The organism is Microbacterium sp. cf332 (assembly GCF_900102175.1).
In the GTDB taxonomy this organism is placed as follows: domain Bacteria; phylum Actinomycetota; class Actinomycetes; order Actinomycetales; family Microbacteriaceae; genus Microbacterium.
Genome location: NZ_FNKN01000002.1, coordinates 716,314 through 773,984 on the forward strand (window position 1 = coordinate 716,314; position 57,671 = coordinate 773,984).

The 57,671-nt window shown below is 71.7% G+C and carries 42 protein-coding genes (1 of these 42 running past the window's edge); 26 read left to right on the forward strand and 16 right to left on the reverse strand.

What is annotated here, in order from left to right; translation table 11 throughout:
• Nucleotides 1-1,396: DEAD/DEAH box helicase (locus BLT21_RS10455; protein ID WP_091501746.1), on the forward strand; the 1,396-nt coding region annotated here is incomplete at its 5' end.
• Nucleotides 1,397-1,708: 312 nt separating this feature from the next.
• On the opposite strand, the gene BLT21_RS10465 is transcribed toward BLT21_RS10455, so the two are convergent.
• Entirely contained in the window at nucleotides 1,709-2,773 is a 1,065-nt protein-coding gene (locus BLT21_RS10465) for an Rv2578c family radical SAM protein (RefSeq protein ID WP_091501748.1), read from the reverse strand.
• Nucleotides 2,774-2,861: 88 nt separating this feature from the next.
• Here BLT21_RS10465 and BLT21_RS10470 point away from each other — a divergent pair, with 88 nt between their 5' ends.
• A complete protein-coding gene (locus tag BLT21_RS10470; protein WP_256336026.1) occupies nucleotides 2,862-4,073 on the forward strand; it encodes a M15 family metallopeptidase in 1,212 nt (403 codons plus the stop codon).
• A gap of 103 nt (nucleotides 4,074-4,176) precedes the next feature.
• On the opposite strand, the gene BLT21_RS10475 is transcribed toward BLT21_RS10470, so the two are convergent.
• The 3 genes from BLT21_RS10475 to BLT21_RS10485 all read right to left on the reverse strand — a co-directional run bounded on the left by BLT21_RS10475 (nucleotide 4,177) and on the right by BLT21_RS10485 (nucleotide 7,508).
• Nucleotides 4,177-5,037: an energy-coupling factor transporter transmembrane component T gene (locus BLT21_RS10475; RefSeq protein WP_091501749.1), complete on the reverse strand. Its 861-nt coding sequence runs from the start codon at nucleotides 5,035-5,037 to the stop codon at nucleotides 4,177-4,179.
• On the reverse strand, nucleotides 5,034-6,860 hold the full coding sequence (locus BLT21_RS10480; protein ID WP_091501750.1) for an ABC transporter ATP-binding protein: 1,827 nt from the start codon (nucleotides 6,858-6,860) through the stop codon (nucleotides 5,034-5,036). Before BLT21_RS10480 ends, BLT21_RS10475 begins: the two co-directional genes overlap by 4 nt.
• A gap of 105 nt (nucleotides 6,861-6,965) precedes the next feature.
• Nucleotides 6,966-7,508, reverse strand: coding sequence for an ECF transporter S component (locus tag BLT21_RS10485; RefSeq protein WP_091501751.1), 543 nt, complete (start codon nucleotides 7,506-7,508; stop codon nucleotides 6,966-6,968).
• Between the two features lie 193 nt (nucleotides 7,509-7,701).
• Here BLT21_RS10485 and BLT21_RS10490 point away from each other — a divergent pair, with 193 nt between their 5' ends.
• The gene (locus BLT21_RS10490; protein ID WP_091501752.1) at nucleotides 7,702-11,313 is read left to right on the forward strand and encodes a S8 family serine peptidase; all 3,612 of its coding nucleotides are present in this window, start codon (nucleotides 7,702-7,704) and stop codon (nucleotides 11,311-11,313) included.
• A gap of 105 nt (nucleotides 11,314-11,418) precedes the next feature.
• On the opposite strand, the gene BLT21_RS10495 is transcribed toward BLT21_RS10490, so the two are convergent.
• Nucleotides 11,419-12,066, reverse strand: coding sequence for an FMN-dependent NADH-azoreductase (locus BLT21_RS10495; protein WP_091501753.1), 648 nt, complete (start codon nucleotides 12,064-12,066; stop codon nucleotides 11,419-11,421).
• Nucleotides 12,067-12,138: 72 nt separating this feature from the next.
• Here BLT21_RS10495 and BLT21_RS10500 point away from each other — a divergent pair, with 72 nt between their 5' ends.
• Together BLT21_RS10500 and BLT21_RS10505 are read left to right on the forward strand one after the other, a co-directional pair.
• Nucleotides 12,139-12,468: a winged helix-turn-helix transcriptional regulator gene (locus tag BLT21_RS10500; RefSeq protein ID WP_091501754.1), complete on the forward strand. Its 330-nt coding sequence runs from the start codon at nucleotides 12,139-12,141 to the stop codon at nucleotides 12,466-12,468.
• 44 nt (nucleotides 12,469-12,512) lie between these two features.
• On the forward strand, nucleotides 12,513-13,046 hold the full coding sequence (locus tag BLT21_RS10505) for a GNAT family N-acetyltransferase (RefSeq protein WP_091501755.1): 534 nt from the start codon (nucleotides 12,513-12,515) through the stop codon (nucleotides 13,044-13,046).
• A gap of 9 nt (nucleotides 13,047-13,055) precedes the next feature.
• On the opposite strand, the gene BLT21_RS10510 is transcribed toward BLT21_RS10505, so the two are convergent.
• From BLT21_RS10510 to BLT21_RS10530, 5 genes are all read right to left on the reverse strand, one after another.
• Nucleotides 13,056-13,460, reverse strand: coding sequence for a hypothetical protein (locus BLT21_RS10510; RefSeq protein WP_091501756.1), 405 nt, complete (start codon nucleotides 13,458-13,460; stop codon nucleotides 13,056-13,058).
• A gap of 25 nt (nucleotides 13,461-13,485) precedes the next feature.
• Nucleotides 13,486-13,920 carry a GNAT family N-acetyltransferase gene (locus BLT21_RS10515; RefSeq protein WP_091501757.1) on the reverse strand — a complete coding sequence of 145 codons (435 nt, stop codon included), beginning with the start codon at nucleotides 13,918-13,920 and terminating at the stop codon, nucleotides 13,486-13,488.
• Between the two features lie 26 nt (nucleotides 13,921-13,946).
• The gene (locus tag BLT21_RS10520; RefSeq protein WP_091501758.1) at nucleotides 13,947-14,384 is read right to left on the reverse strand and encodes a hypothetical protein; all 438 of its coding nucleotides are present in this window, start codon (nucleotides 14,382-14,384) and stop codon (nucleotides 13,947-13,949) included.
• Nucleotides 14,385-14,484: 100 nt separating this feature from the next.
• Entirely contained in the window at nucleotides 14,485-15,474 is a 990-nt protein-coding gene (locus BLT21_RS10525) for a pirin family protein (protein WP_091501759.1), read from the reverse strand.
• The gene (locus BLT21_RS10530; protein ID WP_091501760.1) at nucleotides 15,471-15,812 is read right to left on the reverse strand and encodes a GNAT family N-acetyltransferase; all 342 of its coding nucleotides are present in this window, start codon (nucleotides 15,810-15,812) and stop codon (nucleotides 15,471-15,473) included. The genes BLT21_RS10525 and BLT21_RS10530 overlap by 4 nt, the downstream gene beginning before the upstream one ends.
• Nucleotides 15,813-15,940: 128 nt before the next feature.
• On the opposite strand from BLT21_RS10530, the gene BLT21_RS10535 reads away from it, so the two are divergent.
• The 6 genes from BLT21_RS10535 to recQ all read left to right on the forward strand — a co-directional run bounded on the left by BLT21_RS10535 (nucleotide 15,941) and on the right by recQ (nucleotide 25,783).
• Nucleotides 15,941-18,196, forward strand: a complete 2,256-nt coding sequence (locus BLT21_RS10535) for a carbon starvation CstA family protein (RefSeq protein ID WP_091501761.1) — start codon at nucleotides 15,941-15,943, stop codon at nucleotides 18,194-18,196.
• A gap of 90 nt (nucleotides 18,197-18,286) precedes the next feature.
• On the forward strand, nucleotides 18,287-18,493 hold the full coding sequence (locus BLT21_RS10540) for a YbdD/YjiX family protein (RefSeq protein ID WP_256336027.1): 207 nt from the start codon (nucleotides 18,287-18,289) through the stop codon (nucleotides 18,491-18,493).
• An 18-nt stretch (nucleotides 18,494-18,511) separates the two neighbouring features.
• Entirely contained in the window at nucleotides 18,512-19,708 is a 1,197-nt protein-coding gene (locus BLT21_RS10545; protein WP_256336028.1) for a glycoside hydrolase family 3 N-terminal domain-containing protein, read from the forward strand.
• Nucleotides 19,709-19,782: 74 nt separating this feature from the next.
• Nucleotides 19,783-22,362 (forward strand): DEAD/DEAH box helicase, encoded by a 2,580-nt coding sequence (locus tag BLT21_RS10550; RefSeq protein ID WP_091501763.1) that lies wholly within the window; start codon nucleotides 19,783-19,785, stop codon nucleotides 22,360-22,362.
• A gap of 708 nt (nucleotides 22,363-23,070) precedes the next feature.
• Entirely contained in the window at nucleotides 23,071-23,607 is a 537-nt protein-coding gene (locus BLT21_RS10555) for a DUF1697 domain-containing protein (protein WP_091501764.1), read from the forward strand.
• Nucleotides 23,608-23,680: 73 nt separating this feature from the next.
• Nucleotides 23,681-25,783, forward strand: coding sequence for a DNA helicase RecQ (recQ, locus tag BLT21_RS10560; RefSeq protein WP_256336029.1), 2,103 nt, complete (start codon nucleotides 23,681-23,683; stop codon nucleotides 25,781-25,783).
• Nucleotides 25,784-25,872: 89 nt separating this feature from the next.
• Here the strand turns inward: recQ and BLT21_RS10565 are convergent, their stop codons facing one another.
• The gene (locus BLT21_RS10565) at nucleotides 25,873-27,189 is read right to left on the reverse strand and encodes a TetR/AcrR family transcriptional regulator (protein ID WP_256336030.1); all 1,317 of its coding nucleotides are present in this window, start codon (nucleotides 27,187-27,189) and stop codon (nucleotides 25,873-25,875) included.
• A 124-nt stretch (nucleotides 27,190-27,313) separates the two neighbouring features.
• Here BLT21_RS10565 and BLT21_RS10570 point away from each other — a divergent pair, with 124 nt between their 5' ends.
• The 11 genes from BLT21_RS10570 to BLT21_RS10620 all read left to right on the forward strand — a co-directional run bounded on the left by BLT21_RS10570 (nucleotide 27,314) and on the right by BLT21_RS10620 (nucleotide 47,228).
• The gene (locus BLT21_RS10570) at nucleotides 27,314-29,089 is read left to right on the forward strand and encodes a glycoside hydrolase family 3 protein (protein WP_091501766.1); all 1,776 of its coding nucleotides are present in this window, start codon (nucleotides 27,314-27,316) and stop codon (nucleotides 29,087-29,089) included.
• Nucleotides 29,090-29,219: 130 nt separating this feature from the next.
• Nucleotides 29,220-31,379, forward strand: a complete 2,160-nt coding sequence (locus BLT21_RS10575) for an acyl-CoA dehydrogenase family protein (protein ID WP_091501767.1) — start codon at nucleotides 29,220-29,222, stop codon at nucleotides 31,377-31,379.
• A gap of 53 nt (nucleotides 31,380-31,432) precedes the next feature.
• On the forward strand, nucleotides 31,433-32,008 hold the full coding sequence (locus tag BLT21_RS10580; RefSeq protein ID WP_091502253.1) for a DNA-3-methyladenine glycosylase I: 576 nt from the start codon (nucleotides 31,433-31,435) through the stop codon (nucleotides 32,006-32,008).
• Nucleotides 32,009-32,197: 189 nt separating this feature from the next.
• Entirely contained in the window at nucleotides 32,198-38,269 is a 6,072-nt protein-coding gene (locus BLT21_RS10585) for an Ig-like domain-containing protein (protein WP_091501768.1), read from the forward strand.
• A gap of 46 nt (nucleotides 38,270-38,315) precedes the next feature.
• Entirely contained in the window at nucleotides 38,316-39,287 is a 972-nt protein-coding gene (locus BLT21_RS10590) for an AAA family ATPase (protein ID WP_091501769.1), read from the forward strand.
• Nucleotides 39,287-40,729 (forward strand): DUF58 domain-containing protein, encoded by a 1,443-nt coding sequence (locus BLT21_RS10595; protein ID WP_091501770.1) that lies wholly within the window; start codon nucleotides 39,287-39,289, stop codon nucleotides 40,727-40,729. The genes BLT21_RS10590 and BLT21_RS10595 overlap by 1 nt, the downstream gene beginning before the upstream one ends.
• Nucleotides 40,726-43,020 (forward strand): transglutaminaseTgpA domain-containing protein, encoded by a 2,295-nt coding sequence (locus tag BLT21_RS10600; protein WP_091501771.1) that lies wholly within the window; start codon nucleotides 40,726-40,728, stop codon nucleotides 43,018-43,020. Before BLT21_RS10595 ends, BLT21_RS10600 begins: the two co-directional genes overlap by 4 nt.
• Nucleotides 43,017-43,400: an FHA domain-containing protein gene (locus BLT21_RS10605; RefSeq protein WP_091501772.1), complete on the forward strand. Its 384-nt coding sequence runs from the start codon at nucleotides 43,017-43,019 to the stop codon at nucleotides 43,398-43,400. The genes BLT21_RS10600 and BLT21_RS10605 overlap by 4 nt, the downstream gene beginning before the upstream one ends.
• A 5-nt stretch (nucleotides 43,401-43,405) precedes the next feature.
• Nucleotides 43,406-44,233, forward strand: coding sequence for a PP2C family protein-serine/threonine phosphatase (locus tag BLT21_RS10610; RefSeq protein WP_091502255.1), 828 nt, complete (start codon nucleotides 43,406-43,408; stop codon nucleotides 44,231-44,233).
• Nucleotides 44,233-45,573: an FHA domain-containing protein gene (locus BLT21_RS10615; RefSeq protein ID WP_091501773.1), complete on the forward strand. Its 1,341-nt coding sequence runs from the start codon at nucleotides 44,233-44,235 to the stop codon at nucleotides 45,571-45,573. Before BLT21_RS10610 ends, BLT21_RS10615 begins: the two co-directional genes overlap by 1 nt.
• Nucleotides 45,570-47,228, forward strand: coding sequence for a serine/threonine-protein kinase (locus BLT21_RS10620; protein ID WP_091501774.1), 1,659 nt, complete (start codon nucleotides 45,570-45,572; stop codon nucleotides 47,226-47,228). The genes BLT21_RS10615 and BLT21_RS10620 overlap by 4 nt, the downstream gene beginning before the upstream one ends.
• 59 nt (nucleotides 47,229-47,287) lie before the next feature.
• Here BLT21_RS10620 and BLT21_RS10625 read toward each other — a convergent pair whose 3' ends face one another.
• Complete coding sequence (locus tag BLT21_RS10625) at nucleotides 47,288-49,837, reverse strand: MMPL family transporter (protein ID WP_091501775.1); 2,550 nt, start codon at nucleotides 49,835-49,837, stop codon at nucleotides 47,288-47,290.
• Between the two features lie 112 nt (nucleotides 49,838-49,949).
• On the opposite strand from BLT21_RS10625, the gene BLT21_RS10630 reads away from it, so the two are divergent.
• Nucleotides 49,950-50,573, forward strand: coding sequence for a TetR/AcrR family transcriptional regulator (locus tag BLT21_RS10630; RefSeq protein WP_091501776.1), 624 nt, complete (start codon nucleotides 49,950-49,952; stop codon nucleotides 50,571-50,573).
• Here BLT21_RS10630 and BLT21_RS10635 read toward each other — a convergent pair.
• The 3 genes from BLT21_RS10635 to BLT21_RS10645 are packed head-to-tail and all read right to left on the reverse strand — an operon-like array spanning nucleotide 50,539 to nucleotide 53,761.
• On the reverse strand, nucleotides 50,539-50,994 hold the full coding sequence (locus tag BLT21_RS10635; protein WP_091501777.1) for a recombinase family protein: 456 nt from the start codon (nucleotides 50,992-50,994) through the stop codon (nucleotides 50,539-50,541). The genes BLT21_RS10630 and BLT21_RS10635 overlap by 35 nt on opposite strands.
• A gap of 46 nt (nucleotides 50,995-51,040) precedes the next feature.
• Nucleotides 51,041-52,741, reverse strand: coding sequence for a cation:proton antiporter (locus BLT21_RS10640; RefSeq protein WP_091501778.1), 1,701 nt, complete (start codon nucleotides 52,739-52,741; stop codon nucleotides 51,041-51,043).
• Between the two features lie 15 nt (nucleotides 52,742-52,756).
• Nucleotides 52,757-53,761, reverse strand: a complete 1,005-nt coding sequence (locus BLT21_RS10645; RefSeq protein ID WP_091501779.1) for a malate dehydrogenase — start codon at nucleotides 53,759-53,761, stop codon at nucleotides 52,757-52,759.
• Between the two features lie 260 nt (nucleotides 53,762-54,021).
• On the opposite strand from BLT21_RS10645, the gene pip reads away from it, so the two are divergent.
• Nucleotides 54,022-54,999, forward strand: a complete 978-nt coding sequence (gene pip / locus BLT21_RS10650; RefSeq protein ID WP_176786894.1) for a prolyl aminopeptidase — start codon at nucleotides 54,022-54,024, stop codon at nucleotides 54,997-54,999.
• Nucleotides 55,000-55,048: 49 nt separating this feature from the next.
• On the opposite strand, the gene BLT21_RS10655 is transcribed toward pip, so the two are convergent.
• The gene (locus tag BLT21_RS10655; protein WP_091501781.1) at nucleotides 55,049-56,047 is read right to left on the reverse strand and encodes a LacI family DNA-binding transcriptional regulator; all 999 of its coding nucleotides are present in this window, start codon (nucleotides 56,045-56,047) and stop codon (nucleotides 55,049-55,051) included.
• Between the two features lie 205 nt (nucleotides 56,048-56,252).
• Between BLT21_RS10655 and BLT21_RS10660 the strand changes: the two genes are divergently transcribed.
• Both BLT21_RS10660 and BLT21_RS10665 read left to right on the forward strand, forming a co-directional pair.
• Entirely contained in the window at nucleotides 56,253-57,074 is an 822-nt protein-coding gene (locus BLT21_RS10660; RefSeq protein ID WP_091501783.1) for an ABC transporter permease, read from the forward strand.
• A protein-coding gene (locus BLT21_RS10665) for an ABC transporter permease (RefSeq protein ID WP_091501785.1) crosses the window boundary here: on the forward strand, nucleotides 57,071-57,671 show its 5' portion. 197 nt of this gene lie beyond the right edge of the window; only the first 601 of its 798 coding nucleotides appear in the window; it begins with the start codon at nucleotides 57,071-57,073; its stop codon lies beyond the right edge, outside the window. Before BLT21_RS10660 ends, BLT21_RS10665 begins: the two co-directional genes overlap by 4 nt.

Below are 57,671 nucleotides of genomic sequence, written 5' to 3' on the forward strand. Positions count from 1 at the left end.
CGGCGACCGCCCGAACCGTGACGACCGTCCGCGTCGTGACTTCGGCGATCGTCCGGCTCGTTCGTTCGACGACCGTCCGCGTCGTGACTCCGGCGACCGCCCGAACCGTTCGGACTGGAACGCCGAGACCAAGTCCAAGGCCCACCAGGACCACGTCGACACCGTCCACGAGCGTCTGCAGGCCGAGGCCGTCGACGCGGCATCCGTCGCACAGGCGTCGTTCGCCGACCTCGGGCTGGGCGACAACATCGTCCGCCAGCTCGACGCGCTCGGTGCGGCTTCGCCCTTCCCGATCCAGGCCGCGACCATCCCTTCGATCCTCGAGGGCAAGGACGTTCTCGCCCGTGGCCGCACCGGCTCCGGCAAGACCATCGCGTTCGGTGCTCCGCTCGTCGAGTCGATCCTGCGCAGCCAGGCCGGCAAGCGCCGCGAGTTCGGCCGGTCGCCCAAGGCCCTGATCCTCGCCCCGACGCGTGAGCTCGCGCTGCAGATCGACCGCACCGTGCAGGCGCTCGCGCGCAGCGTCGGCCTCTTCACCACGCAGATCTACGGTGGTGTGCCGCAGGCGCGTCAGGTCGGTGCGCTCAAGAAGGGCGTCGACATCATCATCGGCACCCCCGGCCGCATCGAAGACCTGCAGAGCCAGGGCAAGCTCGACCTCTCCGAGGTGGGGATCGTCGTCCTCGACGAGGCCGACCACATGAGCGAGCTCGGCTTCCTCGAGCCGATGCAGCGCATCCTCCGCCTCGTGCAGGACGGCGCGCAGAAGCTGCTCTTCTCCGCGACGCTCGACCGCGAGGTCGCCGCGCTGGTCGACGAGTTCCTCGTCGAGCCGGCCGTCTACGAGGTCGCTGGCGAGAGCCAGGACACCTCGACGATCGACCACCGCGTCCTGGTCCTCGACCACCGCGACAAGGCCGAGATCCTCAACTCCCTCGTCGACCGCGACGGCAAGACCCTCGTCTTCGCCCGCACCCGCGCGTACACCGAGATGCTCGCCGAGCAGTTCGAGGATGCCGGGATCGCTGCCGTCGCACTGCACGGAGACCTGAACCAGGCCAAGCGCACGCGCAACCTGCAGCGGCTCACGGACGGCAAGGTGCGGGTGCTGGTCGCGACGGATGTCGCCGCCCGCGGCATCCACGTCGACGACATCGATCTGGTGATCCAGGCCGACGCGCCCGACGAGTACAAGACGTACCTGCACCGTTCGGGTCGTACAGGACGTGCCGGACGCACCGGTGCCGTGGTCACCCTCATCACCCGCCAGCGTCGCCGTCGGATGACGGAGATGCTCGAGCGTGCCGAGATCGACGCGCCCTTCGACGACGTGCGGCCCGGCGACGACCTCCTCGAGGAGGTCTCGGGCCGCCAGCTCGCGAACGTCGACGCCTGACCCGACCGACACCACGTATCCGCCCCCGCGTACGCATGTGCGGGGGCGGATACGTGCTTCAGAGGTGGACCCCAGCGCAGGCGGCGCGCCGGCGGGCGCTGCCGATGCGACGGCATGCCCGCCTGTGGGGCGTCCCGAACACAGGGCGACTGGCGTCGATCGCGGTGGTGCGCGCGTCGGATGGGGCATCCGACCTGGTCCCGGCACTGCGCGACCCGTCCAAGAGCTCCTCGGAGGAGCACGTCGGCTCGGCGACCCTCTCCACCCGTGACGGCATCGAGGTGGGCGACGTCGTGACAACCGCCGGGTGCGTCAGAAGAGCGTGGGGGCGGATGCCGCGGCAGCGGCGCGCCCGCGAGCGGTGGTGACCACCGGCCCGGGGCGGAAGCGACGGGTGCTGGGCTGCGCCTCTTCCTCTTCGAGCCCGCCCCGCACACGATGGCGCGCGAGCAGCGGTCGCACGCGGGCCGCGAGCATGCGGCGGTAGCCCTGTGGCGCCTGCACCGAGGCGCCCGGATAGAGGCCGCGATAGACCGCCACCAGGTCGGGCCGTTCGCGCGCGAGCCACTGCTGGAACCAGGGCTTCACCCCGGGCCGCAGATGCATGGCTCCGTAGACGACTCGAGCTGCCCCGGCGTCGGCGATGCGGGCGAGCGCGTCGTCGAGCACCTCGACCGAGTCGGTGAGGTGGGGCACGATCGGCATGAGGAAGACCGTCACGCGGAAGCCGGCGGCGCTCGCGGCCCGCACCGTGTCGAGGCGTGCGGCGAACGTGGGGGCGCCGGGTTCGAGCAGCTGGCGCAGCGGCTCGTCGAGCACCGCGATCGACATCGCGAGGTCGACGGGCACGGTCGCGGCGGCCTCCGCCAGCAGTGGCAGGTCGCGGCGCAGCAACGTGCCCTTCGTCAGCACCGAGAATGGTGTGCCACTGTCGGCGAGGGCCGAGATGATGCCCGGCATCAGCCGGTAGCGTCCCTCGGCTCGCTGGTAGGGGTCGGTGTTGGTTCCGAGCGCGACCTGTTCGTGCGGCCAGCTCGGGCGGGCCAGCTCGCGACGCAGCACGTCGGCGACGTTCAGCTTGACGACGATCTGCGAGTCGAAGTCTGCGCCGGCATCCATGTCGAGATACTCGTGCGTCCCTCGCGCGAAGCAGTACACGCACGCGTGGGTGCAGCCCCGGTACGGGTTGACGGTCCAGTCGAAGGGCATCGCCGAGGGTCCGGGCACGCGGTTGAGCGCGGACTTCGACATGACCTCGTGGAACGTCACCCCGGCGAACTCCGGCGTGGTGACCGACCGCACGAGTCCGTTCAGCGTCTCGAGGCCGGGCAGAGCGGCGGCGTCCGTCACGCCCATCTGCTGCCCGCGCCACCTCATGCCAAGATTCGAACAGATCTTCGATGGGATGTCAATCGGGCGGCCGCTCTTCCCGGCATGTCGCGTGAGGTCAGGGCAGAATGGGGGCGTGGCGCACCCGACCGAGCCGGAGACACGGCGCTCGCGACGCGAGCGGGCGGCGGCGACGCGGTCCCTGCCGACGCGGTCCTTGCCGACGCGGCGCGATCTCCGCGAGGGTGCTCCGCGGGCCAGCGCCACGCGAACGGGTCACCGCGAGCACTCCACGACCGACCGCGAACCCGGCTCGGGGGTCGTCCGGCTGCCCGCCGACGTGTACGCCCGTCGCCGCATCGCCGCCGTCGTCGGAGGTCTCGCGGTCGTCGTGCTCGTCGTCGCGGGCGTCGTCGGCCTCACTTCGATGCTCAGCCGATCGGATGCCGCGCCCGCCGACCCCGTCGCCGCGCTCCTCGGCGATGCCACGACAGGCGCGCCGGGTGCTTCCGAGATCCCGGTCCCCGCCCAGACCGGAGTCGCGGCGCAGCAGCCCGTGACCGACGAGGCTGCTGACGAGGCGGGTGGCGGCGCGAGCGACGCCGCGAACGAGCCCGGGGCCGCGGATCCCTGCGCCGATCCTGTTTTCCAGCAGGCGCTCGCGTCCGGCTCGGACGCCGATGCGATCGCCGCGGCGGGCGGGGCTGAGTCGTTCCGGTCGGCGATCGCGGCCGGCGCCGCACCGTGTGTCGATCTGCACGAGGCGGGTCGCACCTGGGTCGTCGTGAACAAGCTCAACGCCCTCGATCCGATCGACTACTGGCCGGAACCGCAGGCGCGTGCCGAGGGCGTCGAGCGCACGAGCGGAGGTCACATGCGCGCCGACGTCGCCGCGGCGCTCTCGCAGCTCGTGACCGCGGCCCGCGGCGAGGGGGCCGGCGGAATCGGCGTCAACAGCGGGTTCCGCTCGTACGACTTCCAGGTGTCGACCCACCGCAGCTATGTCGGCCAGCTCGGCCAGGCGAATGCCGACCTCACGAGCGCGCGTCCCGGCCACAGCGAGCATCAGACCGGGCTCGCCGTCGACGTCGTGGCCTGCTCCGAGGGATGCGGCACCATCGAGCGCTTCGGGGGCACGGTGCAGTCCGACTGGGTCGCCGCCAACGCCCACCGCTTCGGCTTCATCATCCGGTACGGCGACGGTGACACCGCCACGACGGGGTACGAGTACGAGCCGTGGCACCTGCGCTACATCGGCACCGACCTCGCCGCTCTGTATGCGGCCGGCGGGTACCGCACGCTCGAAGACTTCTTCGGTATGCCGCCCGCGCCCGACTACGCGGACTGACCCGTCCGCCCGCCCGTCGACCAACCCGTCGACTCGCCGGATTCCGCGGATGCGGCCGGTGCGGCATCCGCGTTTCGTGGCGAGTCGACGGAGGGGGACGGGGTCACGGGGTCCAGGGGAACAGGGCGACGAGGATGGCCCCGGACACGATCCAGAACAGCGCGACGAAGACGACGTCGCGCCGGCGGAAGGGCACCAGGTGCCGCTCGGTCCGGTCGCGGTGCGCGCCGAACGCACGCGAGTCCATCGCCAGGGCCACGCGCTCGGCGTGACGGATGGCGCCCGCGAGCAGCGGGACGACGTAGCCGCCCCAGCGGGCCGCCGCGGCGAACGGTCCCCTCCCGCCGTGGGCGCCGCGCACGCGATGCGCCTGCCGGATCAGCTCGAGCTCGTGGCCGAACCGCGGGACGAAGCGGAACGCGGCGAGGGCGGTGTAGCCGATGCGGTAGGGCACGCGCAGCTGCTGCACGGTGGCGCGGACGAGGTCGGGTCCGGTCGTGGTCAGCCCGGCGATGAAGGCGAGGGCCGCGATCGCACCGAGCCGCAGCCCCGTCGCGAGTCCCGTCTGCACAGCCCCGGCGTACAGGGTCCACGCGCCGAGCTGCACCACGACGGGGGTGCCCGACGCCCGGGCCGCATCGACCCACAGCGACATGCCGGCCCCGACGAGCAGGATGCCGGCGGGCAGGGCGACGAGCAGCAGCAGGGCGGAGCGCCGTGTCCACCGCATCCCGACGAGCAGCACCGCGTAGGCCAGCGCGAGCAGCGCGAGCGGGGTGACGAGGTCGCGTGCGAAGACGAGCGCGATCATCGCGGGCACCGGCGCGGCGAGCTTCGCGAGCGGGTTCAGCTGGAACAGGAGCCGTCGCGACGGCGGGTCGGACGCGTACGGGTCGAGCGCCGCAGCGCCGGCCGGGGTGGCGCCGGGGGCGCCCGCGCGGCCCGTCGTCGCGTCGGCGCTCATCCGCGACCCCGGGGCAGGTCGGCCAGCCGCGCGAGATCCGACAGCTCCGGCAGGTCGTCGAGGCCGTGCAGCGCGCGGCGGAGGGGCGGCATCCGCAGCGCGGCCGAACGCAGGAGCGCGTCATCGCCGAGGACGGCGGCGGATCGGCCGTCGGCCATGATGCGGCCGGCGCCGACGACGACGCACCTCTCGGCGTAGTCGCTCACGAGCTGCATGTCGTGCGTGACGACCAGGATCGTCGCCCCCTCGGCGTTGAGGTCGCGCAGCAGCTGGAGCAGCTCGTCCGCGCGAGCGCGATCCTGCCCGAAGGTCGGTTCGTCGAGGGCCAGGACGGGTGCCCCGGCGATCAGGGCCGTGCCGACCGAGAGTCGGCGCTTCTGGCCGCCCGACAGCAGGAACGGATGCCGGTCGGCGTGCGCCGTGAGTCCGAAACGGCGCAGCATGTCGTCGACACGGTCGCGGATCTCGTCGGGCGAAAGCTGCTGGCGGCGCAGGCTGTGCGCGAGCTCGTCGAAGACGGTGTGCGCGACGAACTGGTGCTCGGGATTCTGGAAGACGAAGCCGATGCATCGCGCGAGGGCGCGGGCGTCCGCTCGGCTCGGGTCGAGACCGCCGACGTCGATCCGTCCGCGGGGCGCGCGCACGACTCCCGCGATCGCCTGCAGCAGGCTCGTCTTGCCGGCGCCGTTGGCTCCGACGATCGCGACGAACTCACCCGGCCGGACGTCGAGGTCGATGCCGTGCAGCACTGACGTCCGACCCCGCTGCAGCGTGAGGTCGCGGACGGAGACGGCGCCGCGGCGGGCGGGCGCCGCTTCGGCCGACGCCGTCGTCGGGTGATCGCTCGCATCCCGCACCGGGTCCGCCGCTGCCCCCGACGTCCGCGCGATCGACCGGGGTTCGCGCGCCGAGACGGACGCGGATGCGACGAGGCCCGCCCGCAGCTCCTCGGGGGTCAGGGGGAGCGGTTCGAGCGCGTAACCGGCCTCGCGCAGGCGCAATGCCGCGAGGGTCGAGACCGGCAGCCAGACGCCGAGGTCGTGCAACTCTGCGGCACGATCGCGCAGCACGCTGTCGACTCGGCCGTCGGCGACCGTGCGACCGGCATGGTCGAGGGCGACGACGCGGTCGGTGAACCCGATCGCCGCGTCGAGATTGTGCTCGACGAGCAGGATCGCCCGGTCGCCGGACGCCGCGATCTCGCCGATCGCCGCGTAGACGTCCTCGATGCCCTCGGGGTCGAGGTTCGCGGTGGGCTCGTCGAGCACCAGCAGCGGCGAGTCCATCGCGAGGGCGCACGCGATCGCGAGACGCTGACGGCCCCCGCCCGAGAGCCGATCCGGGTTCTCGTGGCGGCGCTCCCACAGGCCCACGCGCCGCAGCGCCCGCTCGGCGCGGGCGAGCACCTCGTCGACCGGCAGCCGCAGGTTCTCGGGGCCGAACGCGACCTCGTCGAGCAGGGTGCCGGTGACCAGCTGGGCGTCGGGATCCTGGAAGACCATGCCGACGCGGGTGCTGAGCTGCGGGATCGGGGTGGTCGCGGCATCCTGGCCGTCCACGAGCACCGATCCCTCGATCGCAGCCGGGACGGACTGCGGAATGAGGCCGTTGAGCGTCAGGGCGATGGTCGACTTGCCGCTGCCGCTCGGTCCCAGCAGCAGGACGACCTCACCGAGTGTGACGGTGAACGTCGCACCGCGGGTCGCCGCGACATCCGACCCCTCGTATGTGACGGCGAGGTCGCGCACGGCGAGCAGCGGCGCGGGTGCGGTCGCGCTGACCGGCGTCCCCGCCGTGGCGGCACCGGATGCGGCGGAAGTCACGGTCGTCCTCGGATCGGATCGGGTCCCCCCAGCTTAGCCGAGCCTAACCTCAGGCCCGCAGGCGACCGCGACCGTACGCGACCGCTCACGGCCGTCGCCCGGTGGTCAGCGGCGTGCGACCCCGGCCCGCCGCAGCCCGACGCCCACCCAGAGGCCGACGGCCGTCCAGGCGACCGGACCCAGCACGGCCAGGGCCAGGTAGGTGATCTGCGCCCACGGCGCCATGGCGCCGAGGTCGGCGATGAAGAAGACGGCGAGCGCGACGACGACGCCGATCACGACGCCGGAGATGAAGAAGCGCCACGGTGCCCACGACCGGTAGCGGACCAGCGCCGCGACGCCCTCCTGCAGCAGGCCGAACAGCAGGGCCGTGCCGAGGAAGCGGAAGGTATAGGGCGGTGCGACGGCCGACGATGCGAGCGCCGCGATCAGGTGGGTGACGAGCGCGACCCACGGCAGTCGGAGGGTCTCCTGGGCGATGATGCCCGGCAGCACGTGGACGCCGAGCAGGAAGCCGTAGACGATCGGCAGGCCGGCGATCACCGGGGCGGCGAGCCATCCCTCGACGCCGCCGAGCAGGCCGGTGGCCACGCCGATGGCGGCGCAGACGAGCAGGACGCGCGTCGAGAGGCGGGATGCCGTGGCCACCGTTCCAGCCTATGGGACGGCGTCGGAGCGAGTCCCCGGTCGGCCGTGACAAATGCCGCCCGTGGCCGACACCGGGCCGGCGACCTGAACGAAACCCCAGGGTTCCTTGTGTCCGAACTGTGAGCTAGGTTGACTTCACCGCGCGCCGACGACGCTGCGCGGACTGCTCATCCATCCCCCCACTGGAGCGCACATGGTTCGCACCACCCTGCGAACGGTCGCGGCTGTATCCCTGGCCGCACTGTTCACGAGCTCTGCCGCAACGGCATCCTTCGCTGCAACGGGAGAGGGGGTGAACATCCCGGTTCCGATCGCGAGCGAGAGCGGACGCTACATCGTCCTGCTCGACGAAGCCCCGGTCGCGACCTACGAGGGCGGCGAGTCCGGCCTCGCGCCGACAAAGCCCGACGAGGGCGAACGGCTCGACGTGCAGTCGCGCGCCGTCACCGACTACGCGGGCTTCCTCGAGCAGCGTCAGGAAGACGTCGCGAGCGAGGTCGGTGCCAGCCCCGACGCCACGTATCAGACCACCTTGAACGGCTTCGCAGCCCAGCTGACGGCCGACCAGGCCGGAAAGCTCGCCGCGAAGAAGGGCGTGCTCGGGGTGTTCCCCGACGAGATCCGTCACGTCGACGCCGTCCCGTCGACGGAGTTCCTCGGCCTCGAGGGCGCCGGCGGCGTCTGGGAGAAGATCGGCGGCATCGATGCAGCCGGCGACGGCGTCGTCGTCGGCGTCGTCGACACGGGCATCGCGCCCGAGAACCCGTCGTTCGCGGGCGAGGCCCTCGGCACCTCGGCCGGCGACGCCCCCTACCGCGATGGCGACGAGGTCGTCTACACGAAGGCGGACGGCGGCGAGTTCCGCAGCACGGTCGTCGACCAGGACGCCGGCACGAAGGATGCGTGGGACCCCTCGCTCCTGAACACCAAGCTCATCGCCGCGCATTACTTCAGCGCGGGCGCCGCGGCCAACGGTTTCTCGTTCGCCGACGACCACCTCTCGCCGCGCGACGGCGACGGGCACGGCTCGCACACCGCGAGCACCGCCGCGGGCAACAACGGCGTCGACGCGACCGTCGAGGGCGTCGACTTCGGCTCGATCTCGGGCGTCGCACCGGCCGCGAAGGTGGCGTCGTACAAGGCGTGCTACGTCGGACCCGATCCGCTCGTGACCACCGACGACATCTGCGCGCTCAGCGACCTGCTGGCGGCCATCGACCAGGCCGTGGCCGACGGTGTCGATGTCATCAACTACTCGATCGGCGGCGGCTCGGCCACCACCGTGCTCGCTCCCGAGGACATCTCGTTCTTCAACGCGGCCGCGGCAGGCGTGTTCGTCTCGACGAGCGCCGGCAACTCGGGCCCCGACCCCGTCACGGCCGACCACGCGTCGCCCTGGTACGCGACGGTCGCGGCCTCGACCATCCCCACCTGGGAGGGCACCGTCCGCCTCGGCGAGGAGGGCGACACCGCCGCGGAGCAGTTCCCCGGCGCATCCGTGTCGGTCGGCTTCGGCGACACGATCTCGGGACCGTCGGTCTACGCCGGCGACGTGGGTCTGGCCGGGGCCACCACGCCCGAGCTCTGCCTGCTCGGCTCGCTCGATCCCGCGAAGGTCACGGGCAAGATCGTCGTCTGCGACCGCGGCTCGAACGCGCGCGTCGAGAAGTCGCAGGCGGTCGAGGAGGCCGGGGGCATCGGCATGATCCTCACGAACGTCACTCCGGCCTCGCTCGACAACGACTTCCACTCCGTGCCGACTGTTCACGTCTCCGACACCGCCCGCCCGGCCGTGCTCGCCTATGTCCAGGGCGGCATCGACCGCGTGGTGACGCTCATCGGCGAGAACGTGACCGGCACCGAGACCCCGGTGCCGCAGGTCGCGGGCTTCTCGAGCCGCGGCCCGATGCTCGCCGACGGCAGCGACGTCATCAAGCCCGACATCACCGCACCCGGTGTCGCGATCCTCGCGGCGACGGAGAACGGCATCGGCGAGGACCCGACGTTCGGCATCCTCTCGGGCACCTCGATGTCGTCGCCGCACGTCGCCGGTCTCGCCGCGCTCTACCTCGGCGAACACCCGGAGGCGACCCCGGCCGAGGTGAAGTCGGCGATGATGACCACCGCCTACGACACCGTCGACGCCGCCGGCGATGCCGTGACCGACCCCTTCACGCAGGGCGCAGGACATGCCGACCCGACGAAGTACTTCGAGCCGGGGCTGCTGTACCTGAACGGCCCGGCCGACTGGGCCGCGTATCTGCAGGGGCTGGGCCTGCGCGACTTCGAGGTCGATCCCATCGACCCGAGCGACCTCAACCTGCCTTCGATCGGCATCGGGGCACTCGGCGCACCGCAGACGGTCACCCGCACGATCACGGCCACCGAGGCAGGCACCTTCCAGGCGCAGGCATCCGTTCCCGGCGTCGACGTGCAGGTCTCGCCGTCATCGGTCACGCTCGCGGCGGGCGAATCGGCGACCGTCGAGATCACGTTCTCGCGCGTCGATGCTCCGATGGGCGAGTGGGCCACCGGCTCGCTCACCTGGACGGGCGGCGCGAACGACGTGCGCTCGCCGATCGCGGTCTTCCCGGTTCCCGTCGACGCGCCCGCCGAGGTCAGCGGCACCGGCACCACCGGTTCCGTCGACGTCACGGTCGCTCCGTCGCTGACGGGCGAGCTCGACCTCGCGCTGTCGGGGCTCGTGCCGCAGGAGCTGCGCGTGAACCCCGACTTCCCCGAGGTGCCGGGTCACTCCGGCGACCAGGACTCGTTCTACGACGAGGGTGAGGCGGGCTTCAACACGTACGAGATCGTCGACGTCCCGGAGGGTACGGAGTACGTGCGCTTCGCCGTCGAGACCGAGGCGACCGAGACGACCGACCTCGATATGACCGTGTACCGCGTGGTCAGCCCCGACGACCTGCGCTACTACGAGCGCTGGACGTCGGCAACGGCATCCGCCAACGAGGCCGTCTCGCTGACGGCCCCCACGGCGGGCACCTACCTGGTCATGGTGAACCGGTACTCGTTCAGCGAGCCGTTCACCTACGACCTCACGACCGCGGTCGTGGGTGCGGGGGCGATGGGCGGCGAGTTCGCCGCGACGCCGAATCCGCTGCCGTCGGTGCAGGGCGAGAAGGCGACCTACACGCTCTCGTGGGCCGGTCTCGAGCCCGAGACCACCTACCTGGGCGTGGTGCGATACGGCGACTCGTCCATCCGGACGATCGTCGAGGTCGAGTCGGGTCAGGGTGCTCCGGTCGCGGTCGTCGCGCCCGAGGTCACCGGGAAGGCGAAGGTCGGCAGCACGCTGAAGGCGACCGCCGGCGAGTGGGATCCGGCCGAGGTCAGCGTCGCCTACCAGTGGCTGCGCGACGGCGAGCCGATCGAGGGCGCCACGTCGGCGTCGTACAAGGTCGCGCGGTCCGACGTCGGCACGACCCTGTCGGTGCGGGTGACCGCCACCGCCGAGGGCAACCCCCAGGCCGGCACGGCGGTGTCGAACGAGGTGTTCGTGAAGTTCGCCTCGGCCACGACCGTCTCGCTCAACCGTTACGTCGGAACGGCTTCGCAGCCCTACGTCGTCTCGGTGAAGGTCACGCCGACCGGCGGAGCGCCCGCGACGGGAACGGTCGACGTCTGGGTGAACTCGACCCGATACAGCGCGGACGTCGTCGACGGGACGGCTCGCGTCGAGCTTCCTCGGCAGTCGCGCGGACTGAAGGTCGTCATCGCCACCTACAGCGGCAGCGGCACGATCGACGGCTCTGTGGGCCTCAGCGGCTTCCTCGTGCTGTGGTGATCGCCTGACGCGCTGCGGCGCGACAGCGCGGGGCGCTCGGACCTCGGTCCGGGCGCCCCGTCGTCGTTCTCGGAGGCCGCAGCCGCGGAGGCCCCGCTCGGCCGGTCAGGCGGTGCGGGATGCCGCGAGCGTGCGGCCGGCGTCGACGGCGGCCTGCTCGGCGTTCGCCCGCAGCTCGGCCGCGGCGTCCGTGAAGGCGTCGAGTGCGGGGTTCACCCCGACGAGGGTGAAGGCGCGGTGGACGACCGTCAGGTCGAGGCCCCAGACGTCCTGGAACACGCGTCGGAGCCATCCGGTCGAGTGGTCCCAGCCCTCCTTCGGGCTGCCGGGCTCGTAGTTGCCGCCGAGGACCGTCACGAGCGTCGCCGGCTTGCCCCGCAGCGCGGTGCCCTGCGGGTCGATGCGCGGGTCGGTGTAGGCCAGGTCGAACCAGGTCTTCACGTGCTGCGAGACGCCGTAGTTGTAGAGCGGGACGGTGAAGAGCAGGGCGTCGGCGGCGATGAGCTCGTCCGCGAGCTGCTCTCGCAGAGCGAGCGCGTTGCGCTGTCCGTCGCTGTGCTGGTCGCCGGGCGTGAAGCCCGCGGTCACGGCGTCGCGCCATGCCGTCGCGGGGACCGGCTCGGCTGCGATGTCGCGACGCACCACGGTGCTCGCGGGGTGAGCGGCGAGCCATTCGGCCTCGACGAGGTCGCCCAGCTCGCGGCTGGCCGACGTGGCGGGCAGGATGCTGGCATCCAGGCGGAACAGGGTCATTCGCTTCTCCGATCAGAGTGGCTATGAAAAACAAAGTGGCTTCGGGAACGCTAGCACACGTAGCATGGAGGGGTGACCGATGCCCATGACGCTCGACAGTGCGACGCCGCCGTCTCGCACGCGTTCTCGGTCCTCGGCAAGCGGTGGAACGGCATGATCCTCGACGTGCTCGGGCAGGGCGATCTCTCGTTCGTCGGCATCCGCCGCGCCGTATCGGGCATCAGCGACGCCGTGCTCTCCGATCGCCTCACCGAGCTTTCCGAGGCCGGCCTCGTCGACCGCCGGGTCGAGGCCGGTCCTCCCGTCGCCGTCACTTACGCGCTGACAGATGCCGGCTGCCGCCTGGTGCCGATCCTCAGCCAGCTCGGCGAGTGGGCCGAGGACAACCTCACGCGCCGCTGAGCCCAGTGCTCCCGGGCGCTGGTGGCAGCGGCGAGAATGGGGATGTGATCGAAGGCGCGAACCTGCCCGCATCCGTTGCCGCCCGCTCGGCGGACGTCATCATCCGTCGCGCGACACCGGATGACCTCGACGCGATCATGCGACTGCTGTCGGACGATCCGATCAGTGCCGGTCGCGGCGACGTCGCGTGCGACGAGGATCGCGAGGTGTATGCCGCCGCGCTCGAGCGGATCGTCGGCAACGCGGCGAACGAGCTGCTGGTCGCGGTCGTCGAGCCCCGAGGCGTCGTCGGCACGATGCAGCTGACGCTGATCCCCGGGATGTCGCGGCGGGGGAGCACACGGCTGCTCGTCGAGGCGGTGCGCGTGTCGAGCTCCGAGCGGTCGTCGGGGATCGGCGGCGCCATGATGCGCTGGGTGGTAGACGTCGCGGCCGTCGAGCTCGGGGCGTCGCTCGTCCAGCTCACGTCGGACGCTGCACGCGTCGACGCGCACCGGTTCTACCGCCGCCTCGGTTTCACCGACTCGCACGTCGGATTCAAGTACGCGGTGGACGCATCGGCTTCCGCCCGTTCCTGAGCGGACCCGTCAGGACCGTCTCGCGCTGAAGGGCCAGTCGTCGGGATGCGTGTGCGGAAGGGCGACGACCTGCACCGGGTCCTCGTACAGGATCCTCCCCGGTCGGGTCGTCCGCAGCTCGTGCCAGGGCACTTCGTAGCGATCGAGCAGCCCGAGGTATCCCTCGGTCAGCGTGAGGATGTCGTGCGCCTCCGCCTTGAACCACGACCGTCCGCCCGGAGGCGCGCCCGGCCCGTAGGCCTCGGTCGGTGTGTCGTAGAGGCTGTTGGCGCGATCGTTCGCCGCCCGCCACCAGGCCTCGTCCTCGGCGAGCAGCATCCCGTCGTGCGCGAGCCCGTTCGCCAGGGCGAAAACACCTGGGAAACGGCCGTTCCGGTTGGGCACCGCGCTCTGGAACCGGACGAATCGCTGCACGTGGCGACGATACCCGCGTCTGCGATCAGGCGCCGGGACGCAGGGTCAGCCACACGTCGACGTCGTCCTCGCTGTCGAGGGCGAATCCGTGGCGCTCGTACAGGCGTCGCGCGGCGCTCCCTCGCAGGACGTTGAGGCGCGTCGGTCCCTCATGCGGCTCGGCGATCACCGACTCGAGAACGGAGCCGCCGATTCCGCGACCCTGCAGCGATGCGGGGATGTAGAAGTGCTCGATCCAGCGCGTCTCCCCGTCGGGGCGAGTCGTGATGCATCCGGCATCCGCTCCGTCGACGACGATGATGCGGGTCCATTCGGGCCGGAAGCCCGCACGCATCCGCTCGCGCACCCGACCGTCGTCGAAACGGCCGAGGCGCTCGAGGTCGGCGCGCAGCACGTCGGCTCGCAGCTCGACGAGCCACTCGATGTCGGTGGCGACGGCGGGGCGCAGGCTGACATCCATCTCATCGAGTCTAGGGAGCGCTCGGATCAGGGCTCCTCGGCCTCCTGAGCGGGGGTCCATGCGTAGTACGTGCCGTCGCTCTCGGCGACGGCCCAGTCGCCGCAGACCGCGACCCGGTCGATCGCATAGACGTCGGGACCCGACTCGACTTCCATCGTCGGGGCCGATACGCGGTCGACGTCCTCGCACCCCGAGACGCCCTCGTCGCTGACGAAGACGACCGACGCGGTGTCGTCGGCTCGGGTGGATGAGACCTTCTCGATCTGACGCGCGTCGGCGGGCAGCCATCCGGGCGCACCGCCGTCGGCCTGCGCGAACTCCTGAGCGTCGGAGTAGGTCGCCGAGCTCCGGCCGTAGGCGAGGTTGTCGACCGCTGCGCAGCCGGAGAGGGTCACGAGGATGGCGAGCATCCCGATGGCTGCGGTGCCGGGCGGGATCTCGCGGGGGAGGCGGAGTTTCGTCATGTCATCGACGTTACGAATCAGCGCCCCACCCGTCGTCGCTCGCCAGGATGAGCGCCGTCAGCCTCGGGGATGACGTGGCGCGTGCCTGCGGCGAGGCGTATCAGAGCCGGCGGCGGCGAGGCGTCAGGCGCACGTGTGGCAGCGGCGGGGCGGGGATGCGCTCATCGCCGTGACCGACGACATGACCGAACCGGTCGGACGCCGCCTCCCACGCCTCGCGGGCGACCTCGATCTCGTCGTGGCTGCGGCCGACGAAGTTCCACCACATGACGATCTCGTCGCCGAACGGCTCGCCGCCGAGCAGGAACACGGTCGTCTCCTCGTCGCCGGCGATCAGGCGGATGCTGTCGCGGCGGTCGCCGAGGTAGAGCAGCGCTCCCGGGTCGACGGCATCCGACTCGGCGGCCGAGGCATCGGCCCCGACGACCCGGACCGACCCGAACACCGGCACGACCGCGTACTCCCACGCCGCTTCGAGAGGCAGGTCGACGACCGAGCCCGCGGGCAGCCGCAACTCGGCACCGACGATCGGCGTGTGCATCGTCGCAGGCGAGACGGCTCCGGCGAGCTCGCCGACGACGACGGTCGCCGCGGCTCCGCCACCGAGGTCGAGCATGGGGAGGTCGTCGTGGCGTTCGAAGTCGGGCGCGCCGTGACGACGTCCCTCGGGCAGCGCGACCCACAGCTGCAGGGCATCGAGGGGGATCGGCTCATCGCCGACCGAGTACTCCGAGTGGGCGATGCCTGCGCCGCTGGTCATGATGTTCAGTGCGCCACGCTCGATGACGACGTCGCTGCCGAGAGTGTCGCGGTGGTGCACCTCGCCGGCGAGCGGCCAGGTGACCGTCTGCAGTCCGATGTGCGGATGCGGTTCGACACGCATGCGGGTGCGCTGCGGGCCGAAGCGGTCGAGGAAGCACCAGGCGCCAACGAGCGGCAGATCGCGCTGCGGCAGGAAGCGGTGCACCGACATCGCGCGCACCCCGCCGAGCGGCACCTCGCGCGCCTCGAGCAGCGCCCGCCGCGGACCCGGGGAACCCGCCCCCGGGTCTTCGTCGACGGGCGCCGCCTCGGCGTCGAAGCGGGTCACGCCGAGGGTTCCGCCGGAGCCGCCGCGTCGACGGCATCCTCGTCGCGCCAGTCGATCTGCAGACCGGCGACCTCGTTCTCGCGGAGGAACTTCACGATGAACGGGCACTCGGGCACGACGGTCTCGCCTCGACGTGCGACATCGGCGAGGGCATCGGCGGCCAGTGCCTTGCCCAGTCCGCGGCCGCCGAAAGCCTTGTCGACCTCGGTGTGATCGAACACCAGGCGCCCTTCGGCGTCGCGGCGGAACGCCGCGAAGCCCGCGACCACGTCGCCGAGGTGGAGGTCGTACCGGTCCTGCTCGTCATTGCGGATCACGGTGGGGGTCTCGTCGGTCATGGTGATCTCCTCTCGATCCCCTCCACGGTAAGGCCGGTCGAGACCATTACGACCGAATACCCGGAATGCTTCGGAGCGTCGGCCTAAGCTGGGAAAACGCAATGAAGCGCCTTCCCCCAGGAGAACCGATGTCTCGATCATCGTCCGGGATCGTCACCGATCCGAAACTGCCGCCGGTCGCCGTCTCCGACCAGCAGCATCGTGCCGCCGCCCGATGGACACCGCTCAAAGTGATCATCTGGATCGCGATCGCCCTGCTCGGCGGGCTCGCGTGGGTCATGCTGGCCGTCGTCCGGGGCGAGACGGTCAACGCGATCTGGTTCGTCTTCGCCGCCGTCTGCACGTACCTCATCGGCTACCGGTTCTACTCGAAAGTCATCGAACGCTACCTGCTGCGCCCCGACGACCGTCGGGCCACGCCCGCCGAGGTCAAGCAGGACGGCAAGGACTACGTCCCCACCGACCGCCGTGTGCTCTACGGCCACCACTTCGCCGCCATCGCCGGCGCCGGTCCGCTCGTGGGTCCGGTGCTCGCCGCGCAGATGGGTTTCCTCCCCGGCACGATCTGGATCATCGTCGGCGTCGTCGTCGCGGGCGCCGTGCAGGACTACACCGTGCTCTTCTTCTCGATGCGCCGCGGCGGACGGACGATCGGCCAGATGGCGCGCCAAGAGCTGGGGCGCATCGGCGGGACCGCCGCCATCGTGGCATCCCTGCTCATCATGCTGATCATCGTCGCGATCCTCGCGCTCGTCGTCGTCAACGCGCTCGGCGAGAGCCCGTGGGGCGTCTTCTCGGTCTCGATGACGATCCCCATCGCGCTCTTCATGGGCGTCTACCTGCGCTACCTCCGGCCCGGCAAGGTCACCGAGGTGTCGATCATCGGATTCGTGCTGCTGATGGGCGCGATCATCGCCGGCGGCTGGGTCGCCGACACCGCCTGGGGGCAGGAGATCTTCCACCTCGACCGCACCGTCATCGCGTGGGGCATCATCGTGTACGGCTTCATCGCGGCCGTGCTGCCGGTCTGGCTGCTGCTCGCTCCCCGCGACTACCTGTCGACCTTCATGAAGATCGGCGTGATCGTCATGCTCGCCGGAGCGATCGTGCTCGTCCGGCCCGAGATCTCGGTGCCCGCCGTCACGATCTTCGGGGAGAACGGTCTCGGACCGGTGTTCGCCGGCCCGCTGTTCCCGTTCCTGTTCGTCACGATCGCCTGCGGCGCGCTGTCGGGATTCCACGCGCTGATCGCGTCGGGAACGACGCCGAAGCTCGTCGAGAAGGAACGCCAGACGCGCTTCATCGGGTACGGCGGCATGCTCATGGAGTCGTTCGTCGCGATCATGGCCCTCGTCGCCGCGATCTCGATCGACCAGGGCATCTACTTCGCCATGAACGCCCCGTCGGCCGCGACCGGCGGCACCGTCGAGGGAGCGGTCGCGTTCGTCAACTCGCTCGGACTCGCCGGGGTCGAAATCACCCCCGACCTGCTCATCTCCACCGCCGCGGACGTCGGCGAGGAGTCGATCGTCTCGCGCACCGGTGGCGCGCCGACCCTCGCTCTCGGGCTCGCGCACATCATGCAGCAGGCGCTCGGCGGCCAAGCCATGATGTCGTTCTGGTACCACTTCGCGATCATGTTCGAGGCACTGTTCATCCTCACCGCCGTGGATGCCGGAACCCGCGTCGCCCGCTTCATGCTGCAGGACTCGATCGGCGCCTGGATCCCGAAGTTCCGGGACGTGTCGTGGCGCCCGGGAGTGTGGATCACCACCGCGATCATGGTCGCCGGCTGGGGCGCCATCCTAATCCTGGGTGTCACCGACCCGCTCGGCGGCATCAACACCTTCTTCCCGCTGTTCGGCATCGCCAACCAGCTGCTGGCCGCGATCGCGCTCGCCGTCGTGCTCGCGATCGTCGCCAAGCGCGGCCGGTCCTACGTGAAGTGGATCTGGATCATCGCGGTGCCGCTGGCCTTCACGGCCGTCGTGACGATCACCGCCTCGGCGTACAAGATCTTCTCGCCGGTGCCCGCGATCGGGTACTGGGCGAACCACTTCCGCTACCGCGACGCGCTCGCCTCGGGGGACGAGAGCCTCGGCCCGGTCGCGACCGTCGAAGCGGTCATCCGCAACACGGGGGTGCAGGGAACGCTGTCGATCATCTTCGTCGTCCTCGCGATCGTCGTCATCGTCTCTGCCGTGATCGTCGCGGTGCGGGCGATCGTCCGGGGCGGGGGAGAGGACACCGAGGACCCCGCGGTGCCGTCGCGCCGCTTCGCGCCCGCCGGCTTCATCCCCACCGGCCCGGAGCGCGAGCTCGAGAAGGAGTGGGAGCCGCTGCTGGCCGAGGAGCGGGCCGAGACCGCCCGCCGGGGGCACTGACCGATGGTGCTCGCGCACAACTCCTCAAAACCGGGGCCGCTCGGGTCGCCAACCGTCTCTTCCGGGCTCCCGCGCGCCGGATCGAAGGAGTTGTGCGCGAGCGTCGGTCGCGCGGTCGTCCGCGCCGCCCGCGCCGTGCACTGGTACGTCACCTCGCTGATGGGCGACAACGCCTACGCGACGTACGTCGCCCACCAGCGCCGCACGCATCCGGACACCGAGCCCCTGACCGAGCGGCAGTTCTGGCGCCAGCGCATGGACGACCAGGACCGCAACCCGGGTGCGCGCTGCTGCTGAGCGGGTGACCATGGAGGGGTGACCCGCTCCGCCTCCAGCCCCTCCGCCGCTCGCGTCGGCCTCGCCGTCGTCGTCGCCGGGGTGCTCGCCGCGGCGGTCGGGTGCGCCCCCGAAGCCGACCGCGGCGTCCCGACGACCGCGGCGCCCGCCGCCCCCGCCGAGAGCCCGACCCCCATGCCGACCCCGTCGCCCGATGCCGCCGCATCCCTCGGACTCGAGGGATGCGTCGGTCAGGTGCTGATGGTCGGCACCCCGGTCGACACGATCGCGCCCGACGCCGCGGCCGCCATCCGCGATCGCGGCGTCGGCGGGTTGTTCCTGCACGGCCGATCGACCGCCGGCGTCGCGTCGACGGCGGCGCTCGTCGAGCAGTTCCGGGCGATGCCGCCGGCCGGCACGCCCGCGCTGTGGGTTGCGACCGACCAGGAGGGCGGCGAGGTGCAGGTGCTTCGCGGCCCCGGCTTCGACGACATCCCCTACGCCATCCGGCAGGCCGACCTCGGCCCCGATGCGCTCCGCACCGCGGCGACCGGCTGGGGCGAGCAGCTCGCCGCAGCGGGCATCGACGTCAACCTGGCGCCCGTGGCCGACATCGTCACGAGCCGCGAGGCCCGCCTCGACAACCCGCCGATCGGGGCGCTGGGGCGGCAGTACGGCTACGACGAGCAGAGCGTCACCGCCGGCGCGGGCGCCGTCGCGGAGGGTCTGCGCGCGGCGGGCGTGCTGCCCACCTTCAAGCATTTCCCCGGGCTCGGGCGGGTCGACGCGAACACCGACTACACGGCGGAGGTGCTCGACTCCGTCGTCTCGGGCGACTCGCCGGATGTCGACGTGTACCGCTCTCTGACCGCATCCGGACCGTCGTTGGTGATGGTGGGCACGGCGCGCTACCAGCACATCGACCCCGATCACCCGGCGGCCTTCTCGTCGGCGGTGCTCGACCTGCTGCGCGACCGCGTCGGATTCGAGGGGGTCGTCATCACCGACGACCTGTCGGCCGCCGCGGCCGCCGAGATCGTGGCCCCCGGCGACCGCGCTGTCGAAGCGCTGGCCGCGGGTGTCGACGTCGTCCTCGCGTCGGCGGACCCGACCGTGCTCCCCGCGATGTACGACGCGGTGCTCACCCGGGCCGAGTCCGACCCCGCGTTCGCTGAGCGCGTCGAGGAGTCGTGCGGTCGTATCCTCGCGGCGAAGGCTGCCGGCACCGGCGGCTGAGTGCACCCGGCGGCCGGGCCGGGTCCCACGGCGGGCTCGGTCCCGCGGCGGGCTCGGTAAGGCAGACTCGTGGGATGACCTCCGCGCCGCTGCTCGACCTGATCGGGCCGGAGCCTTCCGACGACGCGATCTACGACGCGTTCACAACCTGGGCCGAAGGGCGCGGACTCACCCTCTACCCGGCGCAGGACGAAGCCGTCATCGAGCTGGTGTCGGGCGCGAACGTGGTGCTCGCAACGCCCACCGGAACGGGCAAGTCGCTCGTCGCGGTGGCTGCGCACGCGGCATCCGTCGCGCGAGGCGGCCGCACCTACTACACCGCCCCGATCAAGGCGCTCGTGAGCGAGAAGTTCTTCGCCCTGGTCGAGATCTTCGGCGCCGAGAAGGTCGGCATGGTCACGGGCGACTCGTCGGTCAACCCCGAGGCGCCGATCATCTGCTGCACTGCCGAGATCCTCGCGAACCTCGCCCTGCGACAGGGGTCCGATGCCGATGTCGACCAGGTCGTCATGGACGAGTTCCACTTCTACGGCGACCCCGACCGCGGCTGGGCCTGGCAGGTGCCGCTGCTGACCCTGCCCCGGGCGCAGTTCCTGCTCATGTCCGCGACCCTGGGGGAGGTCGCCGACCTCGCCGCCGACCTCACGCGCCGCACCGGACGTCGCACCGCGCTGGTGACGGGCGTCGAGCGGCCGGTGCCGCTGCATTTCTCATACGAGCGGCGCCCCGTGCACGACGTCCTCGAGCGGCTGCTGGAGGAGCGCGAGACACCGGTCTACATCGTCCATTTCTCGCAGGCCGCGGCGCTCGAGCGCGCGCAGGCGCTGTCGAGCGTGAAGATCACGACGCGCGAACAGCGGGACGCCATCGCCGAGGCGATCGGCGGATTCCGCTTCACGACCGGCTTCGGCAAGACCCTGTCGCGCCTCGTGCGAGCGGGCATCGGCGTGCATCACGCCGGGATGCTGCCGCGCTACCGGCGCCTCGTCGAGACCCTCGCGCAACGCGGTCTGCTGAAGGTCATCTGCGGCACCGACACCCTCGGCGTCGGCATCAACGTGCCCATCCGCACGGTCGTCATCACGGCACTGTCGAAGTACGACGGAACCCGGATGCGGCAGCTCTCGGCCCGTGAGTTCCATCAGGTCGCGGGCCGTGCGGGGCGGGCCGGCTTCGACCCGCACGGGAACGTCGTCGTCATGGCGCCGGAGTGGGAGATCGAGAACGCCGTCGCGCTCGCGAAGGCCGGCGACGACGCCGCGAAGCGCAAGAAGATCGTGCGCAAGAAGGCGCCGACGGGCGTCGTCAACTGGGGGGAGGGGTCGTTCGAGCGGCTCGTCGAGGCGCAGCCCGAGCCCCTCACGCCGCAACTGCAGCTGAGCGCCGCGATGCTGCTCAACGTCATCGGGCGTGGTGGAGACGTGTTCGGCAACGTCCGCTCGCTCGTCTTCGACAACCACGAGCCCCGTGCCCGGAAGTACGCGCTCGCCCGCCGCGCCCTCGCGATCTTCCGCACCCTGGTCGCGGCCGGCATCGTCGAGGTCGTGCGCCCCTCCTCTTCTGCCTCTGCCGTCGACTCGCCACGGAATGCGGATGCGGGGGGTGCGGCATCCGCAGTTTCTGGCGAGTCGACCATCAGGCTCACGGTCGACCTGCAGCCGAACTTCGCGCTCAACCAGCCGTTGTCGCCGTTCGCGCTCGCGGCGATCGAGCTGCTGTCGCCGGATGACGCGGAAACCGGCACCGGGCATTACGCGCTCGACGTCGTGAGCGTGATCGAGGCGACGCTTGACGATCCCCGCGCGATCCTGTCGCAGCAGGAGTACAAGGCCCGGGGCGAGGCGGTCGGCGCCATGAAGCGCGACGGCATCGAGTACGACGAGCGGATGGCACTGCTCGAGGACATCACCTGGCCCAAGCCCCTGGCCGACCTGCTCGCCCAGGCGTTCGAGACGTTCGCGTCGAGCCAGCCCTGGGTGCGCGACTTCGAGCTCTCGCCGAAGTCGGTCGTGCGCGACATGTTCGAGCGTGCGATGTCGTTCGGCGAGTTCGTGTCGTTCTACCAGCTCGGCCGGAGCGAGGGGCTCGTGCTGCGCTACCTCAGCGACGCGTACCGCGCGATCCGGCAGACGGTGCCCGCGGAGGCCCGAACCGACGACCTCATGGACCTCATCGAGTGGCTCGGCGAGCTCGTCCGTCAGGTCGATTCGAGCCTCGTCGACGAGTGGGAGTCGCTCGCCAACCCGACCGACGACCCCGATGCGCCGGTCGTGCCGCCCGCGCCGCCGTCGGTGCTGACGAACCGACGCGCGTTCACGGTGCTGGTGCGGAACGAGCTGTTCCGCCGTGTTCAGCTCGCCGCCCTGCAGGACGACGAAGCCCTCGAGGCCCTCGACCCCGAGGTCGGCTGGCCCGAGGTGCTCGACCGCTACTACGACGACCACGACGAAGTCCTCACCGGTGGCGCAGCGCGTTCGCCGTCGCTGTGCGTCATCGACGAGTCCGCGGCCGGCGAGGGCCTGTGGCGCGTCGAGCAGATCATCGACGACCCGGCCGGCGACCACGACTGGCGCATCCGTGCCGAGGTCGACCTCGCGGCATCCGTCGAGGCCGGCACGGCCGTCATCCGGGTCGCCGAGGTCATCCGCCTCTGACCGCGGTGCCGCCCCGGCGGTCGTCGTGCCGCTTGCTTCGGCGCTCGGCGCTCGTCGTGCCGTGCACAGGCTGAGCCGTGGCTGCGGGGCCGGCTGGGCCCGGGTAGCGGGGGCTGAGCCTGTCGGCGGGACGTGCACGCGGCTGGCCTGGCCCGCGAGTGGCTTTGCGGGGTGTGCCGTCCCCGGCCGGCGCTCGCGGTGTTGCGGCCCCGGCGGGGTCCGGTTGGAGGCCAGCGTCGTGCCGTCCACAGGCTGAGCCGTGGCTGCGGGCCGGCCTGAGGGCGGAAAGCAGGGGCTGAGCCTGTCGGCGGGACGAGAGGCCGGGGCGACTCCCGTCCCGGCGACCCGCGCCCGGACCAACCGGCGCCCGGCCCAAGCCCCGCCGACCCGCGCCCGGCCCAACCTGCGCCCAGCCCAAGCCCCGCCGACCCATGCCCGAGCTCCGCCGACCCGCGCCCGGGGGCAGCCCAGGCCCCGGCTCTCTTCGTGCCGTGCGCAGGCTGAGCATGGCTGCAGGTCCGGGTGCGGGCGGGAATCGGGGGCTGAGCCTGTCGGCGGGACATGCAACCCGCCCCGACGTCCCGCCCCGACGTCTGCCTCGGCAACCCGCCCCCGCTCCGGCGACCCGCCCCGAGACGTGCAACCCGGGGGTGGGCGGATGTCGCGGGCCCGGGGGCGGATGTCGCGGGCCCGGGGCATGATGAGGCCGTGGCCACACACCTCGGGTTCCTGCGGGCGATCAACCTCGGCGCGACGCGCGTGTTCCCGAAGGACGACATCCGGCGGGTCACCGAGGAGGCCGGCTTCGACAACGTGCAGACGCACATCAACACCGGCAACATCCGCTTCGAGACCCGCATGCGTTCGCGCACGAAGATCGAGCAGACGCTCGAGCGTGCATTCGCCGCCGACCGGGGGTTCGAGGTTTTGACGATCACATTCCGAGCGGACGAGTTCGCGGCGCTCGCGGCCGATGCGCTCGACGTGAGCGCGGCCCACCCGGGCCTCGCGCGCCACTACGTCTACCTGCTGAAGGACGAGCTCGACGGCGACCTCGCCGCCCGCGTCGAGGGCCTCGCGACCCCCGCGGGGCGGATGCTCGTCCGGGGCCGCGCCGTGCACGCCCTGCTGCTGCCCGGCTACCGCGACGGTACGGTCGACCCGCTGGGGGCTGCCAAGCTGCTCGGTGTCGCCACGAACCGCAACGTCGGCGTCGTGATGACGCTGGCCGAGCGCTGGTGCTGACGGCGCGGCGTCCAGGCCCGAGCCTGTGAGGGCACGGAGCGGGATGTCGCATGCCACGGCTATCGTGAATCGGGTGAGTCGAGAGCAGCAGTCCTGGGATGCCGATCCCTACGCCGATCTCGACTGGAACCCCGACGAGTTCGCGCCGCCCGAAGACCTCGACGCTCCGCCTCCGCCCGAGTTCGACGGCTACGGCGCGGCGGTGGCCCGCGCCACCCGCGATCGGAGCCCGGCCGCCGATGCCGGCCCGTCGTCGGCGTCCCGCGCCGCTTCAGCGTCGGCGCGGCCTTCATCGACGCCCGCCCGGGCCGTCACCGCGGCACCGGCGGCCGTGCTCTCGCTCGCCCGCCGCGACTTCACGAACGCCGACCCGCGGGCCGTGCTGAAAGAGGTCTTCGGCTACGACGAATTCCGCGGCGACCAGGGCGACATCGTCTCGCACGTCGTCGGCGGCGGGGATGCGGTCGTGCTCATGCCCACCGGCGGCGGCAAGTCGATCACGTACCAGGTGCCCGCGCTCGTCCGCCCCGGCACCGGGCTGGTGGTCAGCCCGCTGATCGCACTCATGCACGACCAGGTCGACGCCCTGATCGCCAACGGTGTCCGCGCGGCCTACCTGAACTCGACGCAGTCGCCGGGCGAGCGTGCGGGCGTCGAGCAGGCGTACCTCGCCGGCGAGCTCGACCTGCTCTACGTCGCCCCCGAGCGCCTGAGCGTGCCGCAGACGACGCAGCTGCTGCAGCGCGGCGCGCTGAGCGTCATCGCCATCGACGAGGCGCACTGCGTGTCGCAGTGGGGACACGACTTCCGGCCCGATTACCTCGCGCTCGGCGACCTCGACGAGCGATTCCCCGGGGTGCCGCGCATGGCTCTGACCGCGACCGCCACTCGCGCCACGCACCAGGAGCTCACCGAACGGCTGCGGCTGCCGGAGGCGCGCCACTTCGTGGCGAGTTTCGACCGCCCGAACATCCAGTACCGCATCGAGCCCAAGGTCGATCCGCGGCGGCAGCTCGTGACCTTCATCCGCTCGATGCCCGAGGGCTCGGCCGGCATCGTCTACGCCCTCAGCCGCAAATCGGTCGAGCAGACCGCCGACTACCTCGCCGCGCAGGGGCTCGATGCGCTGCCGTACCACGCGGGCCTCCCGGCCGAGATGCGCGCGGCCCATCAGTCTCGGTTCCTGCGCGAGGACGGCGTCGTGATGGTCGCCACGATCGCGTTCGGGATGGGCATCGACAAGCCCGACGTTCGCTTCGTCGCCCACATCGATCTGCCGAAGTCCGTCGAGGGCTACTACCAGGAGACGGGCCGCGCAGGGCGCGACGGCGACGCCTCCATCGCCTGGATGGCGTACGGTCTCGGCGACGTCGTGCAGCAGCGGCGCCTCATCGACCAGAGCCCCGGCGACCGCACGTTCAAGATGCGGATGGGGCAGCACCTCGATGCGATGCTCGCGCTCTGCGAGACCGTCGCCTGCCGCCGCCAGAACCTGCTCGGCTACTTCGGGCAGGAGTCCGCGCCGTGCGGCAACTGCGACACGTGCCTCACGCCGCCCGACACCTGGGACGGCCTCGTCCCGGCCCAGAAGCTGCTGTCGACGATCGTCCGGCTGCAGCGCGAGCGCAACCAGTCGTTCGGCGCCGGCCACCTCGTCGACATCCTGCGGGGTGCCTCGACCGAGCGCATCCGCCAGCAGCGTCACGACGAGCTGGCGACGTACGGCCTCGGCTCAGACCTGTCCGACCAGGACTGGCGCAGTGTCATCCGGCAGCTCCTGGCCCGCGGCATCCTCGTCGCCCGGGGTGAGTACGGCGTGCTCGCCGTCGGCGACGCCGGGGCACCGGTGCTCAAGGGCGAGGCCGGCGTGCCGCTGCGGCGCGACGTCCTCGGACGCGGCCAGAACAGCGGCGGGTCGCGCGTGCGCAAGACGGCCGCGGCCGAGCAGGTCGCCGAGGGCGACCGCGACCTCTTCGAGGCTCTGCGGGCGTGGCGCGCCGAACAGGCGCGCGAGCAGGGTGTTCCCGCCTACATCGTCTTCGGCGACGCGACGCTGCGCGCTCTCGCCGATCGTCGTCCGCGCTCCGCCGCCGACCTCGAGGGCATCACCGGCATCGGCGCGAAGAAACGCGAAGCGTACGGCGACGCCGTGCTGGCCGTCGTCGCGTCGCACTGACCCAGGCCCGCGCCCGCACCCGCGGCGACCCGCCGCACGACGCCCGCGCACGGCGACCCGCCGCTCGAGCACCAGCGCGTCAACACACCTCAGGGCAGGACATCCGCGAGATGCGCTCTCAGGTGCGCCGCGACATCGACCGCCTCCGGGTCGTAGAGCCACTGGTACTGCAGCCCGTCCCACAGGGCGAGAAGCCAGACGGCTTCGGCGACGGGGTCGCGGTGCGACGAGAGGATGCCGTCGGCCTGCGCCGCTCGGAACAGCGCGGCGAACTCGTCGATCGAACGGTCGAAGCGGTCGCGGAAGTGGGTGTGCGCGGGGTGGTCGGCGGGGATGGCCTCGCAGCTGAGTACCGCATAGACCTCGATCAGTCCGGGCTCGTCTCGCGCATCGCGCGCTGCTGCGGCCGGCAACGCCCGCAGGCGAGCGGCACCGTCGCCGGGGGCGCTCCCGCTGCCGACGGTCGCGGAGACGCGTTCGTCGCGCGCCACCATGACGGCTCGCAGCAGATCCGCCTTCGTCGGGTAATGGTGGAGCAGCGTCGACTTCGACGCGCCGACGGCCGCGGCGATATCGCGGAGGCTCGTCTCGACGTAACCCTGGCGGGCGAAGAGCGCGATCGCGTCGGCGACGATGCGCTCGCGCCGCTCGCGCCCGACCCGGTAACCGTCATCGGGAGCATCGCGGGTCGCTGCGTCGATCTGCGGGGCGGCGGGCACGTTCTCGCGCCCGCCACGGGCGGCGGCATCCGGTCGACGAGCGCCGCCGCCCGACGTGCGCCGGCCGGGCGCCCGCCCGAGCGATGCGGAGTGCGATGCGAGCATCGATGCGACGTCGATGCGACCGGGGAGGTACAGGCGCAGCACCTGCAGTCCGTCCCATGCCGCCGTGATCCGCACGCTCTCGCCACGCACGTCCCGCTCGCGCGCCACGACGCCGGACGCGATGCCCGCTTCCAGTGACCGAGACGCGAGGTCGCGGATGCGGTCGTATCGGGTGGCCATCGACCGGTGGGCCGGGTGCGTCCGTGCGCACGCCTCGCCGCTGAGCGCCGCGAACAGCTCGAGATACCCCGGCACCTGCTCGTTGTGCGCGGCGAGTGCGGCGAACGGCAGGGCGGCTCCCGCGCCGACCCGGTCGAGCGCCGCGTTCTCGGCCTCGAGGGCGGCCACGACCGCCGCCAGCAGCTCGTCCTTCGAGGCGACATGTTTGAGCAGGCCGGTGTGGCTGATGCCGGCGCCGGCGGCGACGTCCCGCATCGACGTCGCCCGATATCCCTGCGCGACGAAGAGCGTGCGCGCAGAGGCGACGATGCGTTCCCGGGTCTGCCGGGCGCGGGCACCGCGAGTATCCCGGTCGCCACGGGCGCCGTCGGCACCGCCCGTGGGTGGGGTCGCAGTGGTCACGTCGCTCCCTTCGCGGTCAGTCTAGGGGCGAGGTTGCCGTGCGATCGGTTTTCAGTTACCAATCGGTCGGGATTCGGATACGCTCAGGAGCAGTCGTCCTGGTCTGCCGCAACAAGGGAGTGAAATGACCACTGAGCGCCCCTGGCTCGAGACGAGCCTGCCGATCGCCGAACGCGTCGAGCTGCTGCTGTCGCAGATGACCGTGGCGGAGAAGGCGGGACTCTTCTTCCAGACCATGATCACGATCGGCCCGGGCGGTGAGCTGTCGTCGGGCGACTCGGCCTTCGGCCTGCCGTCGACCGACGAGTACGTCAACGAGCGCCACATGACGCACTTCAATCTGCTGGGGGCGGCGCCGAGCGCGGGGGAGATCGCGCGCTGGCACAACCGCCTGCAGGAGCTCGCGGCGTCCACGCGTCTGGGAATCCCGGTGACGATCTCGACCGACCCGCGCAACTCGTTCTCCGACAACCCCGGTGCCGCGATGCTCGCCGGTCCGTTCTCGGAGTGGCCCGACGCGCTCGGTCTCGCGGCGACGCGCGACGAAGACCTCGTGCGCCGGTTCGGCGACATCGCCCGTCGGGAGTATCTGTCGGTCGGCATCCGCGTCGCGCTGCATCCCCAGGTCGATCTCGCCACCGAGCCGCGCTGGGCCCGTCAGCTGCAGACGTTCGGGGAGGACGCCGAGCTGTCGGGGCGCCTGGGCGCCGCGTACATCCGGGGCTTCCAGGGCGACGAGCTCGGTCCGCACTCGGTCGCGACGATGGTCAAGCACTTCCCGGGCGGCGGCCCGCAGCAGGACGGCGAGGATCCGCACTTCGCCTACGGTCGCGAGCAGGTCTATCCCGGCGGTGCGTTCGAGCTGCACCTCGAGCCGTTCGCCGCGGCGTTCGAGGCGGGCGTCAGCCAGGTCATGCCGTACTACGGGATGCCGATGGGCACGGAGTACGAGGAGGTCGGATTCGGCTTCAACAAGTCGGTGCTCACGGGACTGCTGCGCGAGCGCTTCGGGTTCGAGGGCATCGTCTGCACCGACTGGGGCCTCGTGACCGACAGCGACATCATGGGCACGGAGTTCCCCGCCCGGGCCTGGGGCGTCGAGCACCTGACCCCCGCTGAGCGGATGGCCCGGATCCTCGACGCGGGCGCGGACCAGTTCGGCGGCGAGCGGTGCACCGAGATCCTGCTGCAGCTCGTGGCCGACGGCGTCGTGAGCGAGGAGCGGCTCGACGTCTCGGCGCGGCGACTGCTCCGCGAGAAGTTCGTGCTCGGCCTGTTCGATGACCCGTATGTCGATGCGGATGCCGCCGACGCCATCGCCGGATCGGTGGAGTTCCGCGCCGCCGGCGACGCCGCGCAGCGCGCCTCGATCACCGTGCTGCAGACGTCGGATGCCCTGCCGTTCGCGCGCGGCATCAGGCTCTACGTCGAGGGAGTGGATGCCGACGTCGCCGCCCGCTACGGCGAGGTGGTCTCGTCGCCGGTGGGGGCCGACCTCGCCGTCCTGCGACTTCAGGCGCCGTACGAGGAGCGGGGCTCGGCGTTCGAGAACCACTTTCACGCCGGGTCGCTCGACTTCCCCGTCGACGTCCTGGAGCACGTCGCCCAGGTCGCGGCCTCGGTGCCGACCGTCGTCGACGTCTACCTCGATCGCCCGGCGATCCTCGGCCCCATCGTCGAGACCGGCGCTGCGGTCGTCGCGAACTGGGGAGCGAGCGCCGCGGCACTGCTCGACGTGCTCACCGGCGTCGCTCGCGCAGAGGGGCGACTGCCCTTCGACATCCCGCGCTCCATGGCCGCCGTCGAGGCCTCGCGGCCCGATGTGCCGTTCGACACCGCCGACCCCCTCTTCCGTTTCGGCCACCGCGTCGAGCTGTCGGGTCCGGACGCCCGGGTGTAGCCGGCGCACAAGCCCGACCGGCGACGTCCGGTTCGGGGCTTGTGGCTGTTGTCCAACACAGTTGGACGCGCGTTGTGGAACACCTACCGTGATAATCGACTCCGATCCTTCCGACGTCGAAAGGCACGCGATGACCGACGCCGCTGTTCGCCCCCACAAGCCCGCAACTGCAAACCGCACCCCCGCGGGGGGAGCGCCGACCGCGCCCCGCACCGCGGGCGAGGCGCACGAGCCCCGCATCGACATCGAGGCCGTCACCGACCTGCTGCTCGGCACCTGGGCGTCGACGCGGCGCGAGGCGCGCGAGATGATCAAGGACCCGGTGTTCTGGCAGATCCCGGGCGAGGCGATGGCCTCGCACCGGGAACGCGTGCTGAAGCAGCTGCACCTGCTGGTCGAACGGGGGGCATCCGGTCGCGCGTACCCGAAGGAGTACGGCGGAGGCGGCGACAACGGCGCCAACCTCGCCGGTTTCGAGGAGCTCGTCCTCGCCGACCCCAGCCTGCAGATCAAGTCGGGCGTGCAGTGGGGCCTGTTCGGGTCGGCGATCCACCAGCTCGGCACCAAGCCGCATCACGACGCCTGGCTGCGCGACGCGATGGAGATGCGGCTGCCGGGCGCCTTCGCGATGACCGAGACCGGCCACGGCTCGGATGTCGCCGCCATCGGCACCACCGCCACCTATGATCCCGAAACCGAGGAGTTCGTCATCCACACGCCCTTCCGGGGTGCGTGGAAGGACTACCTCGGGAACGCCGCGGTGCACGGGAAGGCTGCGACCCTGTTCGCCCAGCTCATCACCGGCGGCGTCAACTACGGCGTGCACTGCTTCTTCGTGCCGCTGCGCGACGACGAGGGAGGCTTCCTGCCCGGTGTCGGCGGAGAGGACGACGGCGTCAAGGGCGGCCTGAACGGCATCGACAACGGCCGGCTGCACTTCGACCACGTGCGCATCCCGCGCACCAACCTCCTCAACCGCTACGGCGACGTCGCGCCCGACGGCACCTACTCGTCGGAGATCGAGAGCCCGGGACGGCGCTTCTTCACGATGCTCGGGGCCCTCGTGCAGGGCCGCGTCTCGCTCGACGGCTCGGCGACGACGGCGTCGGCGCTGTCGGAGTACATCGCCATCACGTACGGGAACCAGCGCCGCCAGTTCGACTCGGGGGCCGGCACCGACGAGGTGACCCTGCTCGACTACGGCCGCCACCAGCGCCGGCTGCTGCCGCGGCTCGCGCAGACCTACGCGCAGTACTTCGCTCACGACGAGCTGCTGCAGGCGTTCGACGGCGTGTTCTCGGGGCGCACCGACACCCCGGAAGGGCGCGAGAACCTCGAGACCCTCGCCGCCGCACTGAAGCCGCTCTCGACGTGGAACGCCCTGGACACGATCCAGGAGTGCCGCGAAGCCTGCGGCGGCCAGGGCTTCCTGGCGGAGAACCGCATGGTCGACCTGCACCACGACCTCGACGTGTACGTCACGTTCGAGGGCGACAACAACGTGCTGCTGCAGCTGGTCGGCAAGCGGCTGCTCAACGATTACGCGAAGCAGTTCCGCGGGGCGGATGCCGCAGCGCTGGCCAAGTTCGCCGCCGTGTCGACGGCGGAGCGCGTCTTCCACGGAGCGGGGCTGCGTCAGCTCGGACAGTCCGTCGCCGACTTCGGTCAGACCGCGCGGTCCGTCGAGCGGGGGCTGCGTGCCGAGCAGCAGCACGAGCTGCTCACCGGCCGGGTCGAGCAGATGATCGCGACCGTCGCCGCTGCGCTCCGCCCGGCCGCGAAGATGTCGCAGGCGGATGCCGCCGCGGTGTTCAACGCGCACCAGTCCGAGCTCATCGAGGCGGCCCGCGCGCACGGCGAACTGCTGCAGTGGGAGGCGTTCGCCGAGGGCATCAAGCGGATCGAGGACGAGGGCACCCGCCAGGTCCTCGTATGGCTGCGCGATCTCTTCGGGCTCAGCCTGATCGAGCGCCATCTCGCCTGGTACCTCGTCAACGGTCGCCTCTCGGCGCAGCGCGGCGCCGCCGTGACGCGGTACATCGACCGCCTGTGCGCTCGGCTCCGTCCGCACGCCCAGGACCTCGTCGACGCGTTCGGCTTCGCCCCCGAGCACGTCCGCGCGCCCATCGCGTCGGGCGTGGAGGCGGAGCGGCAGCGCGAGGCGCGCGCCTACTTCGCGGGGCTCGCCGCGTCGGGGGCGGCACCGGTCTCGGAGAAGTCGCTCGCGACGCCCGGCAGGACCGGCGCATCGGGGAAGCCGGGATCCTCGGGCAAGACGCGCTCGTCGTGACCCGCCTGCGAGCGTCCACCGTCGGACGCGCTGGCTAGCCTGGCCCGGTGACGATCGATCTCATCACCGGACCCGACGGCCTCGCACGATGCGGCTGGGTGGGCGACGACGGCGAGTACCGGCGCTATCACGACGAGGAGTGGGGCCGGCCGCTCCGCGGCGACCGTCCACTCTTCGAGAAGGTGAGCCTCGAGGGCTTCCAGGCGGGGCTGAGCTGGATCACGATCCTCCGGAAGCGCCCCCGGTTCCGTGAGGTGTTCGCCGGTTTCGAGCCCGCGCGCGTGGCGGCCTTCGACGAGTCCGACGTCGCCGGGCTCATGGCGGACCCCGGGATCATCCGCAACCGCGCCAAGATCGAGGCCACCATATCGAACGCCCGCCTGATGCTCGAGTTCGCCGAGGATGAATTCGACGAGTTCCTGTGGTCCTTCGCGCCCCCCGCGCGTCGCCGCCCCGCGGGGCTGGCCGATCTGCCCGCCGTCACGGCCGACTCCGAGGCGTTGAGCAAGGCCCTACGCCGACGCGGCTTCCGGTTCGTTGGGCCGACCACCATGTACGCCCTCATGCAGTCTTCTGGCATGGTCGACGATCACGTCGCCGGATGCCACCGCGCGACGGACCCGGTGTGACTCCGTGACCTCGTGATGGCTGACGGCGAGCGGCGCAGCACATCCGGGGCCCCAGGCCCATGGGGAGAACTCCCCATGTCAAGCGACAAATCCGTTACGCGGCCTGCCGTAGGGTAGTTGCGCAGTTCAACCAGCGCGCGCCCGGAGGCCCGGGCCGATGATTGTCGCCCCGGGGGGGAGCCGAGCACGATGAAGTCGACCTCATGGTTGCGGGCGCGCCCCCGCACTCTCATCTCCGCCGGCATCGTCACGGTCGCCGCGCTCACCATCGGCACGCTGGCCGTCGCCTACGAGGGCGAGCCCACGACCGAGGTCGACCTCCACGACGGTGGTGTCTGGGTCACGAAGCAGTCGAGCCTGCTGGTCGGCCACTACAACAACGAGTCCCGCGTCCTCGACGGCAGCCTGCGCACGACCGCGGCGGAATACGACGTCCTGCAGTCGGGCGCACGCGTCGTGGTCGTCGACGCGGACGGATCCGCGATGTCCGCCGTCGACCCCGCGAAGGTCGTGTTGTCGGGAACCGCCGAAGTCCAGCCGGGCGCCCAGATCGCCCTCGGATCCGACACCGTGTCCGTGCTCGACGCCGCCGGTGACCTGCGGACGGTGCAGTTCGCGGGTGTGAACGGCTTCAGCTTCGAGGCGAACGAGCCGATCGCCGAACTCGGCGAGGGGTCGACGGCCACCGTCGGCACCGACGGCACGATCTATGGCGCGTCCGCGACGGAGGCGAAACTCTTCGCATACGCCCCGCTGGGCGACGGAACCGTGGCGCAGACCGCCGAGCGCGATCTCGAGGGCGTCGCCGAAGACGACGAGCTGGCCATCACCGCGCTCGGTCAGATCCCGTTCGTGCTCGACCGCGACACCAATCTCCTCCACGGCGGCGACGGCTCGCAGACGCAACTGCCGGCCGATGCGCTGCTCCAGCGCCCGTCGAACGCCGCGGAGACGCTCACCGTGAGCACGACGACCGGTCTCCTGCGGGTGGACCCGGGCGGCGACACCACGACGATCGAGGCGGGCGGCGAAGGCACCCCCGCCGAGCCGGTCTATGTCGGCGGATGCGCCTACGGGGCCTGGTCGGGCTCGGGCATCTTCGTGCGCGACTGCGCCGACGACGCCGACGACGTCGTCCAGGAGATCGAGGGCATCGACCCGGCGGCGAAGCTCGAGTTCCGCGTGAACCGCGACGTCGTCGTGCTGAACGACGTCTTCGGCGGCGCCGCCTGGCTCGCGAGCGACAACATGCAGCGCGTCGACAACTGGACCGACATCACCCCGCCCGAGGGCACCGGCGACGAGGAGCAGGAGACGACCGAGGAGACCGTCGAGACGGCCCTCCCCGAGCGGACCGATGAGAACACGCCGCCCATCGCCGTCGACGACTCGTTCGGCGTGCGCCCCGGCCGGACGACCGTGCTGCCCGTGCTCTTCAACGACACCGACGCCGACGGCGACGTGCTCGTCGCCTCCGCGACGAGCGATCCCGCGTTCGGTGAGATCTCGCAGATCCAGAACGGCGGCGCACTGCAGATCAAGGTCCCCGACGACGCGTCCGGATCGACGTCGTTCACGTACACCGCCGACGACGGCCGCGGCGGCGAGGCCACGGCGACCGTCCGTCTCGCGGTCCGCGGCGACGACGAGAACTCGCCGCCCGTTCAGCAGCGCGTGACGCCCGTCACGGTCGAGGCCGGCGGCACCACGTCGTACAACGTGCTGACCGAGTGGATCGACCCCGACGGCGACGACATCTTCCTGAAGTCTGTGCAGGCCGACGGCGGCGACGAGGCCGACTTCACCTCGGACGGCCAGATCACCTACCGCGCGATCGGTGCCGTGCAGGGGCGCAAGGACGTTCCCATCGTCGTCTCCGACGGCACGGACGACGGCGCCGGCATCCTGCGCATCGACGTGCGCCCTCCCGGCACGACGGTGCCCGTCACGAACGCCGACCACGTCGTCACCCGCGTCGGCCAGTCGGTCACGGTCTCGCCGCTCGCCAACGACACGAGCGCGGGGCGCGAGCCGCTGCGTCTGACGCGCGTCGACGAGGTCGAGGGCGCGACGATCCAGCCCGACTTCGCGGAGCAGACCTTCACATTCACCTCCGACGTGGTGAACACCTACTACGTCGACTACCTCGTCTCGGCCGGCCCGAACAGCGTTCCCGGTCTCGTCCGCGTCGATGTGCTGCCGGCGGCCGACACGAACCTGCCGCCCGTCGCCGTCCGCGACGTCGCGCTCCTGCCGACCGGTGGCGACGTGCTCGTCAACGTCCTCGGCAACGACACCGACCCCGCTGGCGGCATCCTCGTCGTGCAGTCGGTCACCGCCGACCCCGAGGGCGGAGTGACCGCGGCCGTGCTCGGCCACGAGACGGTGCGTATCACCGACCAGGGGTCGCTGTCGCAGCAGACCCGTGTGGCGTACACGATCTCGAACGGCGAGCAGTCGGCCACCGGCGAGATCGTGGTCATCCCGATCCCCGCGCCCGACCGGCTGCGCCCACCCGTCGCGAACAACGACACCGCCGTCGTCCGCGTCGGCGACGTCGTGACGATCGACGTCCTCGCGAACGACACGCACCCCAACGGCGACACGCTGCACGTCTCGCCCGAGCTCGTGCCGCCCCTCATCGACGAGGCCGACGGACAGGTCTTCGTCTCGGAGGACAAGCTCCGCTTCCGCGCCGGCGACGAGCCCAAGACCGTCAACGCGACGTACGAGGCCGTCGACAGCGCGGGCCAGCGCGCCGGCGCCTACGTGACGATCCAGATCCTGCCGCGGCAGGACGACGCGAACGCCGCACCGCGCCCGCGCGACCTCACCGCCCGCACGCTCAGCGGCTCGGACGTCACCATCCCCGTGCCCCTCGACGGCATCGACGAGGACGGCGACTCCGTCGAGCTCATCGGACTCGCGAGCTCGCCGAGCAAGGGCCGTATCGTCGAGACGGGCTCGAACACGTTCGTCTACGAGGCGTTCGACACCAGCGTCGGGTCCGACTCCTTCACCTACCGCGTGCGCGATCGTCTCGGCAAGGAGGGCACGGCCCGCATCCAGGTGGGCATCGCACCCGCCGAGACGACGAACCAGGCGCCGTACGCGGTGAAGGATGCCGTCATCATGCGTCCCGGTCGCCAGGTCGCGGTGTCGGTTCTCGAGAACGACTCCGACCCGGACGGCGACAAGTTCGGGTTCGCCGCCGACGCCCTCGAGGTGCCCGATGTCGACGGGCTCGCGGCCGAGGTCTCGGGCGAGCAGGTCATCATCACCGCTCCCGACGTGCCGATGAACACCAGCATCCAGTACACGATCGAAGACGCCCGCGGCCTGACGGCCACGGCTCCCGTCCAGATCACCGTCGACGAGGACGTGCCGCTGCAACGGCCCATCGCGCGCGATGACCGGGTGCGCGCCGACGACGTCGACGAGAACGGCTTCGCGATCGTGCCCGTGCTCGACAACGACGACGACCCGGACGGCACGCGTGCCGCGCTCGGGGTCACGCTCGGCGTCGGTGGCGAGAATGCGTCGGTCCGCCCCGACAACGGCGTCTCGGTGCAGCTGACCGACGAACGGCAGCTCATCACCTACTTCATCACCGACGAGGACGGTCTCACCGCAGCCGCGTTCATCCACGTGCCGGCCCTCGCCGAGCTGCCGCCGACCCTCATCTCGACCGAGCCCCTCGTGGTGCAGAGCGGGGAGACGGTCGAGCTGCCGCTGGCGGACTACGTGCGCACGTCAGGTGGTCGCGAGGTGGTCATCACGGAGGCCGAGAAGGTCAGCGCCTCGCACGCCGACGGCGCCTCGCTCGTCCGTGATGAGCGGACGCTCGTGTACACCTCGGCCGCCGAGTACTTCGGGCAGGACGCCCTGAGCTTCGAGGTCACCGACGGTGCCGGTCCCGACGATCCGGCGGGACGCAAGGCGACCCTCGCGATCCCGATCACGGTGACCCCGCCCGACAACCGGCCGCCGACCATGATCGGCGCGCAGATGGAGGTCGCTCAGGGTGAGGACGCGCGCACGCTCGATCTCGCCGCGCTCGCGACCGACCCCGACCCGGGCGACGCCGAGAACCTCCGGTTCGCCCTCGTCGGCGGCGCGCCCGACGGACTGACGGCGTCGGTCGACGGCTCCGTGCTGTCGGTCTCGGCGAGCACGGACGTCGCGAAGGGCACGGCGCTCCCCGTGCAGGTGAGCGTCACCGACGGTGAGTCCGATCCCGTCACCGCGAGCATCACCGTGACCGTCACCGCGTCGACGCGGCCCCTCGCGACGGCGAACACCGACGTCATCGAACAGGCCGACCAGGGCGCCACCGTCTCGGTGCCGGTGCTCGACAACGACGTCAACCCGTTCCCGGAGACCCCGCTCACCCTGGTCGGGGCCTTCAGCGAGACGACCGGCGGCGACGCCCGTGTCGCCGGCGACCGTGTCGAGGTCACGAGCAACGCGGACTTCGTCGGGACGCTCGTGGTGCGCTACCGCATCGGCGACGCGACCGAGGATCCCGACCGTCAGGTCGACGGTCAGATCCGCATCACGGTGCAGGGCCGCCCGGACGCGCCGGGCAAGCCGACCGTCACGAGCGTCGAGAGCCGCACCGTCGTGCTCGCGTGGTCGCCGCCCATCGACAACGGCGCCTCGATCACCGGATACACGGTGCGGACGACCTCGGGCGCTTACAGTCGCGAATGCCGGTCGACGACCTGCACCCTCGACGGGCTGACGAACAACGTCGAGTACAACTTCGTCGTCACCGCCACGAACCGCGTCGGCGAGTCCGACCCGTCGCTGCCGTCCGAGACCGCGCGTCCCGACCAGCGGCCCGACACCCCGAACCCGCCGAGTCTCGCATTCGGCGACCGCAGCCTCGACGTGACGTGGACGGTGCCGCGCACCGAGGGCTCGCCCGTCGAGAGCTACAGCCTGCAGATCTCGCCGGCGCCGCCGTCGGGAGTCGCCGAGAAGACCGGCGTCACCGGTACCCGCATCACGTGGGACGGCCTGCAGAACGGTGTGCAGTACCAGGTGCGCGTCCGCGCCCACAACCGCGCGCCCGAGCCGTCGAGCTGGAGCGTCTGGTCGCAGTCGATGGTGCCGGCCGGCAAGCCGGACGCCCCCGGTGCGCCGTCGACGCAGCGTCTGAACCCCGTCGGCAACCGGTCGCAGATGCAGGTGAGCTGGAACCAGCCGGCCAACAACGGCGACGCGATCGCGGGGTACCAGTTGCAGGTGCGCCGCGGCGGCGCGACGGTCGACACCATCAGCGTGCCGGCCGGTCAGACGAGCCAGGCCGTGACCGTCGACACCTCGACGAGCGACTACACGTTCGTCGTCCGCGCGCAGAACAAGGCCGGCTGGGGCGAGTGGAGCGCCTCGTCGGCACCCCGCCGCGCCTTCACGCCGCCGGGAGCGCCGACGGGCGTCAGCGCCGCCGAGGGCGACAACCGCGTCACCGTCTCGTGGACGGCCGGCGCCCTCAACGGCGCGAACCCCGGCGAGGTCGCCTACCAGTACTCCGTCAACAACGGCGGCTGGCGCTCCGACTGGGTCGGCGGCGGCAACGGCGGCTCCGGCACGATCGGCAACGGCCAGGTGAACAACAACGGGGCCTACACCGTTCGGGTGCGCGCGGTCGCGACCGCCGACGGATCGACGTACGAGGGCGAGCCCTCGGGAGCGTCGAACCAGGTCGCGCCCTACGGCCAGATCGGCAACCCTTCGGCGAGCGCCACGCGCGACGGCAACCGCGTGACCCTGTCGTGGTCGTCTCCCGCACGCAACGGCCGTGACGTCGTGACCGAGATCAGCATCAACGGCGGCGGCTGGCAGCGCGTCGACGCGAGCGGGTCGAACCAGCGGGGCGATGTCGGTTACAGCAGCACGCAGACGATCGACGTCCGCACGTCGGCAGACGGCAGCACGACGACGACCGCTCGAGCCGAGGTCCGCACGCCCGACGCCCCGCCGCCCCCGCAGCCGCGTGCATGGCTGACGAAGGGCACGCCGAAATCGGGCTGCGCGAACGGGTGCTACTACTTCCGCCTGAACACGTCGAACTTCCCCGCCGGCAGCTACCGCATCGACTGCTACAGCGACGGCGGCAAGTTCAACAGCTACGACGGCCCGTTCAACGTCCCGGCGGACGGCTCGGTCGAGCTCACCTGCTACCTCGGCTCGGACGGCTACGACGCCTTCGTCCGCATCAAGGGCTGGGGCGACAGCGAGCACACACGCTGGTAGCGCCGCACGGCCCCCGGCATCCACTCACCACGAGGAACGAGAACGAATGAGCATGACACCCGAGCAGGCAGCGTGGTTCCGCGACACCTTCACGCGGCTGATCGACAACGTCGACGCGGCACTCCTCGGCAAGCGCGAGGTCGTGGCCCTCGTGCTGTCGGCGATGATCGCCGAGGGACACGTGCTGCTGGAGGACGCTCCCGGAACGGGTAAGACGAGCCTGGCGAAGGCGATCGCGGCGAGCGTGCAGGGCACGTCGACGCGCATCCAGTTCACACCCGACCTGCTGCCCTCCGACGTCACGGGTGTGACGATCTACGACCAGGCGAACAAGCGCTTCGAGTTCCACCGCGGACCCGTCTTCGCCTCGATCGTCCTGGCCGACGAGATCAACCGCGCCTCGCCCAAGACGCAGTCGGCGCTGCTCGAGGTCATGGAGGAGTCGCGGGTCACGGTCGACGGCGTCGCGCACGAGGTCGGTCGCCCGTTCCTGGTCGTCGCCACGCAGAACCCCATCGAGCAGGCGGGCACCTACAAGCTGCCCGAAGCGCAGCTCGACCGGTTCATGATCAAGACCTCGATCGGCTACCCGACCCTCGCCGTGTCGGAGCGCATCCTCGTCGGGGCGGTCGACCGCAACCCCTCGGCGAGCCTGAAGCCCGTCATCACGACCAACGCGGTCGGCGAGATGGCCGACCTCGCCTCGACCGTGCACATCGACCCCGTCGTGGCGCGGTACGCCGCGCAAATCGTCGAGGCCACGCGCGAGGCTTCGGCGACGCGCCTGGGCGTCTCGGTGCGCGGCGCGATCGCCATGATCCGCATCGCGAAGGTCTATGCCGCCGCGCAGGGCCGCCACTACGTCGTTCCCGACGACATCAAGCTGCTCGCGGTGCCCGTCTGGGCCCATCGCCTCGTGCTCGACCCCGAGGCCGAGTTCACCGGCACGACGGCTGAGACGGTCATGAACAACGCCCTCGCCGACGTCGAGGCGCCGCTCGCGCGAGCGGACGCTTGATGACGACACCCCCTGCCGCCCCGACCCCGACGCGTCGCACGCGCCGGGGCCGGAGTGCTGCCGGCGGTGCGACGCCGGACGCGACGACTGCTGTCGGCACGGGGACGACCACGGATGCCGCGACCGTCGGGTCGACGACCCGCGACGCCGACGCGACCGTGCGGGTGGGGACGACGACCCTGTCGGCCGACGCCGCACCCGTCAACGCGGAGGCCCCCTCACGGCTCGAGGCGTGGCGCGAGCGGGCGGAGTCGTGGTGGACGGTCGCGCAGCGCGTCATCCGGCTGATCACGCGCACCGTTCGCCCGCTCGGGTGGGTGCTGCTGTCCGCGACCGTGCTGCTCTGGGTCGTCGCGTTGAGCTTCGGCTGGCAGGAGATGATCATCGCGGCCGTCATCCTGACCGCGATCGTGCTCATCAGCATCCCCTTCCTGTTCGGCGGCACCGCGTACGACGTCGACCTCGACCTGACGCGCACGCACGTGGTGGTCGGCGAGCGGGCGATCGGCGGACTCACCCTGGCCAACGGCACCTCGCGCTCGATCCTGCCGTCGCGCGTCGTGCTGCCCGTCGGCTCGGGGCGCGGCGAGTTCGACGTTCCGCGCCTGGCTCCGGAGGCCGTGCACGAGGAGCTCTTCGCCATCCCCACGACCGCCCGGGGCGTGCTCGCGGTGGGGCCTGTCAGCGTGCTGCGCGGCGACCCGCTCGGCCTCTTCGAGCGCAGCAGCGACCGCCGTCAGGCCGTCGATCTGTACGTGCACCCGCGCACCGTTCCGCTCGAGGGGCTGTCGCTCGGGCGCCTGCGCGACCTCGAGGGACTGCCGTCCTCCCACTTGGCCCGTGACGACGTCTCGTTTCACGCGCTGCGCGAATATCAGCCCGGCGACGACCTGCGGCACGTCCACTGGAAGTCCACCGCCCGGGTCGGCGAACTGATGATGCGCCAGTACGAAGAGACCCGCCGCTCGCACTTCGTGCTCGGGCTCTCGACCTACGCCGGCGACTACGCCGATCCCGAGGAGTTCGAGCTCGCGATCTCGGCAGCCGGGTCGATCGGCCTCCGCGCGTTGCGCGACTCACGCGTGCTCGAGGCGCGCACCCAGCTCGGACCGCTGCGCACGCAGGGTCCGCGGCGCCTGCTCGACAACCTCGCCTCGATCGAGTACTCCCGCCAGCGCGACGGCGGCGTCGTCGCCCTCGCCGGGACGATCGCCATCAACTCGCACGGCATCGCCATCGTCGTGCTCTTCTGCGGTTCCGGCGCCGACTCGGCCGAGCTCAAGCTCGCCTGCTCGCGTCTGCCCCAGGGGGTCCGTGTGCTCGCGATCGTCGCCGACACATCGCTCGAGGTGCCGCTGCTGCGCCGCGTCGGCGACGCCGATGTCATCTCGATCAGCGCGCTCGACCAGCTCGCGCCCGCGATGCGGAAGGTGCTCTCGTGATCTCGACCGCCGTCCGCCGCCTCGTGCTCGACCTCGCCGCCGTCGTGCTGCTCCTCGCGGTCGCGGTCGTCGGGTTCGGACCGACCTTCGAGGGCGGCGCCTATCTCGTCGCGGGATTCGGCGCGATCGTGCTCGGTGTCGGCATCGCGTGGCTGTGCGCACGGCGTCGCTGGGGCGTGCTCCCCACCGCCGGACTCACCGTCGCGGCGTACTTCGTGTTCGGCGGGGTGCTCGCGCTGCCGCAGACGGCCCTGTTCGGCTTCGTCCCCACGCTCGACACCTGGACGAAGCTCGCCCTCGGCTCGGTGCAGTCGTGGAAGCGCCTGCTGACGACCGTCGCCCCCGTCGCCCCCTACGACGGGCACCTCATCGTGCCGTTCCTCCTCACGCTCGTCGCGGCGGTGCTCACGGCTTCGCTCGCCCTCCGCCTGCGCCAGGCGGCGTGGGCGCTCATCCCGGTCACGGCCTTCCTCGTGGCGCAGATCCTGCTCGGCATGACCGAGCCCGCGGTGCCCATCGTGCAGGGAGTCGTCTTCGCCGTCGTGGCGTCGGTGTGGCTGGCGCTCCGCCAGGCCTGGGATCCGAACAATGCAGCCGTGCGGATCGAGCCGACGGGCGCGGCCGACGCCGACGCCCTCAAGCACACCCGTCTGCGCCGCCTGGTGTCGGGCGCGGCGGTCGTCGCCGTCGCCGTGGGCGTCGGCGTCACGACGGCGGCGGTCGCGAGCCCGCCGAGCACCCGCTACGTGCTCCGCGATGTCGTCATCCCGCCTTTCGACGTCAAGCAGTATCCGAGCCCGCTGCAGTCGTTCCGCGGTCTGGTCCGCGACGAGGCGGACGCCACGCTCTTCACCGTGCAGGGGCTGCCGGAGGACGGTCGCATCCGCCTGGCCACCATGGACGCCTACAACGGCATCGTGTTCAACGTCTCGGACGAGGGGGCGGGCTCGTCGAGCTCGTTCACCCCGCTGCGCTCGAACATGTCGCCGGACGCCGAGGGCGTTCCGGGCCGGCTGCGGATCGACATCGACGAGCTGCGCGGCGTGTGGCTTCCGGATGCCGGTGCCGTGCGCTCGATCGAGTTCGAGGGTGATCGCGCCGAGGAGCTGCGCCGCACCGCGCACTACAACGATGCGACGGGAACCGCGGCGGTCACCGCCGGAGTCGCGTCCGGGATGAGCTATACGGTCGACACCGTGTTCCCCGTCGTCCCGACCGACGATGCGCTCGCGGACGCCACGTTCGCGCCGGTGAAGATGCCGAAGCAGGAGGGCGTGCCCGAGGGGCTGTCGCAGGTCGCCACCGAGGCGGTCGGCGACGCCGAGACCCCGATCGAGCAGGCCCGCGCGTTGCAGACCTACCTGTCGACCGACGGCTACTTCAGCCATGGGCTCGAGGACGACCCCTATTCGCCGTCGGGGCACGGCGCCGCCCGCATCACGAGCTTCTTCGGCGGCGACGAGATCATCGGCGACGACGAGCAGTACGCCGTGGCGATGGCGCTGCTCTCGGCCCAGCTGGGGATCCCCGCGCGCGTCGTCATGGGCTGGCATCCCGAGAAGGATGCCGAGGCCGGCGGCGAGTTCACCGCTACCGGCGACAACGTGCACGCGTGGGTCGAGATCGCTTTCGACGGGTTCGGATGGGTGCCGTTCGATCCGACGCCTGACGAGGACAACGAGCCGAACGAGCAGACCACCACGCCGCGCGCCAACCCCAAGCCCCAGGTCCTGCAGCCCCCGCCGCCCGCGCAGGAGCCGGCGGAGCTGCCGCCCGCGATCGCGAACGATCGCGACCAGGAAGAGGAGGAGGAGCCCGGTTTCGACTGGATCGGCGCCATCCTCGCTCCCATCGGCATCGGCGTCGGCGTGCTCGCGGTGCTCTTCGCGCCCTTCGTCATCATGGGCGCCGTCAAGACCGCGCGACGCGCCAAGCGACGCAACGCCGACCGGACGGCGGACCGGATCTCGGGCGGCTGGGACGAGCTGATCGACCGTGCGGTCGACCTGAACGCACCCGTCGCCGCCGGTGCGACGCGCACCGAGAGCGCGCAGATCGTCGCATCGACGATGGAGCAGCCAGACGTCACCTCGCTCGCGACGTCGGCCGACGCGCGCGTGTTCGGCCCGGGCGAGCCGAGCGCCGAGGACGTCGATGCCTTCTGGCGCGAGGTCGACGCGATCGTCGTGGGCATGAGCGGTCGGGTGTCGGTGTGGCGTCGGCTGCGCGCGCGGCTGAGCCTGCGTTCGCTCCTGCGGGGGCGACGGCGCCGCACGCGAGGAGGGTCATGAGCGCGATGATCTTCGACACGGAGCCGCTGGCGGGCGTGCCCGACATCCGCAGCGGCCTGCAGGCCCTGCTCGCGTGGGACGACGGCACGCGCACCGCCGTGTACGGTCGCACGGTGTTCGGCCGCGACCCGGTGCGGGTCGCCGGGGCCGATGCGGTCGTGCTGCGCGACGAGACGCTGACCCTCTCGCGGACCCATTTCGAGCTGGTGCCCGTCGCCACGGGCGGGCTCGCCGTGATCGACCGCGCTTCGACGAACGGCGTCGTCGTCACCCGTGGTGCGGACGGCGTCCCCCTCGTGCCGGGTGCCCAGACGGCGCTGCGCAGCGGCGACCGGCTCGATCTCGGCGACCGCTGGCTCGTCGTCGAGGTCGTGCGGTGACGACGATGTCGGTGCGCACGGGCCACGGCTCCGCGACCCACGCGGGACTCCGCGGCCGAGCCAACGAGGACTCCTATCTCGCCGCCGCCCCCGTGTTCGTCGTCGCGGACGGCATGGGGGGCCACGAGGCCGGCGCGCGCGCGAGCGCCGCGGCCGTCGCCGAGTTCGAGCGGTTCGTCGGCGCGACCGAGGTGTCGAACCGCGACGTGCGCGCCGCGATAGAGCAGGCGCGCCGCAACATCGACGCCCTCGCGACCGGCGAGCGGGCCGCGGGCACGACCCTGACGGGCGTGGTGCTCACGCGCGTCGGCGCGGCCGGATACTGGCTGGCGCTCAACATCGGCGACTCGCGCACGTATCGGTGGGCGAGGGGCCGGCTCGAGCAGATCAGCGTCGACCACTCGGTCGTTCAGGAGCTGGTGGACTCCGGCCGTATGGATGCCGAGACCGCCGCACGGCACGCGCGCCGCAACGAGATCACCCGTGCGCTCGGCGCCGGCAGCACCGGACACGCGGACTTCTGGATGCTGCCGGCCGAGCCCGGCGACCGCATCCTCGTCTGCTCGGACGGTCTGTCGACCGAGCTCGACGACGACCGGATCGCCCGTATCCTCGACGAGGAGGCCGAGCCGCAGGACGCCGCCCAGCGTCTCGTCCACGAGGCGCTGCTGCACGGCGGCCGCGACAACGTCACCGTCATCGTGGTCGACGCGCACGGCGACGGCGACGGCGGCGACGATGACGACGTCTACGACACCGTGCCGTCCGAGAGATCCGACGACGCAGACACAGACACCCGGCCGCGTGCGGCGGCCGCAGGGGGGAGAACCTGATGGTCGAGGTCCGCTACGTCCCGGCGACGGGCGCTGAGCACTGGCGCGTCGCGCTCGCTCCGGCCGCGGCCGTGGCGCTGCCCGCGAACGTCTCGATCCCCACGGTCGAAGCCGTGTGGCGTCGTCTCGAGGAGCGCGGCATCGGTGCCGTCATCGAGGCGCTGACCGGCGCGTTCGGCACCTCGCTCGCGGCCATCCCCGATTTCGTCCTGGCGATCGTCGAGGCCGACGGCCTCCGCGTCGCCGTGCGCGGACCGGTCGAGCTCGTCGTCGAGACCGAGTCGGGCCCGCTCTCGGTGTCGGGCCGGGGCGTTTCGACCTGGGCCGAGAGGCACATCCCGGGTGTGCGTCGCGCGTCGGCGCTCTTCGCCGAGTCGGCCGACGAGACCTCGTCTCTGCCGTTCGTCGAGGGGGTCGTCGCGGCAGACTCCGTGACGGTCGACCTGACCGGGGCACGGCCCGGTTCTCGCCCCGCGAGCCCGTTCGTCGCGGTCGTCCCGCCCCCGGCGCCGGTCGCTGCACCGCCCGCGGTCCCCGCACCGCCCGCGGTCCCCGTGGTCTCGGCGCCGGCTCCCACCCCGACCGTCCCGACGGGCCCGACTCCGCCGCTTCCCGCCGCCGCGACGCCCGCCGCCGCGGACGCCGACGCGGCCCGACCGGACGACGACGACCCCGAGGCCGCGGAGTCATCCGCCGACGACCTCCCCGGAGCGGAGACGTACATCCCGGCCGGAGACACCGCTGCGGCGGAGGAGCACGCCATGATCTGGGGCGAGACGATCGTCCGCCCGACGGTGCCGGCCGAGCCGGAGCCCGCCGAGGAGCCCGCGCTCCCCGCGGACGACGCCACCGTCGTCTCCGCCACCGCCACCACGGCCTCGGTCGCGCCCGTCGGCGACCATGACGGCGAGACCGTCGCGGTGGCCGACATCCGCAATGCGCGGCGTGGAGAGCCCGCGGTCTACGAGTCCACCGACGCGGTCCCCGCGCGACGACTGCCGCGCGGGCGTATCCGCGTGTCGGACGGGCAGGTCGTCGAGCTCGACGACACCGTCATCGTCGGACGCCGGCCCCGCTCGTCGCGATCGAGCGGCGACACTCTGCCGACCCTGATCGCGGTCGAGAGCCCCGAGCAGGACATCTCGCGCAACCACGTCGAGATCCGCGCCGAGGGCGAGCACGTGCTCGTCGTCGACCTCGACACCACGAACGGGTCGGTGCTGCTCCGCGGCGGCCACGATCCCGTGCGCCTGCACCCGAACGAGCCGACGATGGTCGTCACGGGCGATGTGCTCGACATCGGCGACGGTGTCACCATCACCTTCGAGAACCTGCCGTGAGCGCGAAGCGGCCGCCGGCTCCGCCGCCCGAGCTGCCCGGCTTCACCTACCTCGAGCTGCTCGGATCGGGTGGTTTCGCCGACGTCTACCTGTACGAGCAGCAGCTTCCCCGCCGCAAGGTGGCGGTGAAGGTCCTGCTTCCCGAGCGGATGGCGGGGGGTTCGGCCGAGCAGTTCACCGCCGAGGCCAACGTCATGGCGATGCTCTCCACGCACCCGGCGATCGTCACGATCTACCAGGCGGGTCTCGCCGACGATCAGCGGCCTTACCTCGTGATGGAGAACTGTCCGCGACCGAACCTGCAGGTACGGTATCGGGCCGCGCCGTTCTCGGTCGCGGAGGCGCTGCGGGTGGGTATCCAGGTCGCGGCCGCCGTCGAGACCGCGCACCGCGCCGGCATCCTGCACCGTGACATCAAGCCGGCCAACATCCTCGTGACCGAGTACAACCGGCCGGCGCTCACGGACTTCGGCATCGCGACGACGACCGACAGCGCGGATGAGACCGCCGGTATGTCGATCCCGTGGTCGCCGCCGGAGGCGTTCGGCGAAGGATCCGACTCGGGCGTGCGCACCGACGTCTACGCGCTCGGCGCCACGATCTACACGCTCCTGGCGGGCCGTTCGCCGTTCGAGGAGCCGGGCGGGCGCAACGGTGCCGCCGATCTCATCCAGCGCATCGAGTCGCAGCCGGTCGCGTCGCTCGAACGTGCCGACGTGCCGCCCTCGCTGCAGCAGGCCCTCGTACGGGCGATGGCGAAGAGCCCGGCAGCGCGGTTCGACAGCGCCGTCGCCTTCGCACGAGCCCTGCAGCGCGTGCAGATCGAGCTCGCCCACTCGGTGACGCCGATCGACATCCTCGACGACTCGCCCGAGGCGGAGGAGGACGAGGATGCCGACGGCGAGCTGACCCGCGTGCGCGGCATCGTCAGCATCGAGCCGACGACCTCGCCGCCCGCCGGGTCGACGCGGCGCAAGGCGACGTCGGATTCTGCGTCCCCTTTCGCGCCCGCCGGTCCCGGATCACCGTTCGCACCGGCCGCGCCCGACGAGACCGTGCTGCGCCCCTCGGCCCGGGCGGGGCAGGACTCGACGGTGCGGCGCCCCCGCACGGTCGAGCCCGCCGCCGATCAGACGGTGCAGCGCGGTACGGCATCCGCCGCCCGTCCGGCCGCCACCACGGCGGACGTCGAGCACACCGAGCCCGACACCGATGGGACCGCCGCCGCGCCGCCGCCGGCGAACCGCTCGCGGATGTGGCTGTGGATCTCCCTGGGCGCCGCCGCCGCGGTCGTGGTGGCCGTGGTGCTGATCGCCAGCATGCTGCAGCCCACCACGCCCGCCGAACCCCAGGCCAGCGACACCCCGAGCAGCGCACCGCAAGACCCGCTCGCCGGGTTCGTGCCCCGCGTGGCCGATGTGGCCGGGGCCGTGTCGGGTGCCGAGGTGGTCTTCACGTGGTCGAACCCCGACCCCGCCGACGGCGACTCGTACCTCTGGTATCCGGTGACCCTCGACGGCGCCGGCAGCCCGCAGCGCGTCGAGGACACGACGGTGGCCGTGCCTGCCGACCCCTCGGGTCGCACCTGCATCGAGGTGCAGCTGGTGCGCGAGAACGGCGGCGCAGGAGACGCGGTGCGCGGCTGCACGCCCTGACCGGAGGCTAGGGTGTCGCCCCTCGCCGGCGTCCCGGTCCGGCTGTGCCGGCGCGCGGATCAGTCGTGGTGAGCGGGGTGCCGTCGTTCGAGTGCGGAGCCCTCGACGTCGACGTTGGGGATGATGCGGTCGAGCCAGCGCGGGAGCCACCACGCGGCGCCGCCGAGCATGTGCATGATCGCCGGCATCAGCAGCATCCGCACGACGAACGCGTCGAACAGGACGCCGAGTGCGAGGCCGAGACCGAAGGACTTGATGATCACGGCCTCCGAGGTGATGAAGCCGGAGAACACCGAGATCATGATCACGGCTGCCGCGATGACCACGGTTCGCCCGGCCCGGAAACCCTGTGCCACGGCGAGACGCGGGGCGGCGCCGTGCGCCCATGCCTCGCGCATCCCTGTCGTGAGGAAGAGCTGGTAATCCATTGCGAGGCCGAACAGGATGCCCACGAGGATCACGGGCAGGAAGCTCAGGATCGGGCCCGGGTTGTGGACTCCGAAGAGACCGCCGAGCCACCCCCACTGGAAGACGGCCGTGACGGCGCCGTAGGTCGCGAGCAGGGACAGCACGAAGCCGAGCGTCGCGACCAGGGGCACCAGGAGCGACCGGAAGACCATCACCATGATGAGGAACGACAGGCCGACGACGACGACGAGGTAGACCGGCAGGACGTCGGCCAATCCCTCCGAGATGTCGATGTTGATGGCGGCGGCGCCGGCCACGCCGAGATCGATGTCGCCGTTGATGGGAGGCAGAGCCCGCAGGTCTCGCACCAGCCGCTCCGTGGACACCGCGTTCGGTCCCTCGGCCGGGATGATCTGGAAGGCGGCCAGCGTGCGGTCCTCCGACACGGCGACCGGGGCCACCGCGACGACGTCGTCCTGCGCGAACAGCTCGCGAGCGATGTCGAGCTGCAGGCCCGGGGCGTCGTCGGCGGTCGTGCCCTCGGGCAGCGTCGCCGTGATCAGCAGGGGGGCGTTCGCTCCCTCGCCGAAGGCCTCCTCCGTCCACGTGAACGCCTGGTACCCGGTGGAGTCCGCCGCCTCGGAGCCGCCGTCGGGCAGGCCCAGGCGCATCGACATGGCGGGGATCGCGATGACCAGGAGCGCCACGGTCGCGATGAGGATCGTGGCGACGGCCCGCACGGTGGACATCGGACGCACGGCGCGGGCGGGGGCCGCCGCCGCCGAGCCCGCACGACCGCGACCACCCTCCGCGGCCGCGGCGGGGGCGGCGAGCCGGGCGCGCGCCCGACGGCCGAGCACGCGCATGCCGGCCAGGCCCAGGAGCGCGGGCGTGAGCGACACCGCGATGAGGACGGCGACGAGGACGCTCACCGCCCCCGCCGTGCCCATCAGCCCGAGGAACGGGATGCCGGTGATGTTGAGAGCGAGGAGCGCCACGATCACGGTGGAGCCCGCGAAGACGACGGCGTTGCCCGCCGTGCCGTTCGCCAGGCCGATGGACTCCGTCACGTCGGCTCCTTCGAGCAGCTGGCGGCGGTGGCGGTAGAGGATGAAGAGGGCGTAGTCGATGCCGACCGCGAGTCCGAGCATCACTCCCAGGAACGGGGTGACGGAGGCCATCTGGATCACTCCGGAGAACGACAGCGTCGCCATGGCGCCGATCGCCACGCCGATGACGGCGGTGATGATCGGGAAGGATGCGGCGAGCAGTGAGCCGAGGACGACCACGAGGACGATGCCGGCGACGGCGACACCCACGACCTCGCCGACCCCGAAGATCTCGGGGATGCCCTGCGAGATCTCCGTGTTGAAGGCGACGTCGGTGCCGGCCACCGGCTCGCTGAAGTGGGCGACGACGGCCTGCTTCGACTCCTCCGGCAGTTCGAGGCGCGGCTTGTCGAACGACACGTTGACGATCGCGGTGCTGCCGTCCTCCGACACCAGGCGGATGGCGTCCGCGAACGACAGCAGCTCGGCGCCGTCCTCGAGCTGCGCCTCCTGCGCCGAGATCTGCTCGAGTCCGTCGGTCAGCTGAGCCTGCTGCTCCTGCAGCACCGACCGCTGCTGGTCGAGCTGCGCCTGCTGCGCGTCGAGGGCGGCGAGCTGAGCGGTCTTCTGCGCGTCCGGCAACGGAGCCGCTTCGAGCTGACTGCGCGCGGCGTCGAGCTGCTGCTGTCCGGCCTCGAGCTGGGCCGCGCCGGCGTCGAGCTGCTGCTGGCCCGACTCGGCCTGCGCGCGCGCGTCCGCGAGCTGCTGACGACCGTCGCCGAGCTGCTGTCGCTGCTGCTCGAGCTGCTCCTGCGTCGCGAACGGATCGGTGGCCTGCGCGACATCGGGGAGGGTGCCGGCGGAATCGACGAGAGCGGTGATCTCCGACTTCTGCGCATCCGAGAGGGCCTCGCCGTCGTCGGTGCGGAACACCACGGTCCCCGCTGCCCCCGCGAAGTCGGGCAGCTCGTCCTGGAGGTCGGCGATGACGTCCCCCGACGCCGTTCCGGGGATGTCGAAGCTCGAGCTCAGGCCCTTGAACCCGATGAGGAAGCCCCCGGCCACGACGCCGGCGATCACCAGCCACGCGACGACGACGGTCCAGGCCCGTCGCGCCGCGAACGTACCCAGACGGTGCAGCAGCTCGGCCATGCGGTGTTCCTTCCCTGCGGTGCGCGCAGGGGAGCACCGTCGGCTCCGACCAGTGCCAAAAAGATAACACGGACCGTCTCGTCTTCTGCTCCGATGGTCGAGAATATGGGACATGCCTCTCAAACGCAGCGGTCCGGTTCGCAGTGAGGCCGCCCGCCTGGCCATCCTCGAAGCGGCGGGCGAGCTGTTCGCCGAGCGCGGCTACGAGCACCTCACGATGGAGGGGATCGCGCGGCGCGCGGGCGTGGGCAAGCAGACGATCTACCGATGGTGGCCCCACAAGGGCGACGTCATCGCCGAGGCGCTCCTCGAGGGGCGGCTGCTCGAGCGCCACCGTGACGTGCCGAACACGGGCGACGCGCGGGCGGATCTCGCGACCTGGCTCGCCGACCTGTTCGCCCTGCGTGCGAGCGCCGACGGCGAGGGGCTCCTGCGATCCCTCGTCGCGGCCGCGGCCGGCAGCGCCGAGACGGGACGTCGGCTGCGTGCGGAGGTCCTCGCCGCCCCGCTGATGACACGACTGTCCGAGGCGCTGGGCGGGACGACGGGGAAGACGCTCGAGGCCGCAGCCGACGCACTGCTCGGCGCCGTCATCCTGCGCGCACTGAGCCGCGAGGAGTTCGAGCTCGACGACATGCTGCGCCTCGTCGACGTCATCCTCGGGCGCGCCGACCGCGACGAGGCGCCTTCCGAGACGGGCCTCAGGCCTGGCGGGAGCCGAGCACCTTCACGATGACGGAGCGGCGGCGGAGCTCGGCGATCGTCCGGGTCTCCTCGTCGGCGTCGCGACCGAGCGCATGCACGTCGGAGACGACGACGACATCGCCCGCGGTGAGGTGTCCGAACAGTCGCGACAGGCGCTCCTGCCAGCTCTCGCCGGTTTCGGGAGCCGGGTGGCGGAAGCCCTCGATCGGCACGCCGAACTGCGCGAGCGCATCGCGCTGGGCGACGATGCTCGGCATGTCGTCGCGAGACACGACGAGGCCGACGAGTCGGGCGCCGGCGGGACGCGCCGCCCACCACTCGGGGCTCGGTTGCAGGGCGGCGAAGCTGTCGGGCAGCCCGTCGGCGACGGCATCAGGCAGCGCGATCGTGCGCGTCTCGGCGTAATCGGCGGCCGGGCGCGCGGTCCGGTCGCCGTCGGTCGGGGTGCTCACCCTCTCATTGTCGCTGACGCGAGAACCGTTTTCAGCACGAGTTCGCTCAGAGGTCGTTCCGGCGCATCTCGAGGCTCACCTGCTGCGCGTCCAGACGACGCTGCGACTCCCGCAGCACCTCGGACGAGTACGCCCCCTCACGCGACAGTTCGAGCAGTCGGGCCCGCATGGCGCCGATGAGCAGCAGCTGCAGCTCGCGAGCCTGGCTGCCGGCGTCATCGTCCGCCGCGTGCTCGAGGCGTCGCCGGGCGATCGACAGTGTGCGCGTGTCCCACCGGCCGCCCTCATCGAGGGCGAGCGCCGGATCGCCGAGGCGATCGATGGCGGCGGTCCGCAACTCGGCATCGAGCGCCGCCTCCTCTTCGCGGAGAAGCGAGGTGTCGGCGGCGGCGCTCGGGATCCGCAGGATCCGGACGAGCCCCGGCAGGGTGAGCCCCTGCAGCAGCAGGCTGATGACCGCGACCAGGAACGCCGTCAGGATCAGCAGCTCACGCTCGGGGGTGTCGCGCGGCAACGTCTGCGCCGCGGCGAGGGTGACCACGCCGCGCATGCCCGCCCACACGATGATCGTGCCGTGCTTCCAGCCGAGCGGCGACGCCTCGTAGTAGTCGAGGTCGTTGAAGGCGCGGGTCACCCGGCTGCGCATGCCCTGCAGCCGGCGCCGCGTCGCTCCGGGGTCGCGCCCCCGGCCCGCGAAGTCGGGCGGCAGACTGTCGAGCCGCTCGGAGATCTGCTCGAGCCGGTCGCGCTGGTGGCTGCGGGCCCGGCGGCCCTGCACGAAGATGAGGCCGGCGACGTAGGCGGCGCGGATCACGAGGAGGATGGCGAGCGAGGCGAGGGCGAGCAGGATGGCCTTGCCCGGGCCGTTCTGCTGCTGCACGTTGTCGTCGAGGATGCCGCGCAGCTCGAGCCCCATGATGAGGAAGACGCCGCCCTCGAGGACGAGCTCGACGGTGCGCCAGTTGATCTCGTCCGACACCCGTTGCTCGGCTGTGAAACGCCGGGCGGCGCCCTGGCCCGTCGTGATCCCCGCCGCGACCGCGGCGACGAGGCCCGATCCGCCCAGGTGCTCGGTGGGGAGGTAGGCGACGAACGGCACGATGAAGCCGAGGGCGGTCGCCGCGACGGTGTTCATGCGGGCGCGGATCCGCAGGTTGAGCCCGCCCACGAGGACGCCCACCACGACCGCGGCGACGATCCCCCACACGAAAGTGCCGACCGTGTCGGCGAACGCGAATCCACCCGCGACGGCCGCGATGGCGCTGCGGAGCAGCACGAGCGCGGTCGCGTCGTTGATGAGGCTCTCGCCCTCCAGGATGGTCACCACCCGCGGCGATATCCCGAGACGTTTCACGATCGACGTCGCGACGGCGTCGCTCGGACTGAGCACCGCGCCGAGTGCGACGGCGAGCGGGAATCCCAGCTGGGGCAGCACGAGCGTCAGGAACCCGCCGATGGCGAGCGCGCTGATCACGACGAGGGCGACCGCGAGTCCCGAGATCGACGGCAGGTCGCGACGGAACTCGACCGCGGGCAGCCGCACGGCGGCGGCGTACAGGAGCGGGGGCAGGACGCCGACGAGGATCAGCTCGGGGTCGACCTCGAAGTCGTCGAGGATCGGGAGCCACGACGCGGCGAGTCCGATGGCGACGAGGATCAAGGGGCCGGCCACGCCGAGACGCTTCGACAGCGACGTCGAGACGGCGATGGCGACGACGCCGAGGATGAGTCCGGGCAGCAGCTCCACGATGCGGGGGCCGTCTCAGATGATGCCGAGGCCGCGGACCGCCTCGCGCTCGTCGACGAGCTCGGCGACCGAGGCGTCGAGGCGGGCACGGCCCCGTTCGTCGAGATCGAGGCCGGCGACCACGCGGTAGCCCGACCCGTCGCTCGTCACGGGGAACGAGCACACGAGACCCTCGGGCACGCCGTACTCGCCGCGCGAGACGACTGCCGCGGAGGTGCGGCGTCCCGCCGTCCCGAGCACGTCGTCGCGCACGTGGCGGATGGCCGCGTTCGCGGCGGAGGCCGCCGACGACGCCCCCCGCACCGCGATGATCTCGGCACCGCGCTTCGCGACGCGCGGCACGAACTCGTCGTCGAGCCAGGCGTCGGCGGCCTCCGCGCCGCCGACGCGCTGGGCGAGCACCTCGAGCGCGGGCCGACCGCCGACGGTGGCCGAGGAGATGTCGGGGAACTGCGTCGCGGAGTGGTTGCCCCAGATCACGACGCCGTCGATGTCGGTGACGGGTGCCTCGAGGCGCGCCGCGAGCTGCGCGACGGCACGCTCGTGGTCGAGCCGGGTGAGCGCACTGAAGCGGTCGGCGGGAACGCCCTCGGCGGCCGACGCCGCGATGAGCGCGTTCGTGTTCGCCGGGTTGCCGACCACGAGAACGCGCACATCGGATGCGGCGGCCGCGGCGATCGCGGCGCCCTGCGGCCCGAAGATCCCCGCATTGGCGGCGAGCAGGTCGCTGCGCTCCATCCCGGCCGCGCGGGGGCGCGCTCCCACGAGCATCGCGATGTTCGCGCCGGCGAAGCCCGTCCGCGCGTCGTCGGTGACCTCGACCGACCCCAGGAGCGGGAAGGCGCCGTCCTGCAGTTCGAGCGCGGTCCCCTCGGCGGCCCGGACGCCGTCGGGGATCTCGAGCAGGCGCAGGTTCACAGGCCGATCGGGTCCGAGCATCTCGCCCGACGCGATGCGGAACAGCAGGGCGTATCCGATCTGGCCGGCGGCGCCGGTGACGGTGACGGTGGTGGCGTCCATGTCCCGACTCTATTCCTGCCCGCTCCGGCGTCCGCGAGGGGGCGGCCGTGCGTGATCGGATACAAGGGATCCGATCCGACCCCCCGTGATGGGTGCCGCATGGCCGGGGTGTCGCGGCTGATCCCTTGCATCGCGAGGTGGTGAACCGAACACCGGCGACGCGGATACCGGATCACCGCCGTGCGGCGATGCGGCCCGCGACGACGCCACCGGTACCGTGAACGCATGACTGAACGCGACCGCGGAGCCGCACGGTGAGCGTGTCGGCCGCGCTGGCCGACATCCTGTACCCCGAGATCGAGCCGTACGACACCGGGTTCCTGCTCGCCGGCGACGGACAGCGCGTCTACTGGGAGCAGTCGGGCAACCCCGAGGGCAAGCCGGTCGTGTTCCTCCACGGCGGCCCGGGCGGCGGAACCGCGGCCTGGCACCGGCGCTTCTTCGACCCCGAGGCCTATCGCATCATCCTGTTCGATCAGCGGGGATGCGGTCGGTCGACGCCGCACGCGAGCGATCCCGCAGCCGACCTCCGGTACAACACGACGTGGCATCTCGTCGCCGACATCGAACTGCTCCGCCGTAATTTCGGCATCGACCGGTGGCAGGTGTTCGGCGGGTCGTGGGGCTCGACACTGGCTCTGGCGTACGCGCAGTCGCATCCCGACGCCGTGTCCGAGCTCGTGCTGCGCGGCATCTTCACGCTGCGTCGCCATGAGCTCGAGTGGTTCTACGAGGGCGGCGCCGCGGCGCTGTTCCCCGATCTGTGGGAGGACTACCTCGCGCCCGTCCCCGTGATCGAGCGCAGCCGGCTGATCGAGGCCTACCACCGTCTCCTCACCGACCCCGATCCCGCCGTGCACGTTCCTGCGGCGCAGGCCTGGACCCGGTGGGAGGCCTCGACGGTGACACTGCGGCCCGACCCCGAGCTGGTCGCCGGGATGACCACGGCCGCCTCGGCCACGGCCTTCGCGCGCATCGAGAACCACTACTTCATCAACGGCGGCTGGCTGCGCGAGGGTCAGCTGATCGAGGATGCCGCGTCGGGCCGCCTGCGCAGCATCCCCGGCGTCATCGTGCAGGGGCGCTACGACGCGTGCACGCCGCCGATGACGGCGTGGGACCTGCACCGTGCCTGGCCCGAGGCGGAGTTCGTCTTGGTCGACGACGCGGGCCACTCGGCGGCGGAACCCGGCATCGCCGCCGCGCTCGTCGCCGCGACCGACCGCTTCGCCCGCTGACCCTCGCGAGGACGTACCGGTCTCGCGAGCGCACACCGCTCTCGGTGCGTCATCGCGTCGAGAGTGCGTTCTCGGCGGTACGGGCGGCGTCCTCCGCCGCCGGCCAGTGCACCGAGACCGACAGACGGCGCCGCTCGGGACCGGAGGGCGGCGACGTGAGCATCGGCAGCAGCGCGGCCATCGCCTCGCGCCCGAGCTCGTCGCCGTCGACGTCGATCGCCGGCACATCATCGGCCCCGATCGCCTCGGCGACCAGGCGTTCGGCGCTCACGACGATCTCGCCGGGCGAGGCGACCCCGCGGGCGCGCAGCGCGAAGACGAGACCGAGGCCGATGGATGTCGCGTAAGGGACGACGGCGGTCGCGCCCGAGGCGATGACCGCGTCGGCCGTCGCCACGCCCGCGGCGAAGGTGGCGGGGAACGGCCCGAATGCGCTCAGCTCGACCCGGTCGCCCACCGCCGCGGCGATCGCGGCGGAGCGCTGCCGGTCCTGCCATGAGCCGTCGGGCCCGCCGAGGTAGACGATGCCGCGATGACCGGCGTCGGCGAGACGCGTCGTGAGCTCGGCGAAGGCGCTCGCGGTGTCGGCGACGATCGACGTCATGCCGTCGATCTCGCGGTCGACGAGGACGGTGGGCCCGAAGGCGCCCGCGGCGCGGACGATGTCGTCGGGGCCGCGCGGTGCGACGAGGATGCAGCCGTCGACCTGCCGCGCGAGCCGCTCGAGCTCGGCGAGCCCCTCCCCGTCGTCGAGGCGATGCACCGCGACGGTGAGCTGGAGGTCGGACTCGCGGGCACGGGCCTGCGCCCCCGCGATGATCGGCGTGAAGAAGGCGTTGTCGAGGGTGGGGACGACGAGGGCGACGATGCCGCTGCGGCCGCGGGCCAGATGACTGGCCGCCCGGTTGGCGATGAAGCCGAGCTCCGCGGCGGCCTGACGCACGCGGGCGACCGTCTCGGGGGCAACGAGGTCGGCGCGGCTGAGGGCACGGGATGCGGTCGACTTCGACACTCCCGCCCGCGCGGCGACATCGGCGAGGGTCGTCACCGAGCTCCCTTCGTCCCGCCGTTTCCGGTGCCCGGCGGTCCGCTCATCCTACTGAGCCGGAGCAACCGGTTGCGTCCGCGTCATCGCGCGGTTTTACACGGTGTTTACACGAATGGTCGCGATGGCCCCGCAGAGGGTCATACGGTAGAGGCAACCGGTTGCGCAACCGGTTGCACCCGCCCTCTCGTACGAACGGAGTTCGCTCGTGGTTTCACGCCGCACCGGACTGCTCGCCCTCCCCGGGCTGGCGCTCCTGCTGGCGGGGTTCCTCATCCCGTCGATCGCGATGCTGTTCGCCCCTCCGGGCGTCAGCCCCGTCGACATCCTCGAACGACTCGGCGGGATGCTGACCGACCCGTTCGATCTCGCGATCATCGGGCGCACGGTCGGCCTCGGTCTCATCGTCACGGTCATCTGCATCGTGCTGGGGTTCCCGATCGCCTACCTGCTGGCCCGCTCGACCTCGCGCTGGGCCGGCGTTCTGCTCGCGCTCGCGATCTTCCCGCTGCTGCTGAGCAACGTCGTGCGGACCTTCGGCTGGCTCGTGCTGCTCGGTTCCAACGGCGCCATCGGCCAGCTGCTGACCGGTCTCGGCCTCGTCGACCGCGCGCCCCAGCTCCTCTACACCGAGCTCGCGATCGTGCTGGGGCTCACCCAGCTCTTCCTGCCGCTCGCGATCATCTCGTGCTACTCCGCCGTCGCCCAGGTCGACCCCGGTCTCGACGACGCCGCACGCGGACTCGGCGCCGGCCGCACCCGCACCTTCTGGGGCATCGTCGTGCCGCTCTCGGCCCCCGGCATGGTCGTCGCGGCCACGCTCGTCTTCGCCGGTAGCGTCACCGCATACACGACCCCGTACCTGCTGGGCGGATCCAGCCAGCGGATGCTGTCGACGCAGCTCTACTCGTACTCGAGCGTCACGATCGACTGGGCGGCCGCGAGCGCGACGGCGATCATCATGACGATGCTCGTGTTCGCCGTGTCGGGCCTGTCGGCCGTCGTCGCGCGACGGGGGGCCACCTCGTGAAGACGAGCCGCCCCGTCGCGGCGACGCTCGCCGTCGCCGGCTACATCATCATGATCGTGCCGATCCTCTTCGTGGTCGCCACGGCGTTCACCGGGGGACGCACCCTGCGCTTCCCGCCCGAGGGCTTCTCGCTGCAGTGGTTCGAAGCGGCCCTGAACTACGACCCGTTCATCAGCGCGTTGCTGTCGAGCCTGCAGCTCGCGCTCATCGCGACGGTGCTCGCGCTGCTCATCGGCGTGCCCGTCACGCTCGCGATCCACCGCGGGCGGCTGCCGGGCAAGGGACTGGTCGAGGGGCTGTTCCTCTCGCCGCTCATCGTCCCCGAGCTCGTGGTGGGCCTCGCCCTCTACCAGCAGCTGATGATCGGGCTGCGGCTCGACAACTTCCCCGTGCTGCTGATCGGCCACACCGTGCTGATGCTGCCCTACGCCGTGCGGGTCACGGGTGCCTCGCTGGCGCTCGCCGATCCGGGCATCGAGGAGGCCGCCCGCGGCCTCGGCGCCTCGCCGCTGCGGGCGTTCTTCACCGTGACCCTGCCGCTGCTGCGACCGGGCATCTTCTCGGCGGGCCTGCTCAGCTTCGTCACCTCGTTCAACA

Excerpts from the sequence above, each read along its gene's own strand:
- BLT21_RS10465 (WP_091501748.1), bottom strand. The coding sequence starts at position 2,773 with ATGAGGTGGCGCGGGCAGCAGATGGGCGTGACGGACGCCGCCGCTCTG.
- BLT21_RS10475 (WP_091501749.1), bottom strand. The coding sequence starts at position 5,037 with ATGAGCGCCGACGCGACGACGGGCCGCGCGGGCGCCCCCGGCGCCACC.
- BLT21_RS10490 (WP_091501752.1), top strand. The coding sequence starts at position 7,702 with ATGGTTCGCACCACCCTGCGAACGGTCGCGGCTGTATCCCTGGCCGCA.
- BLT21_RS10495 (WP_091501753.1), bottom strand. The coding sequence starts at position 12,066 with ATGACCCTGTTCCGCCTGGATGCCAGCATCCTGCCCGCCACGTCGGCC.
- BLT21_RS10515 (WP_091501757.1), bottom strand. The coding sequence starts at position 13,920 with ATGGATGTCAGCCTGCGCCCCGCCGTCGCCACCGACATCGAGTGGCTC.
- BLT21_RS10520 (WP_091501758.1), bottom strand. The coding sequence starts at position 14,384 with ATGACGAAACTCCGCCTCCCCCGCGAGATCCCGCCCGGCACCGCAGCC.
- BLT21_RS10530 (WP_091501760.1), bottom strand. The coding sequence starts at position 15,812 with ATGACCGACGAGACCCCCACCGTGATCCGCAATGACGAGCAGGACCGG.
- BLT21_RS10535 (WP_091501761.1), top strand. The coding sequence starts at position 15,941 with ATGTCTCGATCATCGTCCGGGATCGTCACCGATCCGAAACTGCCGCCG.
- BLT21_RS10550 (WP_091501763.1), top strand. The coding sequence starts at position 19,783 with ATGACCTCCGCGCCGCTGCTCGACCTGATCGGGCCGGAGCCTTCCGAC.
- BLT21_RS10570 (WP_091501766.1), top strand. The coding sequence starts at position 27,314 with ATGACCACTGAGCGCCCCTGGCTCGAGACGAGCCTGCCGATCGCCGAA.
- BLT21_RS10575 (WP_091501767.1), top strand. The coding sequence starts at position 29,220 with ATGACCGACGCCGCTGTTCGCCCCCACAAGCCCGCAACTGCAAACCGC.
- BLT21_RS10585 (WP_091501768.1), top strand. The coding sequence starts at position 32,198 with ATGAAGTCGACCTCATGGTTGCGGGCGCGCCCCCGCACTCTCATCTCC.
- BLT21_RS10590 (WP_091501769.1), top strand. The coding sequence starts at position 38,316 with ATGAGCATGACACCCGAGCAGGCAGCGTGGTTCCGCGACACCTTCACG.
- BLT21_RS10595 (WP_091501770.1), top strand. The coding sequence starts at position 39,287 with ATGACGACACCCCCTGCCGCCCCGACCCCGACGCGTCGCACGCGCCGG.
- BLT21_RS10605 (WP_091501772.1), top strand. The coding sequence starts at position 43,017 with ATGAGCGCGATGATCTTCGACACGGAGCCGCTGGCGGGCGTGCCCGAC.
- BLT21_RS10610 (WP_091502255.1), top strand. The coding sequence starts at position 43,406 with ATGTCGGTGCGCACGGGCCACGGCTCCGCGACCCACGCGGGACTCCGC.
- BLT21_RS10615 (WP_091501773.1), top strand. The coding sequence starts at position 44,233 with ATGGTCGAGGTCCGCTACGTCCCGGCGACGGGCGCTGAGCACTGGCGC.
- BLT21_RS10625 (WP_091501775.1), bottom strand. The coding sequence starts at position 49,837 with ATGGCCGAGCTGCTGCACCGTCTGGGTACGTTCGCGGCGCGACGGGCC.
- BLT21_RS10630 (WP_091501776.1), top strand. The coding sequence starts at position 49,950 with ATGCCTCTCAAACGCAGCGGTCCGGTTCGCAGTGAGGCCGCCCGCCTG.
- BLT21_RS10645 (WP_091501779.1), bottom strand. The coding sequence starts at position 53,761 with ATGGACGCCACCACCGTCACCGTCACCGGCGCCGCCGGCCAGATCGGA.